This is a genomic window from Dactylosporangium sp. NPDC006015 (assembly GCF_040614215.1).
GTDB classification, from domain to species: domain Bacteria; phylum Actinomycetota; class Actinomycetes; order Mycobacteriales; family Micromonosporaceae; genus Dactylosporangium; species Dactylosporangium maewongense.
In genome coordinates, this window is the sequence record NZ_JBEXUD010000005.1 from 230687 (window position 1) to 281089 (window position 50403).

General features: G+C 72.1%; 42 protein-coding genes and 1 tRNA gene (1 of these 43 running past the window's edge). 25 read left to right on the forward strand and 18 right to left on the reverse strand.

All coding sequences use genetic code 11. The annotated features are described in order from the left end of the window. Both ABZ321_RS11700 and ABZ321_RS11705 read left to right on the forward strand, forming a co-directional pair. Positions 1 to 201, forward strand: partial view of a hypothetical protein gene (locus tag ABZ321_RS11700; RefSeq protein ID WP_354890865.1) — the 3' end only. It extends 372 nt beyond the left edge of the window; only the last 201 of its 573 coding nucleotides appear in the window; the start codon falls outside the window, past its left edge; its stop codon occupies positions 199 to 201. 122 nt (positions 202 to 323) lie between these two features. Further along, a complete protein-coding gene (locus ABZ321_RS11705; RefSeq protein ID WP_344501725.1) occupies positions 324 to 1691 on the forward strand; it encodes an NAD(P)/FAD-dependent oxidoreductase in 1368 nt (455 codons plus the stop codon). Here ABZ321_RS11705 and ABZ321_RS11710 read toward each other — a convergent pair. Further along, positions 1688 to 3472 carry a hypothetical protein gene (locus ABZ321_RS11710; RefSeq protein ID WP_354890866.1) on the reverse strand — a complete coding sequence of 595 codons (1785 nt, stop codon included), beginning with the start codon at positions 3470 to 3472 and terminating at the stop codon, positions 1688 to 1690. The two genes, ABZ321_RS11705 and ABZ321_RS11710, sit on opposite strands and share 4 nt — an antisense overlap. A 76-nt stretch (positions 3473 to 3548) precedes the next feature. On the opposite strand from ABZ321_RS11710, the gene ABZ321_RS11715 reads away from it, so the two are divergent. The 4 genes from ABZ321_RS11715 to ABZ321_RS11730 all read left to right on the forward strand — a co-directional run bounded on the left by ABZ321_RS11715 (position 3549) and on the right by ABZ321_RS11730 (position 8101). Then, positions 3549 to 3629 (forward strand) — tRNA-Leu (locus ABZ321_RS11715). A 167-nt stretch (positions 3630 to 3796) separates the two neighbouring features. Next, entirely contained in the window at positions 3797 to 6880 is a 3084-nt protein-coding gene (locus ABZ321_RS11720; RefSeq protein ID WP_354890867.1) for a lamin tail domain-containing protein, read from the forward strand. A 94-nt stretch (positions 6881 to 6974) separates the two neighbouring features. After that, positions 6975 to 7784, forward strand: a complete 810-nt coding sequence (locus tag ABZ321_RS11725; protein WP_344501722.1) for a Bax inhibitor-1/YccA family protein — start codon at positions 6975 to 6977, stop codon at positions 7782 to 7784. Then, complete coding sequence (locus tag ABZ321_RS11730) at positions 7784 to 8101, forward strand: hypothetical protein (RefSeq protein ID WP_344501721.1); 318 nt, start codon at positions 7784 to 7786, stop codon at positions 8099 to 8101. The genes ABZ321_RS11725 and ABZ321_RS11730 overlap by 1 nt, the downstream gene beginning before the upstream one ends. Positions 8102 to 8154: 53 nt before the next feature. Here ABZ321_RS11730 and ABZ321_RS11735 read toward each other — a convergent pair whose 3' ends face one another. The 3 genes from ABZ321_RS11735 to ABZ321_RS11745 form a co-directional block, all read right to left on the reverse strand. Continuing rightward, the gene (locus ABZ321_RS11735) at positions 8155 to 9402 is read right to left on the reverse strand and encodes an acetyl-CoA C-acetyltransferase (protein WP_344501720.1); all 1248 of its coding nucleotides are present in this window, start codon (positions 9400 to 9402) and stop codon (positions 8155 to 8157) included. 71 nt (positions 9403 to 9473) lie between these two features. Continuing rightward, positions 9474 to 10271 carry an SGNH/GDSL hydrolase family protein gene (locus ABZ321_RS11740; RefSeq protein ID WP_354890868.1) on the reverse strand — a complete coding sequence of 266 codons (798 nt, stop codon included), beginning with the start codon at positions 10269 to 10271 and terminating at the stop codon, positions 9474 to 9476. A 16-nt stretch (positions 10272 to 10287) separates the two neighbouring features. Further along, positions 10288 to 11355, reverse strand: coding sequence for a GDSL-type esterase/lipase family protein (locus ABZ321_RS11745; protein WP_354890869.1), 1068 nt, complete (start codon positions 11353 to 11355; stop codon positions 10288 to 10290). A 293-nt stretch (positions 11356 to 11648) separates the two neighbouring features. On the opposite strand from ABZ321_RS11745, the gene ABZ321_RS11750 reads away from it, so the two are divergent. Together ABZ321_RS11750 and ABZ321_RS11755 are read left to right on the forward strand one after the other, a co-directional pair. After that, a complete protein-coding gene (locus ABZ321_RS11750; RefSeq protein ID WP_344501717.1) occupies positions 11649 to 11999 on the forward strand; it encodes a DUF1232 domain-containing protein in 351 nt (116 codons plus the stop codon). Between the two features lie 27 nt (positions 12000 to 12026). Continuing rightward, positions 12027 to 13391, forward strand: a complete 1365-nt coding sequence (locus ABZ321_RS11755; protein WP_344501716.1) for a cystathionine beta-synthase — start codon at positions 12027 to 12029, stop codon at positions 13389 to 13391. A gap of 672 nt (positions 13392 to 14063) precedes the next feature. Here ABZ321_RS11755 and ABZ321_RS11760 read toward each other — a convergent pair. After that, positions 14064 to 14981: a trypsin-like peptidase domain-containing protein gene (locus tag ABZ321_RS11760; protein WP_344501715.1), complete on the reverse strand. Its 918-nt coding sequence runs from the start codon at positions 14979 to 14981 to the stop codon at positions 14064 to 14066. An 86-nt stretch (positions 14982 to 15067) separates the two neighbouring features. Then, positions 15068 to 16750: an aminotransferase class V-fold PLP-dependent enzyme gene (locus ABZ321_RS11765; RefSeq protein ID WP_344501714.1), complete on the reverse strand. Its 1683-nt coding sequence runs from the start codon at positions 16748 to 16750 to the stop codon at positions 15068 to 15070. 147 nt (positions 16751 to 16897) lie between these two features. On the opposite strand from ABZ321_RS11765, the gene ABZ321_RS11770 reads away from it, so the two are divergent. Beyond that, positions 16898 to 17221 (forward strand): hypothetical protein, encoded by a 324-nt coding sequence (locus ABZ321_RS11770; protein WP_344501713.1) that lies wholly within the window; start codon positions 16898 to 16900, stop codon positions 17219 to 17221. A gap of 283 nt (positions 17222 to 17504) precedes the next feature. Here ABZ321_RS11770 and ABZ321_RS11775 read toward each other — a convergent pair whose 3' ends face one another. From ABZ321_RS11775 to msrA, 3 genes are all read right to left on the reverse strand, one after another. Further along, on the reverse strand, positions 17505 to 18617 hold the full coding sequence (locus ABZ321_RS11775) for a hypothetical protein (protein ID WP_344501712.1): 1113 nt from the start codon (positions 18615 to 18617) through the stop codon (positions 17505 to 17507). Between the two features lie 149 nt (positions 18618 to 18766). Continuing rightward, positions 18767 to 20704, reverse strand: coding sequence for an IPT/TIG domain-containing protein (locus ABZ321_RS11780; protein ID WP_344501711.1), 1938 nt, complete (start codon positions 20702 to 20704; stop codon positions 18767 to 18769). Between the two features lie 251 nt (positions 20705 to 20955). Next, positions 20956 to 21552, reverse strand: coding sequence for a peptide-methionine (S)-S-oxide reductase MsrA (gene msrA / locus ABZ321_RS11785; RefSeq protein ID WP_354890943.1), 597 nt, complete (start codon positions 21550 to 21552; stop codon positions 20956 to 20958). Between the two features lie 216 nt (positions 21553 to 21768). Between msrA and ABZ321_RS11790 the strand changes: the two genes are divergently transcribed. Genes ABZ321_RS11790 through ABZ321_RS11810 form a run of 5 tightly spaced genes read left to right on the forward strand, consistent with a single transcriptional unit; the run spans position 21769 to position 27407 of the window. Beyond that, complete coding sequence (locus ABZ321_RS11790) at positions 21769 to 22911, forward strand: cystathionine gamma-synthase (RefSeq protein ID WP_344501710.1); 1143 nt, start codon at positions 21769 to 21771, stop codon at positions 22909 to 22911. 36 nt (positions 22912 to 22947) lie between these two features. Further along, positions 22948 to 24333, forward strand: a complete 1386-nt coding sequence (locus ABZ321_RS11795) for an amidase family protein (RefSeq protein WP_354890870.1) — start codon at positions 22948 to 22950, stop codon at positions 24331 to 24333. Positions 24334 to 24341: 8 nt separating this feature from the next. Continuing rightward, entirely contained in the window at positions 24342 to 25055 is a 714-nt protein-coding gene (locus ABZ321_RS11800) for a hypothetical protein (protein ID WP_354890871.1), read from the forward strand. Further along, on the forward strand, positions 25052 to 26278 hold the full coding sequence (gene ilvA / locus ABZ321_RS11805; RefSeq protein ID WP_344501707.1) for a threonine ammonia-lyase: 1227 nt from the start codon (positions 25052 to 25054) through the stop codon (positions 26276 to 26278). The genes ABZ321_RS11800 and ilvA overlap by 4 nt, the downstream gene beginning before the upstream one ends. A gap of 10 nt (positions 26279 to 26288) precedes the next feature. Beyond that, on the forward strand, positions 26289 to 27407 hold the full coding sequence (locus tag ABZ321_RS11810) for a M48 family metalloprotease (protein WP_354890872.1): 1119 nt from the start codon (positions 26289 to 26291) through the stop codon (positions 27405 to 27407). A 3-nt stretch (positions 27408 to 27410) separates the two neighbouring features. On the opposite strand, the gene greA is transcribed toward ABZ321_RS11810, so the two are convergent. Both greA and ABZ321_RS11820 read right to left on the reverse strand, forming a co-directional pair. Next, positions 27411 to 27911: a transcription elongation factor GreA gene (greA, locus tag ABZ321_RS11815; RefSeq protein ID WP_344501705.1), complete on the reverse strand. Its 501-nt coding sequence runs from the start codon at positions 27909 to 27911 to the stop codon at positions 27411 to 27413. Positions 27912 to 27996: 85 nt separating this feature from the next. Next, entirely contained in the window at positions 27997 to 28413 is a 417-nt protein-coding gene (locus ABZ321_RS11820) for a DUF4307 domain-containing protein (RefSeq protein WP_344501704.1), read from the reverse strand. Positions 28414 to 28604: 191 nt separating this feature from the next. On the opposite strand from ABZ321_RS11820, the gene mca reads away from it, so the two are divergent. The 8 genes from mca (at position 28605) to ABZ321_RS11860 (ending at position 36400) form a co-directional block, all read left to right on the forward strand. Next, positions 28605 to 29468: a mycothiol conjugate amidase Mca gene (gene mca / locus ABZ321_RS11825; RefSeq protein ID WP_344501703.1), complete on the forward strand. Its 864-nt coding sequence runs from the start codon at positions 28605 to 28607 to the stop codon at positions 29466 to 29468. Positions 29469 to 29473: 5 nt separating this feature from the next. Continuing rightward, complete coding sequence (locus tag ABZ321_RS11830) at positions 29474 to 29713, forward strand: hypothetical protein (RefSeq protein ID WP_344501702.1); 240 nt, start codon at positions 29474 to 29476, stop codon at positions 29711 to 29713. A gap of 186 nt (positions 29714 to 29899) precedes the next feature. Then, entirely contained in the window at positions 29900 to 32314 is a 2415-nt protein-coding gene (locus tag ABZ321_RS11835) for a bifunctional diguanylate cyclase/phosphodiesterase (protein WP_354890873.1), read from the forward strand. Between the two features lie 89 nt (positions 32315 to 32403). Continuing rightward, on the forward strand, positions 32404 to 33369 hold the full coding sequence (locus tag ABZ321_RS11840) for an ABC transporter ATP-binding protein (RefSeq protein WP_354890874.1): 966 nt from the start codon (positions 32404 to 32406) through the stop codon (positions 33367 to 33369). Beyond that, positions 33366 to 34139 carry an ABC transporter permease gene (locus ABZ321_RS11845; RefSeq protein WP_354890875.1) on the forward strand — a complete coding sequence of 258 codons (774 nt, stop codon included), beginning with the start codon at positions 33366 to 33368 and terminating at the stop codon, positions 34137 to 34139. The genes ABZ321_RS11840 and ABZ321_RS11845 overlap by 4 nt, the downstream gene beginning before the upstream one ends. Before the next feature lie 43 nt (positions 34140 to 34182). After that, positions 34183 to 34968, forward strand: a complete 786-nt coding sequence (locus ABZ321_RS11850) for an ABC transporter permease (protein ID WP_354890876.1) — start codon at positions 34183 to 34185, stop codon at positions 34966 to 34968. 100 nt (positions 34969 to 35068) lie between these two features. Further along, entirely contained in the window at positions 35069 to 35650 is a 582-nt protein-coding gene (locus ABZ321_RS11855) for a TIGR03086 family metal-binding protein (protein WP_354890877.1), read from the forward strand. 87 nt (positions 35651 to 35737) lie between these two features. Next, positions 35738 to 36400, forward strand: coding sequence for a hypothetical protein (locus ABZ321_RS11860; protein ID WP_344501696.1), 663 nt, complete (start codon positions 35738 to 35740; stop codon positions 36398 to 36400). Between the two features lie 377 nt (positions 36401 to 36777). Here ABZ321_RS11860 and ABZ321_RS11865 read toward each other — a convergent pair whose 3' ends face one another. Genes ABZ321_RS11865 through trpB form a run of 3 tightly spaced genes read right to left on the reverse strand, consistent with a single transcriptional unit; the run spans position 36778 to position 39437 of the window. After that, on the reverse strand, positions 36778 to 37536 hold the full coding sequence (locus tag ABZ321_RS11865; RefSeq protein ID WP_354890944.1) for a GntR family transcriptional regulator: 759 nt from the start codon (positions 37534 to 37536) through the stop codon (positions 36778 to 36780). 3 nt (positions 37537 to 37539) lie between these two features. Further along, entirely contained in the window at positions 37540 to 38283 is a 744-nt protein-coding gene (gene trpA, locus ABZ321_RS11870) for a tryptophan synthase subunit alpha (protein WP_354890878.1), read from the reverse strand. Continuing rightward, positions 38280 to 39437: a tryptophan synthase subunit beta gene (trpB, locus tag ABZ321_RS11875; RefSeq protein WP_354890945.1), complete on the reverse strand. Its 1158-nt coding sequence runs from the start codon at positions 39435 to 39437 to the stop codon at positions 38280 to 38282. Before trpB ends, trpA begins: the two co-directional genes overlap by 4 nt. Positions 39438 to 39630: 193 nt before the next feature. Between trpB and ABZ321_RS11880 the strand changes: the two genes are divergently transcribed. After that, positions 39631 to 41073, forward strand: coding sequence for a hypothetical protein (locus ABZ321_RS11880; RefSeq protein WP_354890879.1), 1443 nt, complete (start codon positions 39631 to 39633; stop codon positions 41071 to 41073). 669 nt (positions 41074 to 41742) lie between these two features. After that, the gene (locus tag ABZ321_RS11885; protein ID WP_354890880.1) at positions 41743 to 44565 is read left to right on the forward strand and encodes an AbfB domain-containing protein; all 2823 of its coding nucleotides are present in this window, start codon (positions 41743 to 41745) and stop codon (positions 44563 to 44565) included. Positions 44566 to 44569: 4 nt separating this feature from the next. On the opposite strand, the gene purE is transcribed toward ABZ321_RS11885, so the two are convergent. From purE to ABZ321_RS11905, 4 genes are all read right to left on the reverse strand, one after another. Next, positions 44570 to 45073 carry a 5-(carboxyamino)imidazole ribonucleotide mutase gene (gene purE / locus ABZ321_RS11890; RefSeq protein WP_344501692.1) on the reverse strand — a complete coding sequence of 168 codons (504 nt, stop codon included), beginning with the start codon at positions 45071 to 45073 and terminating at the stop codon, positions 44570 to 44572. Then, positions 45070 to 46200, reverse strand: a complete 1131-nt coding sequence (locus tag ABZ321_RS11895; protein WP_344501691.1) for a 5-(carboxyamino)imidazole ribonucleotide synthase — start codon at positions 46198 to 46200, stop codon at positions 45070 to 45072. The genes purE and ABZ321_RS11895 overlap by 4 nt, the downstream gene beginning before the upstream one ends. 103 nt (positions 46201 to 46303) lie before the next feature. Continuing rightward, a complete protein-coding gene (locus ABZ321_RS11900) occupies positions 46304 to 46861 on the reverse strand; it encodes a hypothetical protein (RefSeq protein WP_344501690.1) in 558 nt (185 codons plus the stop codon). Positions 46862 to 46967: 106 nt separating this feature from the next. Then, positions 46968 to 48935, reverse strand: a complete 1968-nt coding sequence (locus ABZ321_RS11905; RefSeq protein ID WP_344501689.1) for a thioredoxin domain-containing protein — start codon at positions 48933 to 48935, stop codon at positions 46968 to 46970. Between the two features lie 118 nt (positions 48936 to 49053). Between ABZ321_RS11905 and ABZ321_RS11910 the strand changes: the two genes are divergently transcribed. Further along, positions 49054 to 50178 (forward strand): glycosyltransferase, encoded by a 1125-nt coding sequence (locus ABZ321_RS11910; protein ID WP_354890881.1) that lies wholly within the window; start codon positions 49054 to 49056, stop codon positions 50176 to 50178. Positions 50179 to 50403: the final 225 nt, after the last annotated feature.

The window sequence follows — 50403 nt, forward strand, 5'->3', positions numbered from 1 at the left end:
TACGACGCCATCGTCTCCCCGGGCATCATCGTCGCCTGGCTCCTGCGCGCCACCGCCATCGTGAGCGCATCAGCCATCGTCAGCGTCATGCTCCTGGCTGTGGTCAAGGCCGTCATCGGCCCGGTCTTCCTCCTCGCCTCCCTGGTAGGCGTCCTGGCCGCCGCCGCCCTGGCCTGGTTGATCACCCGCAAAGCGCCGTAATAACCCCCGCCGCGGCAGCGGTGGGGGGATTTACAGTGAGTGCGGTTACAGCTTGCGTAACGGTCGTTACATGTCTGTGGCCTGACTGAAGATGAGGGGTGTTCGCGGCTAGCGTTGCTGGTGTGGCTGCTAAGCGAATCCTTATCGTCGGTGCGGGGCACGTCGGGCTCTACGCCGCTCTTCGTCTGTCCAAGAAGCTGGGCCGGCACGAGGCCGAGGTGACGGTTGTCGATCCGCAGCCGCACATGACCTACCAGCCGTTCCTGCCGGAGTCGGCGGCCGGCAACATCTCACCGCGGCACGCGGTCGTGCCGCTGCGGCGCGAGCTGAAGCGCTGCCACGTGCTCGCCGGTGAGGTCACCCGGATCGAGCACGCCCGGAAGGTGGCCATCGTCCAGCCGATCGTGGGGCCGCCTCGTGAGGTGCCGTATGACCACATCGTCGTCGCGCCGGGGTCGGTGTCGCGGACGCTGCCGATCCCGGGGCTGCGCGAGCACGCGGTCGGCTTCAAGACGATCGGTGAGGCCATCTTCCTGCGCAACAGCGTGCTGGACCGGCTCGACGTCGCCGCGACCACGATCGACCAGGCGACCCGGCGCCGGGCGCTGACGTTCGTGTTCGTCGGCGGCGGGTATGCGGGCATCGAGGCCCTCGCCGAGATGGAGGACATGGTCCGGGGCGCGCTGCGGTACTACCCGGAGATCCCCCAGGAAGACGTGCGGTTCGTGCTCGTCGAGGCGGCCCAGCGGATCCTGCCCGAGGTCGGGCCGGAGATGGGCGCCTACACGGTGGTGCAGCTCACCCGGCGCGCGATCGACATCCGGCTCGGCACGCGGCTCGAGTCGTGCGTCGACGGGATCGTGAAGCTGTCCGACGGCGACGAGTTCCCGGCGGACACGATCGTGTGGACGGCGGGCGTCAAGCCGCACCCGATGCTGGAGGACACGGACCTGCCGCGGACCCAGCGCGGGGCGATCACCTGCCTGCCGACGCTGCAGGTCGTGGACGCCGACCAGAACGTCGTCGACGGGGCCTGGAGCGCCGGTGACTGCGCCGCGGTGCCGGACCTCACGTCAGCGGTGCCCGGGGCGCTGTGCTCGCCGAGCGCGCAGCACGCGGTCCGCCAGGCGGCGCGGCTCGCCGACAACATCGCCGCCGTGGTGCGTGGGCGCCGCCCGGTGGAGTACAAGCACAAGCACGTCGGCTCGGTCGCCGGGCTCGGCCTGTACAAGGGCGTCGCGCACGTCTACGGGGTCAAGGTCCGCGGGCTGCCGGCGTGGTTCATGCACCGGACGTACCACCTGAGCAGGATCCCCACGCTCAACCGCAAGATCCGGGTCCTGGTCGACTGGACGCTGCAGCTCGTGCTGCGCCGCGAGGTCGTCGCGCTCGGGTCGCTGCACGAGCCGCGCGAGCCGTTCCTGACCGTGGCCCCGCCGATCCCGCTGCACCCGACGGCCAAGTCGGACCAGAAGGCGAAAGCGGCCTAAGGCGCGCGCCACACCCAGACGTCCTCGACCCGCTCGCCGGGGCCGAGCAGGCCGTCCATGGTCTGCTTGAGCGCCCCGGCGTTCGGGTGGCGGGGGTCGAGCACGAAGGACGCCGCCCGCCAGTACGCGACGTCGCGGGCGAGCGCGGTCCGGTCCTGGTCGGTCGGGGAAGCGGCGGACCCGGACTTCGCGACCCGCTGCAGCAGCTGCGACGTCGGCCGCGGGTAGACGCCGACGGCCGCCGCGCCGCCCTTGCCGTACGGCCCGATGAACCAGCCCTGCGGGGTGGCGATCCGCACGTCGGTCGCCGCCGCCCACCGCATCGCGTCGGGGTCCCGCGGATCCGGTAGCGGCACGGGCACGACCACGCCGTCCTCGGGCGTGTACATCCGCCAGTACCCCTCCGTGAAGAACCGCGGCGCGGGGGCACGGTCGGTCACCGGCAGCGGCACCGGGGCGAGCGGCACGAGTGCGGCCGTCACCGCGACCGGCACCAGTAGCCGCAGGGTCTCCGTCTGCGTGATCGCCGCGTGTACGACCCGCGCCACGATCACGGCGAGCAACGGGATCGCGCCGAGGGCGAACCGCGTCGGCAGCGCCGACTCGATCACCGGCAGGCCGGACAGCAGCGCGAACGGCCCACGCTGCTCGGTGGGCGAGTCGTCGACGACGATCCACGGGCCGAGCGCGAAGAGCGACAGCACGACCGTAGTCACGGCCGACGCGAGGACCGCCGGCTGCCGCCACATCCAGACCGTCGCCCCGAGCGCGACCAGCAGCAGCGGCGCGCCGAAGAAGGTGGTGTACTCCGCGGGCCCGCTGACCAGCCGCGCGGCGCTGTCGTCGCCGGCGAGCGACTGCGGCGAGATGGCGGTGAAGCTGGCGAGGTCGGCGGAGAAGAAGGAGGGATGGAACACCCCGCCCGAGGCGCTCTGCGGCCCCTGGAACTGCAGCCACAGCGGGTACGCCAGCAGCGCCGCGGCCAGTCCGGCGCCGATGCCCAGGCCGAGGATGAACGGCGGCACCACCCGCCGCGACGGCCGGGCCGCCGCCGCGAACACCAGCGTGAACACCGCGAGGGTCACGGCCGCGAGGAAGAGCACCTCCTCGCCGACGAAGAACTGCGCGGTGACGAGCGCGCCGAGCAGCACTCCGGTCCGCGCGGTCCGCCACGTCACGTCCGTCTGGTGGGCGAGGCGGACCACGCACCAGACGATCGGCGGCACCAGCCACGCCGCGGTCATGTGCAGGTGCGCGTTGGACTGCGACACCATGCCGGGCGCGAACGCGGCGAACGCGCCCCCGAGCAGCGCGCCGGCCCGGTGCGTCCCGAGGGTGCGGGCGAACAGCAGGTACCAGCCGATCCCCGTCGCGGCGAGGTTGCCGGCGACCAGCAGGCTGAACGTGACGGGCGCGCCGAACGCGAGGGTCACCGGGGCCATCAGCAGCCCCATGCCGATGAGCGAGGCGTTCGCGAGGAGGTTGACGCCCTCGGGCGCGTTGAGCATGCCGGTCACGAGGGTGAAGTCGCCGCGGTACGCTCGGGTGGCGTAGGCGAGGAACCACTCGTCGAGTGCCTGGTCACTGGGGTTGTGCGCGAGCACGCGCCCGGCCGGACCGGGCCACAGCCGGTGCGTCAGCAGCGCGGCGGCGAGGATGAAGAGCAGCCCGGCGCCCACGTCGACCGGCCAGCGTCGCGACGCCTGCAACGGTGGACCCTCATTTGTCAAGGGCTCCGGCGGCGCCATCTCAACCTCGTCGGTCAGTGGGGGGCTGCTCACCCGGATGACAGTAACGGCGGTCCCCTTGTCGGTGTTGACGGTTCGTCGGACGGGCTACCGTGAGACGCGTTTCTAAGCCCGGGTGGTGGAACGGCAGACACGGCCGCCTTAAAAGCGGCTGCCGCGAGGCGTGCGGGTTCGAACCCCGCCCCGGGCACTCCTTCCTGCTGTCCCACCGTGCGCGGTGGGCGCCGCGCGAGGGCGGGCGACGCACTCGCACCGAGCGTTTCGCCGTGTGTTCATGTGCTGGTCGTCCTCGTGGTCGAGGCTCGCGGGAAACACATTTCCCGCGAAGGACCGGCGACATTGCGCACCCCATTCCGTGTGATTCTTGCCCTTTTACCCGCATTATCGGGTGTCGCCATTGCGACCACCTCGGCGGTCGCGGCGGACACCCCTGCCATCCACATCAACGAGGTTGAGTCCAACGGCGGCACGCCCGGCGACTGGATTGAGCTGGTCAACACCGGTGCCACGGCCGTCGACGTGTCGGGCTGGCTGGTGAAGGACAACGACGACACCCACGTGTTCACCATCGCGGCGAACACGACGGTGGCGCCCGGCGGCTACCTGGTCGTCGACGTCGACCCGGCGTTCGGGCTCGGCGCCGCCGACTCCGCCCGGCTGTTCGCGGCCGACGGGACGACGCTGGTCGACTCGTACACCTGGACCGCCCACGCGGCGACGACCTACGGCCGCTGCCCGGACGGCACCGGCACCTTCGTCACCACCTCGTCCTCGACGCGCGGCGCGGCCAACGACTGCGCGCCGGCCGCCGCGAAGGTCCGGATCAACGAGGTCGAGTCCAACGGCGGCACCCCGGGCGACTGGGTCGAGCTGCTCAACACCGGTGCCACGGCCGTCGACCTGTCCGGCTGGCTGGTGAAGGACGACGACGACACGCACGTGTTCACGATCGCGGCAAACACCACCCTCGCCCCCGGCGCGTACACCGTGGTGGACGTCGACCCGGCGTTCGGCCTGGGCGCCGCGGACTCGGCACGGGTCTACGCCGCCGACGGCACGACGCTGATCGACTCGTACTCGTGGACGGCCCACGCGGCGACGACCTACGGGCGCTGCCCGGACGGCACCGGGCAGTTCGCGACGACGTCGTCCTCGACGCGCGGCGCGGCCAACGACTGCACCTCGCCGGCGGCCAAGGTGAAGATCAACGAGGTCGAGTCCAACGGCGGCACGCCCGGCGACTGGGTCGAGCTGGTCAACACCGGCGTCACCGCGGTCGACGTGTCCGGCTGGCTGGTGAAGGACAACGACGACACGCACGTGTTCACGATCGCGGCCAACACCACCCTCGCCCCCGGCGCCTACCTGGTCCTGGACGTGGATGCCGTGTTCGGCCTCGGCGCCGCCGACTCCGCCCGGCTCTTCGCGGCCGACGGGGTGACGCTGGTCGACTCGTACACCTGGACCGCCCACGCGGCGATCACCTACGGCCGCTGCCCGGACGGCACCGGACCGTTCGCCGCCACGACCGCCTCGACGCGGGGCGCGGCCAACGCCTGCGCCGGCCAGACGCCCGCCACGGCCTGGCCGGGCGGCGCCGACGTCACCACCGCCGACCAGTCCGGCGTGTTCGGCGGGAACATGAGCGGCCTGTCGTTCCAGGGCCGCGACGTCCTCTGGGCGGTCAAGAACGGACCGGGCACCCTCTACCGCCTGACCTGGGACGGGTCGGCCTGGACGCCGTCGTCGGCCACCGTGCTGCACTACGCGGACGGCACCGGCGACGTCGACGCGGAGGGCGTGGTGTGGCGGCCGGACGGGATCTACGTGTCGACCGAGCGGAACAACGCCGTCAGCGGCGTGAGCCGGCCCACGATCGAGCGCTACGACGGCGCCAGCGGGACCGCGAACGCCGAGTGGAACCTCACCGCCGACCTGCCGGCCGTCGCCGCGAACAGCGGCCTGGAGGCGATCACCTGGGTGCCGGACGCGTACCTCACCGCGCACGGGTTCGCCGACCAGCGCACCGGCGCCGCGTACGACCCGGCCGTGTACCCGGGCCACGGCGACGGGCTCTTCCTCGTCGGGCTCGAGGCCAACGGCAGCGTCTACGCGTACGCGCTCACGCCGGGCGGCTTCACCCGGATCGCGACGTTCGCCAGCGGGTTCCCGTCGGTGATGGACCTGGAGTTCGAGCCGGAGACCGGCCACCTGTGGGCCGTCTGCGACGACACGTGCAACGGCCGGGTCGCCACCCTCGACGTGACCGCGGGCGCGTTCGCCGTCAGCGGCCTGTTCGAGCGCCCCGCCGGCATGCCGAACCTCAACAACGAGGGCTTCGCGATCGCGCCGCAGCAGGCGTGCGTCGCCGGTCGCAAGCCGGTGGTCTGGTCCGACGACAGCGGCACCGACGGGCACGCGCTGCGCGCCGGCACGATCACCTGCGTCGACCTGGACGCCGACGACGACGGCATCCTCGACGCCGTCGACCCGGCGCCCGCGGACCCGGCCAACGCGACGTTCGCCACGGCGGCAGTCTCCGGCCGGATCGTCGGCACGGGTGGGCGCACCGTCGCGGTGTCCGCCGGGCCGTCGTCGTCGGTCCGGTTCGATGTCGGCGCCGGTACCGCTCCCGCCGAGGTCCAGCTGTCCGGCAGCGACGCGGCGATCCGGTTCGGGGAGGGCTCCTACCTGCTCACCGGACTGGTCGGCGTGTCGACCCTCGCCGGTGACGCCGCGACCGTGGCGGTGACCGTGCGCTCGGTGCCGGTCACGTTCAGCGTCCCGGCCGGCGGCTCGCTCGAGCTCACCGACGCGCTCACCGGCATCCGGCACACCGGCGCCGTCACGGTGCAGGCGGCCGGGCTGACCTGCGGCGCCGTCGACGCGGTCGTGGTCGGCACCACCGGCAACGACCGCCTCGCCGGCACCGCCGGCAACGACCTCATCGTCGGCCGCGGCGGTAACGACACCGTCACCGGCGGTGGCGGGTCCGACTGCGTCGTGACCGGCCCCGGCAACGACGTCATCACGACCGCGGGTGGCGACGACCTGATCGACGCGGGCGGCGGCAACAACGTCGTCGACGCGGGCGCCGGTACCAACACCGTGATCGCCGCCTCGGGCAACGACGTCATCACGACCGGCGCCGGCGACGACCGGATCGAGGCCGGCGGCGGCAACAACGTCATCCGCGCCGGCGACGGCAACAACGTGGTCGTCACCGCCTCGGGCAACGACAGCATCACCACCGGTGCCGGCGACGACCGCGTCGACGCCGGGAACGGCAACAACACCGTCTCGACGGGCGCGGGCGCCGACGTGATCGGCACCGGCAGCGGCAACGACGTGGTGGACTGCGGCGCCGGCACGGACAGCGCCGCCGCAGGTCGCGGCAACAACACCAACGCCGGCGGTCGCTGCGAGTCGTTCGGCGTCTGACACTGCGTGTGCCGGCGAAACTGAGATCCACTCAGCGCCGGCACACGCGGTACGCTGGTCGTACACATGAATGCGACGCCTCTGGAGGCTGATCGTGCAGAGTTCGAACCCGGTGCTCAACCGCCTGGGTCAGGCGGCGAGGCAGGAGCGCTCGCAGCTGTCGCCCCCGGGCTTCGGGTATCCCCAGTCCGGCTATGGGGTGCCGCAGCCCCCGGCCGCAACGCGGGCGATGACCATGGACGACGTCGTCGTCCGCACCGTCGCCCTGCTCGCGATCACCGGCATCTTCGGTGCGGTGTCGTGGGTGCTGCTGCCGGCCGGTGGCGCCATCACCGCGATCGCGACCATCGGCTCGCTCATCGCGGGCCTGGTCCTCGGCCTGGTCATCTCGTTCGCGCAGGTGACCAACCCGGCCGTCATCATGGCCTACGCGGCACTGCAGGGCGTGCTGCTCGGCCTGGTCAGCCGCTGGTATGAGGGTGCCTACAGCGGCATCGTCATCCAGGCGGTCATCGGCACGTTCGGCATCTTCGCGATCATGGCGGTGCTCTACAAGCTGCAGATCGTGCGGGCCACGCCCCGCTTCACGAAGATGGTCATCGGCGCGCTCATCGGCGTCGTGGTGCTGAGCCTGGCCAACTACCTGTTCTACCTCTTCGACATCAACCTGGGCCTGCGCGAGTACAGCCTGGACGGCAAGGTCGGCTGGCTGCCGATCGTCTTCAGCCTCGTGATCATCGTCGTCGGCGCGCTCACGTTCGTCCTCGACTTCGACGCTGTCGAGCAGGGTGTCCGGTATGGCCTGCCGGAGAAGTACGCGTGGTACTGCTCGTTCGGCATCCTGGTCGGCCTGATCTTCCTGTACTGGGAGATCCTGCGCATGCTCAGCTACCTGCGACGCTGATGAGTGCCGACGACCCGCTCACCGCGACGGTGGGCAGGCTGGTCGGCCAGGTCGGACACTGGACGCCGCCCCGGTGGGCGGCGTCCGGCGTGTCCGGGGTCCCGCGCGGCGACGCGGTGCACGAGCTGATCCAGTGGCTCGCCGACCGCTGCGCCGACGCCGAGGGCCGGCCGCGCCTGCCGGTGCCGCGGCTCGACAACGATCTCGCGCTGCCCGACCAGCTGCGGGTGGTGGCGGCGGACCTGGCACGCTTCGGCGGCCCCGCCCTGGTGGACGAGGCCGCCGAGATGGTGAAGGCCGTGCGCGGGCAGCTCTGACGCCTGCGTCTCAGTGAGGCTGTGATGCCCGCGCCCGGCTGACGCGACCCTACCTACGACAGGCGCTCGATGACCATGGCCATGCCCTGGCCGCCGCCGACGCACATCGTCTCCAGGCCGATGGACTTGTCGTGCCAGTTCAGCGAGTTGATCAGCGTGCCGGTGATGCGGGCGCCGGTCATGCCGAACGGGTGGCCGACGGCGATGGCGCCGCCGTTGACGTTGAGCTTCTCGATCGGGATGCCCAGCTGGCGGTACGACGGGATCACCTGCGCGGCGAAGGCCTCGTTGATCTCGACGAGGTCGACGTCGTCGATGGTCATCCCGGCCCGCTTCAGGGCGCTGCGGGAGGCCTCGACCGGGCCGATGCCCATGATCTCCGGCGACATGGCGGTCACGCCGGTCGACAGGATGCGCGCGAGGGGCGTGATGCCCAGCTCGCGGGCCTTGACGTCGCTCATGATGACGACTGCGGCGGCGCCGTCGTTGAGCGGGCAGCAGTTGCCGGCGGTGACCCGGCCGTCGGGGCGGAACACGGGCTTCAGGCCGGCGACGCCCTCCAGGGTCACCCCGGCGCGGGGGCCGTCGTCGGTCGAGACGACCGTGCCGTCGGGGGCGGTCACCGGGGTGATCTCGCGGGCCCAGAAGCCGTTCTTGATCGCTTCCTCGGCCAGGTTCTGCGACCGGACGCCGAACTCGTCCATGTCGGCCCTGGTGACGCCTTCGAGCTCGGCGAGGTTCTCGGCGGTCTGGCCCATCGCGACGTAGATGTCGGGCAGGGCGCCGTCCTCGCGCGGGTCGTGCCACGGCTCGCCGCCGCCCTCGGCGCGCTTGGTGGTGCGCGCGTACGCGTCGGCGAAGGCCGGGTTCTGCCAGGGGCCGCCGACCGCCGCCTGCGCCTCGGTGGGCAGGCCGTCGGAATTGCCGCGGGCGAAGCGCGACACGCACTCCACGCCGGCGGAGATGAACACGTCGCCCTCGCCGGCCTTGATCGCGTGGAACGCCATCCGGGTCGTCTGCAGCGACGACGCGCAGTAGCGGGTGGTGGTGGCGCCCGGCAGGTGGTCGAACCCGAGCAGCGTGCTGACCACGCGGGCCATGTTGAAGCCCTGCTCGCCGCCGGGCAGGCCGCAGCCGAGGTACAGGTCTTCGATGTCCCGCGGGTCGAGCTCGGGCACCTTGGCGAGCGCGGCGCGCACGATGGTCGCGGCGAGGTCGTCGGGGCGGAATTCGCGCAGCGATCCCTTGGCGGCACGGCCGATCGGGGACCGGGCGGTGGCGACGATGACAGCTTCCGGCATACCACCGACGCTACTGCAGGGTAATCAACCCCTGCGAGCACCTGTGAGAAATCTGCAGACTTAGTGCATCTTCAGTGCAGGAAGCCGCGGACCGCGGCGGCCTCCTCGACGGCGGGGAGGAGGGCGTGGGCCCAGACGCGGTAGCCGTCGGCGGACGGGTGGAAGCCGTCGTGGCACAGCGTGCCCGCGTCGGCACGGAAGACGGCGCCGGTGCGGGCCGCCAGGTCGACCACCACCGCGCCGGCCGCGCTCGCGGCTGCGGCCTGCTGCTTCGCCACCCTGCGGCTGCGCCAGCCGAGCAGCTGCCGCAGCGGGGGCGCGAAGGCGCGCAGCGCGCCGAAGTCGGGGCAGGTGCCGACGACGACCGGGATGCCGGCGTCGCGCAGGCGGCGGCAGGCCGAGCCGAGGTACTCGGCGGCGTCGGAGCCGCGGCCGAGGTGGGTCACGTCGTTGGTGCCGACGAGGATGACCGTCACGTCTGGGGCGGGGCCGACCAGCGCCCGTGCCACCTGCGTGGCCAGGTCGGAGGAGCGGGAACCGGCCACGGCGACGCTGGACAGCTCCACCCGCCGGCCCACGGCGCCCTCGCTGGTGCCCTCCGACAGCAGCGCCGCGAGCTGGCCGCCGACGGTGTCGGCGACGCGGTCGACGCCGACGCCGAGCGCGGTCGCGTCGCCGAGCAGGACCAGCCGCATCGGCGGCTTGCCGGCGGCGCCGACGGAGGAGCGCATCGCCAGGCGCATGTCGGGCTTCGCGTAGGGCCGGGCGCGGGCGACCATCGCCTGCGCGGCGAGGACCGCGGCGCCGCCGACCGTGCCGGCGATCACGGTGACCGTGGCCATCCGCGCCAGTCGCTTGATCGTGATCATGCCGACTCCATCGTGGTCATGTGGACTCCTGCGGGGAGCGGTCCGGCACCGCCGAGGCGGTCTCGGGTGCCTGTGCGGGCTCGCGCGCCGCCTGCTGCGGCAGCCTGTGCCAGACCCGGTGGCGCAGCTGCGCCCAGCGGCCCGCCGGGCCGCGCTCCTTGCCGGCCACCTGCGCCGCGCTGACCTCGGTGCCGGGGCGCTGGGCGGCCTCGGCCGCGGCGCGCGGCAGGGACCGCACGCCCTCGCCGGCCCGCAGCGACACGGTCAGCGGCGCCGCCGCCTCGGGCTCGGTCAGCGCCGCGACCACGGTCGGCAGGACCGCCTGCGCCGCCGCGAGGTAACCGGCGCCGGAGGGGTGGAAGCGGTCGAAGCTGAACATCCGGTCCGGCTCCGCGTAGAACAGCTCGCCGAGCAGGTCACCCAGCGACACGGTCCGCCCACCGGCCTCGACCACCGCGATCGTCTGCGCCGTCGCCATCTGCCGGCTCCAGTGCCGCGCCAGCCAGCGCAGCGGCGGCTGGATCGGCCGGATCGTGCCCAGGTCGGGGCAGGTGCCGACGACGACATGGATGCCTGCGGCCCGCAGCCGGCGGACCGCGTCGACCAGGTGCCGCACCGCGAGGGACACGCTGACCCGGTGGGTGACGTCGTTGCCGCCGATGCAGATCACGGCCACGTCGGGGCGGTGCCGCAGCGCCACGTCCACCTGCGGCGGCAGCCCCCGCGACTCGCAGCCGACGACGGCGAGGCAGCGCATCCACACGGGTCGCCGCTGCTGCTCCGCCAGCCCGGCCGCGACCGACGCGGCGAAGGTCTCGCTGGGCACCTCCGCCCCATACCCCGCGGCGGAGGAGTCACCGATCACGACCAGGCGGATCGGCTCGCCGTCGAAGTGGGCGCCGTAGGTGCCGTCGGCGCGCGGGGGAGGGCTCACGACCTGGGGGATGACCCGCCGGGCCAGCAGTGCCTGTCCGACGACCACGCCGTAGAACAGCGCGCCGGCGCCGGCGATGCCGCCGCTGCCGAGCGCCGCCGCCGTGGCGATCCGCCGCACCTGCTCTGACCGAAGCCTCAACGCCCCCATCGCCTTCCCGCCTCTCGCCACTCAACGCCCTGGCGAGGCTAACCCCCGGTCCACAAGTATCCGCTCTCTCAAGTAAAGATCCCGATCGTCTTCATCCCGACCGATCACGACGTGGGCCGCTGCCGTGAGTGATCATCCCTGCCCAGGTGGTCCTCTCCGATTGCCCGCGGGGAACGACCGGCCAAACGTCCGCTCCCGCGCGGGGACCGTCGAGATCCATCCGTCATTCTTACCGCGCGCCGTCCGTGACAGACACCGTTACATTCATAGCCAGACGAGAGAGGGCGGCGATCATGGCGGACAGCGCGCTGCGACGGCGGTTGGCGTGGACGGCCCTGCTGAGGGTCTTCAAGCCCGGCACGCCCGGGCTCGGCAAGCGGCTCAGCGCCATCCCGCGGATGGTGAAGGCGACGGTCAAGGGCGAATACGACGGCGGCACCCGCCTGGCGCTGCTCGCCGCCTCGGCCGTCTACATCGTGTCCCCGATCGACGCCGTGCCGGAGCTGTTCCTGCTGGTGCTCGGCGTCGTCGACGACCTGGCGATGGCGACCTACTTCGCCGGTGCGCTGCTGGACGAGCTGGAGCGCTTCCTGGAGTGGGAGAAGCAGCGCGACAACGTGATTCCGGGGCACGTCGTCAAGTAGCCGATTCCGGCGCTATACGCTGGCCGTGTGCGCTATTACGACAACGTCGTCGAATTGGTGGGCAACACGCCCCTTGTCCGGCTCCGCAACGTGACGGACGGGATCTCCGCCACCGTCCTGGCCAAGGTCGAATACCTCAACCCCGGCGGCAGCGTGAAGGACCGCATCGCGCTGCGCATGGTCGAGGAGGCCGAGAAGGCCGGCCTGCTCAAGGCCGGCGGCACCATCGTCGAGCCGACCAGCGGCAACACCGGGGTCGGGCTCGCCCTCGTCGCGCAGCTGCGCGGGTACCGGTGTGTCTTCGTCTGCCCCGACAAGGTCAGCGAGGACAAGCAGAACGTGCTGCGGGCCTACGGCGCTGAGGTCGTCGTGTGCCCGACCGCCGTCGCGCCCGAGGACCCCCGCTCCTACTACAACGTCTCCGACCGGCTGGCCCGGGAGATCCCCGGCGCGTGGAAGCCCGACCAGTACGCCAACCCGGCCAACCCCCGCTCCCACTACGAGACCACCGGCCCCGAGGTCTGGGAGCAGACAGCCGGCAAGGTGACACACTTCGTCGCCGGCGTCGGCACCGGCGGCACGATCTCCGGCGTCGGCCGCTACCTCAAGGAGGTCTCCGGCGGCACGGTCCGCATCGTCGGCGCCGACCCCGAGGGCTCCGTCTACTCCGGTGGCACCGGGCGGCCGTACCTCGTGGAGGGCGTGGGCGAGGACTTCTGGCCCACCACGTACGACCGCGACGTCTGCGACGAGATCGTCGAGGTGTCCGACAAGGACTCCTTCGACCTGACCCGCCGCCTGGCCCGCGAGGAAGGCCTGCTCGTCGGCGGCTCCTGCGGCATGGCCGTCGCCGCGGCGCTGAAGGTCGCCCGCGAGGCCGGCCCGGACGACGTCGTGGTCGTCCTGCTGCCCGACGGTGGCCGCGGCTACCTCAGCAAGATCTTCAACGACGACTGGATGGCCCGCTACGGCTTCCTCCGTACCGCCGCCGAACTGCCGACCGTCGCCGACGTCCTGGTCGGCAAGGACGGGCACATGCCGCAGATGGTCCACGTGCATCCCAACGAGACCGTCCGCGACGCCATCGACTACATGCGTGAGTACGCCGTCTCCCAGCTCCCCGTCCTCAAGGCCGAGCCCCCGGTCGTGACCGGCGAGGTCGCCGGCTCGATCGCGGAGCGTGACCTGCTGGACGCGCTGTTCACCGGCCAGGCCCACCTCCACGACATCGTCGAGAAGCACATGGGCGACCCGCTGCCGATGATCGGCGGCGGCCAGCCCGTCAGCGAGGCCGTGGCACTGCTGGAGAAGGCCGACGCCGCGGTCGTCCTGATCGACGGCAAACCCGCCGGCGTCATCACCAGGCAGGACCTCCTGGCCCACCTGCGCTGACCCAACCCAACCCCGCACCTGCCGGCAACGCTCAGACGTTGGTCAATGCCCAGATGTACGGCTCTTCGCCCGTAGGCGTTGCGCGACCTACCTGGTTCAAGTCCCCGAACCGAGGTTAGATCGCGCAACGCCTTTGGGCGGTTGGGCTGGAAGCTGTCGCGGTTGATGAGCGTGAGGTCCGCTTCCGCGGGCCTGCGTGGGTGGGTTCGCCTGCGGCGCGGGCCTGCTTGCGCGCGTCTGCGTGGGTGGGCCTGCTTGCGCGGGTCTGCCAAGCGGCGGGGCCGGGGTTGCCTGCTGGCAGCGCGCAGACGTTGGTCAATGCCCGGATGTGCGGCTTTCGTCCCATAGAAGGTGCGCGATCCACCCGCGGATTGATCTCTGAATCTGGGGTAGGTCGCGCAACATCTATGAACGGGTGGGCCGAAAACCGCTGTGGTCGGTGAGCGCGGGTTCGCCTGCGCCGGTTTGCCAAGCGGCGGGACCTCGGGTTGCCCGCCGGTAGCGCAGACGTTGGTCAATGCCTAGGAATGCGGCTTTCGTCCAATAGGCGGTGTGCGTTCCACTCCAGTTCAAGTCGCCCGGTGGATCGAGGGTTGATCGTGCGGCGGCTGTGGATGGGTGGGTCAGAACCCGCCGCGGGGGATGCCCGGGCGGAGGGGTGGAGGCGCGGGGTCAGCGCAGCGGCTCGGGGACGGCCACCACGTCGACCAGGGCGGCCTTGCGCAGGACGGTGATCTGCAGGCGCTGGCCGATGGCGGGGCCCAGCATGAGGCGCTGCACGTCCTGGACGCCGACGATCGGGCGGCCGCCCGCGGAGAGGACCACGTCGCCCACGTAGAGGCCGGCCAGGCCCGCCGGGCTGCCCGGCACGACCTCGACGAGCCGGAGGCCCTTGCGTTGCCCGACCCGGTCGGCGAGCGGCTGGGGGAGCGCGACGGGTGTGCCGGCCACGCCGAGCCAGGCGCGGCGCACCTTCCCCGTGGCCATGAGCTCGGACATGATCAGGCGGGTCGTGCTGTTGACCGGCACCGCCAGGCCGAGCCCGATCCCGGCGACGGCCGTGTTGATGCCGACGACCTTGCCGGAGGCGTCGGCCAGGGCGCCGCCGGAGTTGCCCGGGTTGAGCGCGGCGTCGGTCTGCACGACGTCGTCGATGAGGCGGACGTGCCGGCCGTCGCGGACGGGCAGCGAGCGGCCGAGCGCGCTGACGACGCCGGCGGTGACGGAGCCGGCCAGGCCGAGCGGGTTGCCGACGGCGACGACGAGCTGGCCGATGCGCAGGTCGTCGGCGTTGCCGAGGGTCGCCGGTGGCACGCCCGTCTCGTGGATGCGCAGCACGGCCAGGTCGGCGAGCGGGTCGGCGCCGACGACGTCGAACCTGCTGCTGACCCCGTTGGTGAACTCGGCGAGCCCGCCGTCGGCGCCCGCCACGACGTGGGCGCTGGTCAGCACGAAGCCGTCGGGGGTGTAGACGACCGCCGAGCCGGAGTGGCCGCTGACGCTGAGGCTGGCGACGCTCGGCAGGAGGGCCGCCGCCACGCCGGAGACGACCCTGCTGTACGTGTCGAGCGCGTCGGATTCGGGGTCCATGCCGCACGCAACGCCGCGCGGCACGCGTCCATGCCCGGTTAGGCCGACAGCGAAATACCCCGCCAGGCCGAACGGCGAAAGCCCCGTCAGGTCGACAGCGAGATCGCGGGCAGCTCGAACCAGCGGAGGGCCTCGAAGTTGGCGGAGACGACGCCGTCGGGCTGCTCGACCTGTGAGACCTGGGCGGCCTCGGCGACGATGAGCGCCGCCTCGTCCAGGTAACCGGCCAGCGCCGACTCGGGCGCGCGCTCGTGCCTGGAGGGCCAGCGCAGCTCGCCGTCGGCGTCGTAGTGCAGCTCCGAGAGGCGCAGCGGCGGCTCGACCAGGCCGTCCCTGTGCTTCCAGAGTCCGGTGTACGGGTCGAAGCGGTACTGCGGCAGCAGCGCCCAGCCGTTGGTGGCGACGAAGTGGACGGCGTCGACGATGTAGCGCAGTACGGCGTCGGAGATGAAGTAGTTGAAGGACACCCGGACCCAGCCGGGTTTGATGCCCTCGCAGCCGGCGATGATCTCCTGCTCGAAGCGCTGCGAGCGCTCGATGTCGATGCCGAGGAGGCGGTGGCCGTACGGGCCGGCGCAGGAGCAACCGCCCCGCGACTGGATCCCGAAGAGGTCGTTGAGCAGCGACACCACGAAGTTGTGGTGCAGGTAGCGGCCGCCGGGCCGCTTCACCACGAACGACACGATCGACAGCCGCGACGCGTCCAGGTTGCCGAGGATCTCGATGTTGGGGTTGGTCTTCCACGAGGTGATCGCCTCGCGCAGGAAGCGTTCCTCGAGGTCGCGGATGGTGTCGGTGCCGACGGCCTGCTTGAGCTGGAAGACCAGGCCGGCCCGGATGGACTCGACGATCGCCGGGGTGCCGCCCTCCTCGCGGTGCGCGGCGTCGGCGATGTAGTGGTGGTCGGTCGGGTTGACGTAGTCGACGGTGCCGCCGCCGGGCACGGTGGGCACGCGGTTGCGCAGCACCTTGCGCCGCACGACGAGGACGCCGGGCGTCCCGGGCCCGCCGGCGAACTTGTGCGGCGAGATGAAGGCCGCGTCCTTGTACTGGCCGGGGCCGGGACCGTACATGGCGACGTCCACGTAAGGCGCGGCGGCGGCGAAGTCCCAGAAGGAGAGCGCGCCGTGCTCGTGCAGCAGCGCCGAGATGGCATGGGTGTCGCTGACGATCCCGGTGACGTTGGACGCCGCGGAGAAGGAGCCGATCTTCAGCGGCCGGTCGGCGTGCCGCTCGAGCTCGGCCCGCAGGCGCGACAGGTCGATGTGCCCGTTGTGATCCTCGGGGATGACGACGACGTCCGCGATGGACTCCCGCCACGGCAACTCGTTGGAGTGGTGCTCGAACGGGCCGATGAACACCACGGGCCGGTCGGCGGGCGGGATGTGCGCCGTCAGGTCGTAGCGGTCGTCGAGCCCGGCCGGCACCCGCAGCCCCAGGATGTGCACCATCTTGTCGATCGCGGCGGTCGAGCCGGACCCGGTGAAGATGACCACGGTCTCGGCGTCGCCGCCGACGGCGTCGTTGACGATCTGGCGGGCGTCCTCCCGCAGGCGGGTCGTCTGCAGCCCGGTGCCGGAGGACTCGGTGTGGGTGTTCGCGTACCGCGGCAGCACCTCGTCACGGATGAACCGCTCGATGAAGTCCAGCGCCCGTCCTGACGCGGTGTAGTCGGCGTAGGTCACGCGGCGAGCGCCATACGGCCCCCACATCACCTGGTCGTCACCGATGACGGCGTCGCGGATGCGCTGCAGCAGGGGGCTCTCCATGGGGGCCATTATCCGCTCCGCCACGCCGTCCCCTTTCGAGTGGTCGCACGGGAATCGCACAGGCTGTCCGCCCACGCGTGCAGCCCGATTGTTTAACGTTTCGTCCGGAGGTTCTCAGGGAGCCTCAAGAGTTTGGGGGTAGGGAAGTTGGTCAGTGTTGACCAGTCCGAGCCAACAGACGTCGTCGACCGTCTGCTGTGGCGCGACGCCACGCAGATCCTGAGCCGGCACAACGGGTCGGACGGTGACGGACAGTGCATCTGGTGCGGGCGGGAGTGGCCGTGCGCGCCACGCCGGCTCGCCGAGAACGCCGAGGCCGCCTCGCGGCGGCCGTGGAACGAGGCCTGGACCGCCCGGCACGACCTCTACAGCCTGAGGACGATGCCCGACTGGCGGATCGACCTCGGCGCCCCGCAGCGTTCCAGGGGCGGCTGGCACCGCGCCGGCGGCAACCGGGGAACCTTTCTCTAGCACGATCGTTGATCTGAGCGGTGACTTCGGCGCTCCCGCCATGGCCGTGGTCACCGCGACACAAAGACCCGCTCGGACACGGTTGCCGGCATGCCTCCGCCGGCTCCGAACGCCTCCGGCCAGGCGTCCTCCCCAGGGATCGGGCGGGTCTACCCGGCAGGCGAGGGCACACCTTTCGTGGTTCCCCCGCATATATCGCGATGGTGTGCCCTCGCCTGCCAAAACCCCAGCAAACCGGAACGGCCCGGTCTCCACGATGTGGAGGCCGGGCCGTTGCCGTGCGTCACTCGGCGACGAACGAGAACACCGTGGTCGCGGTGTGGATGTTCGAACCGGCCGGAGCGACGACCTTCACCGGGCACACGCCGGAGAAGTTGCCGGTCCCGAGGCCGGCCGGGTCGTCGGCGAGGCCGGAGGTCGGCGTCTTGACGGTGATCGAGGTGCCGGCCGTGTTCAGCACGAAGTTGGTGCCGGCGACGCCGCAGAAGTTCACGCCGGTGGCGCCGGTGAAGGTGCCGGTGAGCGTCACGCCGGTGGCGATGTTGATCTTGCCGATGTTCGGCGTCATGGCGGTCACCACCGGCACCGTGACGACGCTCGTGCCGAGGTCGGTGGCGCTCCACGTCTTGGTGACGCCGTTGTGGGTGATCGACAGGTTGCCGTTGGTCATGCCGGCGGCGGTCTTGCCGGTGAACCAGTTGCCGTTCTCGGTCGTGCCGGACGGGGCCGTGGTCATCTGCGTGCCGTCGGTCTTCTTCCAGACCTTGACCTCGGTCAGCGGCTTGCCGCCCAGCGTCGCCGACAGGGAGTTGGCCGCGCCGCTGAACGTGAAGTCGTTGTCGGCCTTGACGCGGATGGTCTGGCCGCCGGTCGAGACGAACTGCTGGATCTGGTCCGCGGACTGCAGCGCGCTGCTCAGGTCGGTGATGACCGGGGCGGTGGTGTCGAGCTTCGGGGGCGCGATGAAGACCAGGCCGGACAGCGCCTTGGTGAGGGTGCCGCCGCTGTTGGCGAAGTTGATCGCGATCGTCTCGGAGGCGACGCCGGACGTCGCCGCGCAGCCGCCGGTGGGCGTCTTGGTCGCGATCTGGGTGGTCCCGGTCACTATGTAGAAGTCGAGGCCCTGGCAGTCGGTGTCGGCGCCGAGGTCGACGCTCGCCACCGAGTTCTCGTCGAGGGTCGCGCCGGTCAGGCCGACCACGTTGATGATGACCACCTGCTTGTCGGTGTCCGCGGCGACTTTGCCGCCGGCCGGCGATGCGATGGTGATCGAGGTGGCGGCGGGGGCGGCGTGGGCCGCCATCGGCGTGGCGATCAGCGCCGCCGCGCTGAGCAGCGTTGCCGCGGCCGAGCCTGCGCCGGCGGCTCTGGCAAAGCGGGATTGCACGAATGACATTGAGCAGGGTCCTCTCAGGCGGAACGGCTGGCTGGGGATGCTCACTCAACGTAACAGCAGGAATGCTGTCAGTAGTGAGAATTCTTCAGGAATGCGGCGGCGGCCCGGAGTCGGGATTGCACTCCGGGCCGCCCTTATCGCGTGGTGGGTCAGTTCATCGCCATGAGGTAATCGGCGACGGTGAAGGTGGAACCGCTGGAGATGATCGTCTGCGAGTAGCCGGCGGTGAGCTGCGCGCCCACGGCGCCGTTGCTGACGACCGTCACGGTGTAGGTGCCGTTCGGGATCGGGATGCCGGAGTGCAGCGTCAGGGACGGTGTCGTCGCGGTCGCCGTGGCCGCGTTCGACAGCGTCGGCACGCCGGCGGCGACGCTCACGATCCTGGTGCCGTTCGGGATGCCCGGGCCGCTGATCGCCCGCCCGACGTCGCCGGCGTTGAAGGCGGCGGCCGCCGAGGTGCCGAGCGTGGTGCTGCCGGCCGTGGTCGCGGCGTCGGCGATGACCCGGTTCGTGTTCAACGTCATCGCGGTCACCGCGGACGTGGTGTTCTTCGACAGCGTCACGTGCGTCGCGTCGGTGAACGCCATGATGCTGGTGCCGGTCGGGATGCCCGTGCCGGTCACCGCCATGCCGACGTCCGAGGCCGAGAAGTTGCACGCGGTGGTGGTGGCTGAGCCGACCACGTTGGCGGAGCCCGAGGCGACGGTGCAGCCGCTGACCGCGCGGGTGGAGTTGGCGCCGGCGAAGCCGGTGCCGGCCGTGTAGAGCGTGCAGATGAGCTCGTTGTCGTCCACGACCGTGACGTCGAGGCACTCCGCCACCTGCGGGTTGGTCTTGACCGTCGGGCTGGTGCCCGCCGCCGGGTTGTAGGCGCCCCGGACCAGGTAGACGTGCGCCTTGGCGTTGTCCGGCGTCAGGCCGCCGGAGGAGTTGCCGCTGAAGTCGAGCGCGGAGAAGCCGACGCCGGTGATGTCGAGGTCGGTGCCCTGGTTCCGGGTGTTCGGCGAGTTCTTGGGCGTGACGGTGATGCCGTTGGTGTAGCTGAAGACGGCGGGCTTCGTGACCGTGCCACCGGTGGTGGTCAGTGACAGGGCGAAGGGGCCGCCCGCGGAGTGCGCCGGGACGGTCGCGGTGAAGGACAGGTTGTTGCCGGCGACCACGATGTCGGTCAGCGGTTCGCCGCCGAGCAGCGCCGTCATGCCGACGCCGCCGCTCGGGATGTTCGTGCCCGTGACGGTGATCGTCGTACCGCCCTCGGCGGGGCCGGTGGTCGGCGTCACGGTCGAGATCGTCGGGACCGGGCCGACGGTGTACTGCAGGCCGGAGCCGGCGATCAGCGGGCTGTTCGCGTTACCGGCGGTGTTGCCGCTGTACACGCAGATGTACCAGTTCTCGGTCGTGAAGCCACCCGCGTTGACCACGCCGGCGGGGACGGTGATCGACAGCTTGTTGGTCGGTGGCGTGCCGTTGAGGATCTTCACGCCAGAAGTCGGCACGGCGACGACGGTGCCGCTCACGGCGGAGTAGGTCGAGGTGCACCCGGTGTTGTCCTGGAACTGGACGTACACGGAGCCGGTGTTGAAGACCTTGCCGATGGCCGTGGCGGTGATCGTGTTGCCGCCGGCGGTCGGGCCGGAGGTCGCGCTCGGGACGAGGTTGCCGTTGAGCGTGAACACCTCGTCGGAGGCGTTCTGCAGCGTCGTGCCGGCCGCGTTGTAAGCGCAGACGAAATAGTCGGCGGTGATCTGCGACGGGGTGCCGAGCAGCGTCAGCGTCGTCGGGACGGTCACGTCCAGCACGCTGGAGGAGGTCACCTTGATGTTGGCCGCCGGCACCTCGATGACGCCGCCGGTCTGTGTGGTCGGGTCCGAGGCGCTGGGTGGCGTCGGGGTCAGGGCAGTGGCCGAACACGCAGTGTTACCGGTCGACTTCCACTGGAACTGCACGCGCGTCGCGCCGGTGAAGCTCGTGCCGGAGTCGGTCACGGTGATCACCGTGCCGACGGGGCCGGTGCTCGGTGCGAGCGTCGTGGCGGCGAACGCCGGCGTCCCGACCGCGACCAGGCCGGCCGTCGCGAGCGTCAGCACGGCGCCTATGCGTGCCGCAGCGACACCGCGTTGCTTTGTCTTGACTTGCACTTTGGTCGTCTCCTCCGTCAGACCGCGGGATGGGAGCAATCGATAGGCACAGATCACCTGGAACAGGGACACGCATGCCGGATCGTCACTCAAAGTATCAGTACGGTTGCTGAAGGTGACGAGAAACTCGAAGGTTGCTCACACTTCGCGCACAAGGAAACGGGCGCCCCGAAGCCGGGGCGCCCGTTGTCGCGGAAAGGTCAGAGCGTTGGCAGCGAGCCCACGCCGATCGGGCACGTCATGCCGTTCGGCCCGTGGTTGCAGTAGCCGTACGGGTTCTTCACGTCCGACAGGTACTGCTGGTGGTAGTCCTCGGCGTAGTAGAACGGGCCGGCCGGGCCGATCTCGGTGGTGATCTCGTCCTTGCCGGCGGCCCGGACCACCGGGGCGAACGCCTCCCGCGAGGCGGCCGCGGCCGCTTCCTGCGCCGGCGTGGTCGTGTAGATCGTCGAACGGTACTGGGTGCCGACGTCGTTGCCCTGGCGCATGCCCTGGGTCGGGTCGTGGTTCTCCCAGAACGCCTTCAGCAGCGTCTCATAGGAGACCTTCAGCGGGTCGTACACGACCTGGACGGCCTCGGTGTGACCGGTCCGGCCGGAGCACGTCTCCTCGTAGGTCGGGTTGGCGGTGAACCCGCCCTGGTAGCCGACGGCGGTGGAGTGGACGCCGGGGATGCGCCAGAAGATGCGCTCCGCACCCCAGAAACAGCCCATGCCGAAATACGCGACCTCCAGGCCCAGCGGCCAGGGCCCGCGCAGCGGGGTGCCGAGCACGGTGTGGGTCGCCGCGACCGGCATCTCGGTGTCGCGGCCGGCGAGCGCGGTGTCGGCGGTGGGCAGGTCGAGCGGCTTACGGATCCACGGGAACACGATCAGCTCCTTACAAAGCTCGTGGGCTCAAGTTTGCCTCGTGACACGCCCGTCCGCCTTATCAGGTCATTACGGCTGCGACCCGGCGAGCGGATTGTGCCGACCCGTGACTCGGCTCACCCCGTCCCGCACTATGGTCGGTCCATGACGCACGGCTTCGAGACCCTCGCCATCCACGCCGGCCAGGAGCCGGACCCCGCCACAGGAGCGGTGGTCCCGCCGATCTTCCAGACCAGCACGTACGCGCAGGACGCGGTGGGCCACCCCCGACGCGGCTACGAGTACAGCAGGACCCAGAACCCGACCCGCGACGCGCTGCAGGAGTGCCTCGCCGCGATCGAGGGCGGCCGCCGGGCCCTCGCCTTCGCCTCCGGCCTCGCCGCCGAGGACACGCTGCTGCGCACGGTGTGCGTGCCCGGCGACCACGTGGTCATCCCCGACGACGCCTATGGCGGCACCTACCGGCTCTTCTCGAAGGTCGCGCAGCGGTGGGGCCTGGACTACACGCCGGCGTCGATCCACAGCGTCGACGCGGTCCGCGACGCGATCACCGACCGCACGAAGATCGTCTGGCTGGAGACCCCGACCAACCCGCTGCTCGGCATCGCCGACATCGCCGCGCTCGCCCAGGTCGCCCACGACCGCGGCGCGCTGCTGGTGGTGGACAACACGTTCGCCTCGCCGTACCTGCAGCAGCCGCTGCACCTGGGCGCCGACATCGTCGTGCACTCCACCACGAAGTACATCGGCGGGCACTCCGACGTCGTCGGCGGCGCCCTCGTCGGCAGCGACGACGAGCTGCTGGACCGCCTCGCCTTCCACCAGAACGCGATGGGCGCCGTCTGCGGCCCGTTCGACGCGTGGCTGACCATGCGCGGCATCAAGACCCTCGGCGTGCGCATGGACCGGCACTGCGACAACGCGGAGAAGGTCGTCGAGTTCCTGTCCAGGAACAAGGCGGTGCGCCAGGTCCTGTACCCGGGGCTGCCCGACCACCACGGCCACGAGGTCGCGGCCAAGCAGATGCGGCGCTTCGGCGGCATGGTGAGCTTCCGGGCCGCCGGCGGCGAGGAGGCCGCCGTGGAGATCTGCAACCGGGCGAAGCTGTTCGTGCTGGGCGAGTCCCTCGGCGGCGTCGAGTCGCTGATCGAGCACCCCGGCCGCATGACCCACGCCAGCGCGGCCGGCTCGCCGCTGGAGGTCCCCGGCGACCTCGTCCGGCTGTCCGTCGGCATCGAGACGATCGACGATCTTCTCGCGGACCTGGAGCAGGCCCTCGCTCGTTGAGACACTGAACGCCCATCGGCCGGAAGGTGTCTCACCATGCTGCACCGCTCCACCACCTGGGTCGGCATCACCGCGCGGGAGATCGCCCGCGCGGTGCGCCGCGGTGACACGTCAGCGACGGAGGTCGTCGCCGACCACCTCGACTCGATCCGCGCCTACGACCGGATCGTCGGCGCGTTCCGGCAGGTCCGGGCCGGCGAGGCGATCGCCGAGGCGGAGATCGTCGACGACCAGCCGGAGCTGCGCAACCTGCCCCTGGCCGGCGTGCCGATCGCGGTGAAGGAGAACATCGCGGTCACCGGCCTGCCCACGTGGAACGGCTCGGCGGCCGCCCGCGGGCCCGTCGCCGAGCACGACCACGAGGTCGTCCGGCGGCTGCGCGGCGCGGGCGCCGTCGTCGTCGGCGTGACGAAGATGCCGGAGCTCGGCATCTGGGGGGTCACCGACGACGCCGACGGCGTCACCCGCAACCCGTGGCGCACCGACCGGACCCCCGGCGGCTCGTCGGGCGGGTCGGCCGCCGCGGTCGCCGCCGGCCTGGTGCCGATCGCGCACGGCAACGACGGGCTCGGCTCGATCCGGATCCCGGCCGCCTGCTGCGGGCTCGTCGGCCTCAAGCCCGGCCGGGGCGTCGTCCCCGCCGGCATCGGCGCCAACGACTGGCACGGGCTCGCCGAGAACGGCATCCTCGCGACCACTGTCGGCGACGCGTCGCTGGGCTTCTCGGTCATCGCCGGCCGTACCCCCGAAGCGCTGCAGACGCCGGGGAAGCTGCGGATCGCCGTGTCGTCGCGCAGCCCCGCCACCGGCGTGTTCCCCGACGCGGGCGCCCGCAAGGGCCTCAGCGACGCCGTCCGCCTGCTGCTCGGCCTCGGCCATGACGCGGTGCGCGCCGACCCCACCTATCCGCCGGCCCTCGCCGCGAAGGTCCTCGCCACCTGGTTCGCCGGCGCGGCCGGCGACGCCGCCGAGCTGGACGTGTCGCGGCTGCAGCCGCGCACCCGCCGGCACGTGGCGCTCGGCGAGCAGGCCCTGCGCCGCGGCCTGGTCAAGCCCGCCGACCGGGACGAGTGGCGGGAGCGCTGCCGCAACTGGTTCCTGGCCGGCGGCCACGACGTGCTCGTCACCCCGGCCCTCGCGACCGCCCCGCCGCGCGCCGTGCGCTGGTCGGAGCGCTCCTGGTCGGCGAACATGCTGGTCAACACCCGCTACGCGCCCTACAGCGCGCCGTGGAACTTCGCCGGCTTCCCCGCGATCGTGATCCCGGTCGGTGTCCGGGCCGACGGGCTGCCCGCCGCGGTCCAGTTCGTCGGGCCGCCCGGCTCCGAGCTGCTGCTGCTCGCCCTCGCCGGCCAGGTCGAGCAGGCCGCTCCGTGGCGGCGGCACGCGCCGGGCTGGCCCCGCGTCGCGGCGCGGCGTTAGGGCGGGCGATGCGGCGGATCAGGGCGATCTCCGGCTGGGCGACCGCGGCGATGCTCGCGGTCGCCGGGGCGGCCCTCACCCACCTGTGCGTGGCGTTCCTGCCCCTCGTCGACATCTGGGCCGCGCACCGCCCCGGCACCGACGCCGCGGCGGTGCGCCTCGGCGGCTGGGCCGCCCTCGCCGTCGCGGTGCTGACCGCCTGGGTCGCGTTCGCCGGCTGGGCCGGCCGGGCCCGGTCGAACCTGGCGGCGTTCGGCATCCGTGCCACGTCCGCGGTGCCGCTCATGGACGTCGCCGTCGGCAGCGTGGGCCGGTCACCGCTGCTGCGCCGCAGGATGACGGTGCTCACCTGGTTGTGGTGGCTCGGCCTGCTGCTCACGGTGACCGCCGTCGGGGTCGCCGTCCTGGCCGGCCTCGACAACCTGCGGGAGATCGACGACGTCCGGGAGCGGGTCGCCGCCGGCGGGACCGTCGACCGGGCGCTCGTGTCGCACCTGTTCGGCCGGCAGCTGCTGCTGCGCCTGCCCGGCGCGGCGCTCGGCATCGCCGCCGCGGTCGTCGCGCTGATCCTCATCGCCCGCGTGACCAGCGCGCAGTACGGCCGCGTCGCCCGCCTCCGTGGATCCCTCGTGCCGCCGGCGACCCTGCGGGCGCTGCGCTCCACGAACGAGGACTGGACGGTGGTGCTGCCGGTCGCGGTCGGTGGCACGATCAGGGAATGACGGAACCTTCCTCGGGGCTCGTGACGCTCGCCGACATCGAGGCGGCACGCGACCTGCTGTCCGGCGTGATCCGCCGGACCCCGGTCGAGCCCAGCCGGCCGCTCACCGCGAAGCTCGGCGGCCCTGCCTGGCTCAAGTGCGAGAACCTGCAACGGGCCGGATCGTTCAAGGTCCGCGGCGCGTACGTGCGGATCGCCCGCCTCAGCGCGGACGAACGCCGCCGCGGGGTGGTCGCCGCCAGCGCCGGCAACCACGCGCAGGGCGTCGCCCTCGCGGCCGGCCTGCTCGGCACCACCAGCACCGTCTTCATGCCCGTCGGCGCGCCGCTGCCGAAGATCGCCGCCACCAAGAACTACGGTGCCGCGGTCCAGTTCGCGGGCGGCACCGTCGACGAGGCGCTCGTCGCCGCGCAGGAGTTCGCGGACCGCACCGGCGCGGTGCTGATTCACCCCTTCGACCACCCCGACATCATCGCCGGGCAGGGCACCCTCGGCCTGGAGCTGCTCGAGCAGCTGCCCGACGTACGGACGATCGTCACCGGCATCGGCGGCGGCGGCCTCATCTCCGGCCTCGCCGTCGCGGTCAAGGCGCTGCGCCCCGACGTGCGCATCATCGGCGTGCAGGCGGCGGGCGCGGCGGCCTTCCCCGAGTCGCTGCGTGCCGGCCGCCCGGTCCGCCTGGCCGCGCTCGGCACGATCGCCGACGGCATCGCGGTCGGCCGCCCCGGCGACCTCACGTTCGCCCACGTCAGCAAGCTCGTCGACGAGGTCGTCACGGTCACCGACGAGGACATCTCCCGGGCGCTGCTCATGCTGCTGGAACGCGGCAAGACCGTCGTCGAGCCCGCCGGCAGCGTCGGCGTCGCGGCCCTGCTCGCCGGCGCCGTCGAGGTCGAGACCCCCACCGCCGCGGTCCTCTCCGGCGGCAACATCGACCCGATGCTCATGCTCCGGGTGATCGAGCACGGCCTCGCCGCCGCCGGCCGCTACCTGACCTTCACCGTCCGCTGCGGCGACCGCCCCGGCCACCTGGCGAAGATCCTCTCCCAGATCGCCGAGCACGGCGCCAACGTCGTCGACGTCGCCCACCGCCGCCAGGACCCGCGCCTGCAGCTCGGCGAGGTCGAGATCCACCTGTCGGTCGAGACCCGCGGCTCAGAACACTCCGACCGGCTGGTCAACGCCCTCCGTTCGGCCGGATACACGGTGACCTTCGGCGCGTAGAAGATCCTTTGTGACCTTCGGCAAGCGGCTCGCGCACCGCCACACCTTCGCCACCTTCGACGCCTTCAGCCGTGGGGCCGACCGCACCACGACGGTCGGCTCCGGTGTGCTCCTGGTGTCGTCGCTGCTGCTGTACGGGGTGGTCCTGGGCCTGCTCGCCACCGGGATCTGGCTGTGCACCGTCTCGACCCCCGGCATCCTCGTAGGGCTGGTGGTGATCGCCCTCGCGGTCCTCCTGCGGCCCCGCATGGGCCGGGTGCCGAAGTATGCGACCGAGGTCACCGCGGCGGAGGCGCCGCAGCTGCACGCGCTGGTCCGCGAGGCGGCCGCCGCGGTCGGTGCGCCGGTCCCGCGGGTCTACGTCGAGGGCGACCTGTTCGACGCGGCGGCCTACACGGTCGGTCTGCGGCGCCACCCGACCCTGGTGCTGGGCCTGCCGCTGTGGAACGCGCTGCCGCGGCAGTCCCGGATGGCGTTGCTGGGCCACGAGCTCGGCCACTTCGTCAACGGCGACCCGCGGCGCGGGCTGCTGGTCCAGCCGTCGTGGACGACCCTGGCCGAGCTCGACACGCTGCTCCAGCCGGAGACCAGGCGGGAGGGTGACGTCTGGACGAGCGAGGGGTTCCTGGTCGTCTGGGTCGTCAGGCCGCTGCTGAACCTGGTCAAGCTGGTCGTGCGCGGCCTGCTGTGGGTGCCCAGGACCGCCCTCGCCGTCCAGGTGCTGCGGGAGGGGCAGCGGGCCGAATACCGCGCCGACCGGGTCGCGGCCCGGCTGGCCGGCCGCGCGGCCACCGTCGACCTGCTCGACACCCTGGTCGTGCTCGAGAGCCTCGGGATGCTGATCATGCGGGACGCCCGGGCCGGGCGGCCGGTCGCCGAGTGGCCGCAGACCACCCGGCAGCTGCTCGACGAGCTGCGGCCGCAGCTGGCGTCGCGGCGTGACGCGGAGACGGAGCGCGAGATCTCGCTCTTCGCCACCCACCCACCGTCGGGGCTGCGGGCCCGGCTGATCGAGGCGACCGCGCCCGAGTCGGCGGCGGTCGTGCTCGACAGCGCGCGCAACGAGCGGATCGACGCCGAGCTGGCACGACACAGCGCCAGCTCGGCGCGGACCCTCAAAGCGTTGTGATGCTCAGCCGGCGAACGGCTCGAACGAGATGACCTTCACGGCGATCTGCGCGCCGCTCGGGGCGGTGTACTTCACCTGGTCACCCTTGCCGGCGCCCAGGATCGCCTTGCCCAGCGCGGACTCGGGGCTGTAGACGGTCAGGTCCGTCGTCGCCGCGATCTCCCGGGAGCCCAGCAGGAATGTCTCGGTGTCGTCCTCGTCGTCGTCGAACTGGATCGTGACGACGGTGCCGGGCGCGACCTTGTTGCTGGTCGGCGCCTCGCCGACGACCGCCTTGCGCAGGAACTCCTTCAGGTACAGGATGCGGCCCTCGGCCTTGCCCTGCTCCTCGCGGGCGGCGTGATAGCCGCCGTTCTCGCGCAGGTCACCCTCTTCGCGGCGAGCGTTGATCTCCGCGGCGAGCGCCGGCCGGTTGGCGATGTGCTCGTCCAGCTCGGCCTGCAGCCGGTCAAATGCTTCCTGCGACAGCCAGGTTGTCCCCTGGTCGCCGTCGGTCGTCGACACTGAAGATCTCCTTACGGGCACGCTCGGTCAAACCACCAAAGTACCAGTGAGCCGCATCACCGTCGGCATGGAAAATGCTGGGTGCTCAGCGGGTGCGGCGCGGGCCGCAGGCCGGGACCTCCACGGTGACCGGCCGGGCGCTCGTCGCCAGCCGGTAGGTGACCGGTGCCTCGGCACCCTTCGGGACGTCGACCTCGGCCAGGCCGACCTCCTCGCCGCTGGCGGAGCGGGCCCGGACGCGGCAGGTCGCCTCCTTCGACGCGTCCTTGCGGACCACGAAGTCCACCGTGATGCCGTCGTCGCTGACCGCGTAGAAGCGCTGGACCTGAGGCTCGTACTCCTGCGGCCCGTACTGCTGGAAGAGCTTCACCGCGATGAGCACGCCGGCGACCCCCGCCACGGCGGCGAGGAGCACGACCAGCCAGGTGCGGCGCGGCCGGGGCTCCCGGCGGCGGCCGTAGCGGCCGGGCGGGTACTTGGCTGTGGCGTGCGTCTCGGTCACGGGATGACGGTCCTCGTCGTTTCGTCGGAGGTACCGACCACAATAGGGTCGTAACCCGGGGCGCCCCCACCGCGGGGTTGACGGACACCTTGAGGAGAGCTTGTGAGCGGTCAGCGGAGCGGCTCGGACCGCTCACCGGCGTTGCAGTATTTCGCTCAGGCCGGCACCGGAGCGTCAGCGGAGGTGGCGGCGTGAGCGAGCAACTGCGATTGATGGCGGTGCACGCGCATCCCGACGACGAGTCGAGCAAGGGCGCGGCCGCGATGGCGCGCTACGCCGCCGAGGGCGTCGAGGTGCTGGTCGTCACGTGCACCGGCGGCGAGCGGGGCAGCGTGCTCAACCCGAAGCTCGACCGGCCCGAGGTCTGGGAGAACATCGCCACCATCCGCCGCGCGGAGATGGACCGTGCCCGGGAGATCCTCGGCGTCGACCAGGCGTGGCTGGGCTTCGTCGACTCGGGCTTCCCGGAGGGCGACCCGCTGCCGCCGCTGCCCGAGGGCTGCTTCGGCCTGATGGACCCCGAGGAGGCGGCGGCGCCGCTGGTCGAGCTGATCCGCAGGTTCCGCCCGCACGTGATCACCACGTATGACGAGGAGGGCGGCTATCCGCACCCCGACCACGTCATGACGCACAAGGTGAGCATGGTGGCGTTCGACGCCGCCGGCGACGCGGCCCGCTATCCCGGCACCGGCGAGCCGTGGCAGCCGCTGAAGCTGTACTACAACATGGGCTGGTCCCGGGTCCGCATGCACGCGCTGCACGAGGCGATGCTGGAGACGACCGGTGAGTCGCCCTACACCGAGTGGATGAAGCAGTGGGAGGAGCGCCCCGACAAGGGCGACCGGGTCACCACCCGCGTGCCGTGCGGTGAATACTTCGAGGCCCGCGACGACGCGCTGCGCGCGCACGCCACGCAGGTCGATCCCGACGGCTTCTGGTTCGCCGTCCCGCTCGACATCCAGCAGAAGATCTGGCCCACCGAGGACTACGAGCTGGTGAAGTCGCACGTCGACACCCGCACGCCGGAAGACGATCTTTTCGCAGGCGTAAGGTAGGCAGTATGCAAGCGTGGCAGTTCCTCGCCGAGAACAACTTCGGCGACACCCGCTCGGGCGGTCTGGCCGGCCCCATGGGGCTGCTCATCATCGTCCTGCTCGCGATCGCGACGGTGTTGTTGATCCGCAACATGACCGCGCGGATTCGCCGCCTTCCCGCGGAGTTCCCGGATCCCGACAAACCCGCCACCTCGTCCGACGACGACCGCAGTGACGAGGGCTCCGACCTAGAATCGCGGCACTGACCACTGTTGTGCCTTTCTTCCGTGCTTTAGCCTTCACGGGGTGCGCGTTCCTTTCGCCGGACGCGTCTCCCTGTGGGGCAGGGAAGGGGGGCAGATGGTGGACACCCCGTTTGCCCACGGATCTGCTCACGCTGCGCATGCGGGTCGCCGCTTAGCGTCATTGTTGTCGGTCGATGCGGTGCATCGATGACACCCCTTCCGGCGCGCCTCACCGCCGCCGTGGCGTCCGTCGCCTTCGCCGGCGTGGCCGTCGCGACGGTGCTGACCGCCACGAGGCAGCCCGGCCTCTCGGGCCTGTCAGGAGCGATCGCGGCGAGCTTCGGCGTGGTGATCCTCGCCCAGCTCGCCCGCCTGAGAGTGCGGGCCGGCGCCGGTCAGGCCGCCTTCGCCTGGGGCGAGGCCGCGATCGTGATCCTGTGCGTCAACCTGCCGGCCCCGCTGATCCCGCTCGTCGTCCTGCCGGGCGCCGCCGTGTCGCACAGCATCCTGCGCACCGTCGACGCCCGCGCCGGCCGCGTCCGCACCGGGCGTGACCTGCTCTACACCGTCTCCGCGCTCACCCTGGCCGGCACGCTCGCCGCGGCCACCGCCACCCTCGTCGCGCCGGTCCATGACGCGCCCCTCACGCCGCACGGCATCCTCGCCCTGAGTGCCGGCGCGCTCGTGTACTGCGTCGTGTCGATCACCGCCACCGCCGCGCACGTCGCCACCACCCGGGGCGGCCGGACCGCCACCGTCGCCGCCGAGCTGCTGCGCGGCAAGCTGCTCATGGTCGTCGGCAACGTCGTCATCGGCCTGGTCGTCGTCTGGGCCTGCCTCACCGACGCGCTCCTGCTGCTGCTCCTGCCGCCGGTCCTGCTGCTGCTCCAGCAGCTCTACGCGAGCCGCATCGGCGACCGCGAGGAGCGCCGCACCTGGCACGAGTTCGCCGAGGCGACCCGCGACCTCAACCGGCTCGACGTGCGGGGCACCGCCGAGGCCGGCATCGAGGGCGCCCGGCGGCTCTTCGGCGCTTCGGGCGCGCAGGTCGTGCTGGCGGACGGCACCGTCTTCGGCGCGAGTCCCGGCGAGAGCCCGGCGGCCCACCACCTGGTTGTCGGCGCGGTCGCCGTCGGCGAGCTGCGGCTGTCCGGCCTCGGCCGGCTCAGGCCCCGCAACCAGCGCATGCTCGACGCGTACGGGGACGCCCTCGCCGCCGCCCTGCACGACGCGATCAGCCAGGACGAGCTGCGCTCGATGAGCGAGCGCACCACGTACGACGCCGTCCACGACCCCCTGACCGGCCTGTTCAACCGGGCGGCGCTGCTGTCGCGCGGCAACGCGCTGCTCCGCCGCCGCGGGCCGCACGACCCCGTCGCCATGCTGCTGCTGGACGTCAACGACTTCAAAGAGGTCAACAACGCCCTCGGCCACGCGGCCGGCGACGAGGTGCTGCGCGTGATCGCCGGCCGGGTCACCGAGGCCGGCGGCGCCGGCGACCTGCTCGCCCGCCTCGGCGGCGACGAGTTCGCGCTGCTCATCACCGACCTCGACACCGGCGGCGCCGACCTCGCCCTCGCCGCCGCCGTCGAGCGGGCCCGCAAGCTCAGCGCGCAGATCGCCGTGCCGATGCGGATCGACGGGGTGCTCCTGTCGAAGGAGCCGTCCATCGGTGTGGTCGTCGCCGCCGCCGGCGAGGTCGACCTCACGGAGCTGCTGCGCCGCGCCGACATCGCCATGTACCAGGCGAAGCGCGCCGTCCAGCCCGTCGCCTGGTACGACGCCGGGCGCGACGACGCCAGCACCGACCGCCTCGCCCTGCTCGCCGAGCTGCGGGAGGCGCTGAACGCCGGCGAGCAGCTCAGCGTCGAACTGCAGCCGGCCGTCTCGCTGGCGCCCGGCGCGCAGCAGATCACCGGCGTCGAGGCGCTCGTGCGGTGGAAGCACCCGCGCCGAGGGCCGCTCACCCCCGGCCAGTTCCTGCCCGTCGTGGAGGCCAGCGAGCTGATGGGCCCGCTCACCCGGTGGGTCCTCGACCGGGCGATCGGCCTCGCGTCCAGCTGGCGGCGCGCCGGCCTCGCCGTCCCCGTGTCGGTCAACATCTCCGCCCGCAGCCTCCTGGAGCGGCAGCTGCCCGAGGCGATCGGCGACCTGCTCGCCCGCCACCGCCTCCCGGCCGAGCTGCTCGTCCTGGAGATCACCGAGACCGTGATGCTGTCGCAGTCGCCCGTCATCGACGACGTCCTCGCCCGCATCCGGCGGCTCGGCGTCCAGCTCGCGGTCGACGACTTCGGCACCGGGTTCTCCTCGTTCACCGTGCTCACGCGGCTGCCCGTACAAGAGGTGAAGATCGACCGGGAGTTCGTCGCGCAGATGATCGACTCCCCGAAGGCCGAGGCGATCGTCCGGGCCACGGTCGAGCTCGGGCTGCGGCTCAAGCTGCGCGTCGTCGCCGAAGGCGTGGAGAACCCCGACCAGCGCGCAGCCCTGGCCGCGCTGGGCTGCACCTCCGCGCAGGGCTTCCTGTTCCACCCGCCGCTGGCCGCCGAACGCCTGGCGGCCGTCCTGCGCGAGCGCCGCCAGGTGCAGCGCCGTCACCTGCGCGCCGAGGGCGCCGGGTAGTCCGTCCGTCACCGTGCGCATCGACGGTCCTCGGGGGTCGCGGACCGGTGCTAGGGTCTGCCCCAGCAATTCTTGAGCGGGGGCCCGGGATGGCGATCATCGATGTGTCCGACCTGCGGCGGACGTTCCGGTCCCGCAGCGGCCTGCGCCGCACCGAGAAGGTCGTCGAGGCCGTGCGGGGCATCTCCTTCCAGGTGGAGCGCGGCGAGCTGTATGGCCTGCTCGGGCCCAACGGCGCCGGCAAGACCACCACGATCAAGATGCTCATCACGCTGCTGCTGCCGACCGGCGGGCGGATCGAGGTGCTCGGCCACGACGTGGTCGCCAGCCCGCGCGAGGTGCGCCGCCGCGTCGGTTACGTCTTCGGCGGCGACCGCGGGCTGTATGAGCGCCTGTCCGGCCTGGACAACCTGCGGTATTTCGCCGAGCTGTACGCGGTGCCGGCCCGCGAGCAGCGCGCCCGCATCGGCGAGCTGCTCGACCTCGTCGGCCTGACCGGCCGCGAAAAGGAGCGGGTCGAGGGCTACTCCCGCGGGATGCGCCAGCGGCTGCACATCGCCCGCGGCCTGCTGCACCGCCCCGAGGTCCTCTTCCTCGACGAGCCCAGCATCGGCATCGACCCCGTCGGCGCCCGCGAGCTGCGGCAGACGGTGAAGGCCCTCATCGCGCAGGGCACCACGGTGCTGCTCACCACGCACTACATGTTCGAGGCAGACGAGCTGTGCGACCGCATCGCCGTGCTCGCCGGCGGCCGCATCGTCGCCGAGGGCACGCCCGAGCAGCTCAAGCAGAAGGTCAGTGTCGGCAACGTGGTGGAGGTCGAGGTCTTCGGCCTGCCCGACGGCGCCGGCGACCGGGTCCGCGCGCTGCCCGGCGTCCGCTCGCTGGTCATCGACGAGCGCGGCCCGGCCCAGGTCCTGCTCGTGCACGCCGAGCCCGGCGCCGAGGTGGCCCAGCCGGTCCTCGGCGCGCTCGCCGGCGCCAGGGTCGGCCGGGTGGCGACCCGGCAGCCGACCCTGGAGGACGCGTATGTCGAGCTGGTCGGTGCCGCGTGACCTACGTCCGCGTCATCGGGCTCGCTTGGTGGTTGCAGCTGAAGATGCGCAGCCGCTCCGCCTTCGACGGGCTGCTCGGCGTCCTCTACCCGCTGTTCTTCTCCACCGTCGTCTTCATGATGTTCCGCCACGGCGACGCGTCGGGTGCCGCGCTGCTCAGCGCCGCCGTGGGCGCCAGCGTCATGGGCGTGTGGTCCTCGACCAGCACCACCGCCTCGGCCGCGCTGCAGCAGGAGCGCCGGCAGGGCACCCTCGAGCTGCTCGTCGCCGCGCCGACGCCGCTGCCCGTGGTGATCCTGCCGGTCACGCTGTCGATGGCGACGATCGGCGCGTACAGCCTCGTCGTCACCCTCGTGTGGGGCCGCTTCGCCTTCGGTGTCGACCTCGCCATCCAGCGGCCCGTCCAGTTCGTGCTCGCCGCGGCGGTCACCGTCGTGTCGATCGGCGTCCTGGGGTTCCTGCTCGCGGTCTCGTCCGTGCGGTATCGCACCGCGTGGGCCCTCGGCACCGCCCTGGAGATGCCCGTCTGGCTGATCAGCGGCTTCCTTGTGCCCCTGGACCTGCTGCCCGCGTGGATCCGCCCGATCTCGTGGCTGCTCGCGCCGACCTGGGGCATCGACGCGATCCGTGCCGCCGCCGAGGGGCGCGACGCCTTGCCCGCGCTGGCCGCCTGTCTGGGTCTTGCCGTGGTGTACGGCCTGGTCGGCTCCCTCCTGGCGGTCCGCCTCGTCGACGCCGCCCGCCGCCACGCCACCCTGGCGCTGACATGAGCGGCTGCTTCGCGGAGCGCCGCGGCGCCGCCGGGGTGCGGTCATGAGCGCGCTGCGGCTGTTCTTCCTGGGCGGGCTCACCAGCTACCGGGCGCTGTTCTCGTGGCTGAGCCCGTGGATCCTGATCCCGACGTTCGTCGTCGGGCCGATCGCGCAGATCCTCTTCTTCGCCTATGTCGGCCGCACCGCGGGCGTCGGCGACGACGCGTACTACGTCATCGGCAACGCCGTGCAGAATGCCGCCATCCCCTGCATCTTCGCGATGAGCATCACCGTCGGCGACGAGCGCCGCCAGGGGACCCTCGGCCTGCTGCTCGTCTCGCCGGCGCGGCGCATCCCGCTCTTCCTCGGCCGCGCACTGCCCGTCGTGGTCAACGGGCTCGCCGTCGCGCTCGTCGCGCTGCTCGCCGGGTCGCTGCTGCTGGACGTGCCGATCAGGGCGTCGTCGCTGCTGCCGCTCACCGGCGTGGTGGCGGTGTCGGCGTTCGCGTGCACCGGGCTCGGCCTCGCCAACGCGGCGCTGTCGCTGCGGGTCCGCGAGGTGGCCGTCCTGTCCAACCTGGTCGTCGGCGTCCTGCTCGTCTTCGCCGGCGTCAACGTCCCGCTGTCGGAGCTGCCGGACTGGATGGCCGCCGTCGCCGGCTGGCTGCCGCTGACCCACGGCATCGCGGCGGCCCGCGAGGTCGCGGCCGGCGCGGGGCTGGCGTCGGTGCGCGACGACGTGCTCGCCGAGGCGGGTCTCGGCGTGCTGTACGTGGTGGTCGGCCTGGCCCTGCTCGCCTGGTTCGAGCGCGAGAGCCGCCGCAAGGCCACGCTCGACGTCGCCTGAAGTGCTTCGCCGGCTCCTCCACTTCGCTTCGGTCTCGTAGTGGAATGGAGCATTCCGTTCTGATAGACTGGTCGCAGTCACCGAGTTGAGGGAGTGTCTGATGAGCTCGAACACCTGGACCGTCCTGGACGAGTCGCACGCGGCGCTGCGGGCGGTGCTCGCCGGGCTGCGCCCGTCGGACCTGCTGCTGCCGACGCCGTGCGAGCTGTGGAACGTCACCCAGGTCCTCCAGCACGCCGCGGGCGACCAGCTCGGCTACGCCGCCGCGATCACCGGCGAAGGCTGGCCGACGTTCGACCCGTTCGCGCCGTCGGGCGAGCTGGACGGCGACCTCGACGCGTTCAAGGACTTCGTCGAGCGCACGATGCAGGCCTCCACCGCCGCCTGGGCGACCGTCGCCGCCGACGCGACCGACGCGCCCACGCCGCTGCCGCAGGGCAAGATGGCCGGCTGGCTCGGCGCCGGGGCGGCCGGCCTGGACGCCGCCGTCCACGCGTGGGACGTCGCGGTCGCGACCGGACAGCCGTCGCCGCTGTCCGACGGCCTCGCCGAGCGGCTGCTGCCGGTGGCGCGCGAGATCGTCGAGCCGCTGCGGGCCTACGGCGCCTACGCCGCGGCCCTGCCGGCCGACGACGCCGGCCCGGCGGTGACCCTGCTGCGCTACCTCGGCCGCGCGGCCTGACCCGCTCCGCAGTTGGGGGCCACCCACTCGGGCGGCCCCCTGCGTGGCTCCCCGACCGTGGGTGACCGCTCCGGTACCGTCTGCGGCATGCGCGGGGAGCGGACGATCGTCGCCGGCTTCGTCATCGGTGCGGTCGCGGTCGGGGCGTTCGTGGTCCTCGACCGGTATGAGAAATCCACCCAGTTCACGGACCTGCCCGGCGACGCGGACGTGCGCCTCGTCGGCAGGTTCACGCCGAAGCAGGTCGACCGCATCGCGTCCCTGCCCCAGGCCGCCGCCGTCGAGTGCGGCACCACCCTCTACGGCGTCACCGTCGTCACCTCCCGCGGCCTGCTCAACGGCGCGACGGTGCTGACCGCCGCCAGCCGGCCGGGCCTGCGCTGGTCGGCGGTGCGCTCGGGCACCTACCCGGCCTCCGACGCGCAGGTCCTCATCGACGAGCGCACCGCCGCCGCCCACGACATCCGCCTCGGCGAACGGACAACCTTGTCCCGCGGCCAGGCCGTCGTCAACGCCACCGTCGTCGGCATCGCGGGCCGCCCCGCGGACACCGCCGTCGGCCCGACCGCCCCGGTGTTCCTGCTCCCGTCAGGCGCGGTCGCCGCCCTGGACGGCGAGGCGTCCTGCGAGTCGGTGACGGTGGAGCTCCGCCGCCGCCGCGACGCGAGCACGTTCAGCAAGGCCGCCCACGACCTGCTGAATCCACCCCCCACCGTCATCTACGACGAGTCCCTCCGCGGCCACGTCTGACTCCCCGGCACCGCCCCTGCCGACCTCCGGCGTCGTGAACTTCTCAGCCCGCGGGACCGCATCTTCGCTGACCGGCCTCCGCAACCGGCCGCTGCTGCTCGGCCTCTGCAACGGGCTGCTGGTCGGCCTCCGCGAGGGCCGCTGGTCGGTCTCAGTGACCCGGCCGCTGCTGGTCTCCCGCGACAGGCCGCTGCTGGCCGAGCTCAGATGCGCTGCAACGCCGACCGATGCGGGACGTGTACTTGCCGCTCGTCCGCCGGCGCCGGGCCGTGGCTCGCCATCACCGGCTCTGCATCAGTCCGTGTCAGCCGGGACGAGCTTGACGGCGTCGGCGCTGCACCACGCGGCCTGTCGCTGTGCGTGTTCCGTTCCGGTCGCTACGGCTGCCGGCGGGGGACCACCTCGGCGGCCACGTCCGACCAGGTCAGGGACAGGCCGGACGCGGCTCGGGTGGCCCGGATCTCCATCATCTCGCCGAGGATCACGGCGCGGTCGGCGACGACGGGGGTGTCGTCCAGCGAGTAGGTGATCCGCTCGCTGACGAACACCGGCGTGCCCACCTCGGCGTGCAGGTGCCCGGCCAGCTCCTCCTCCAGCACCGCGGGCCGGATCGTCTCGCTTGCCCTGGCGACGGCCACCCCGGCGTCGGCCAGCGTCAGGTACAGCGACGCCGTGGCGAAGTCGGCCGCCCGGATCCGGTTGCCGAACGGCTTGCGAACCCACGACACCTGGTGCACGGCCGGCCGCCCGGCGAACGCCCTGACCCGCTCGAGCCGCAGCGCCGGCGCCCCCAGTAAGACCGCGACCGGCGACGGAGGCCGGCGCAGCGCCTGGTCCAGCACCCGGGTCTGCACCTCGAGGCCCTGCTCGCGCAGGTCGTCCGCGAGGTTGCGCAGCGGGCCCAGCCGGTACGCCAGGTGCGGCGGCGCCACATACGTGCCCTTCCCCGCCCGCTGCACGATCAGCCCCTCGTCGCTGAGGTGCCGCAGTGCCTGCCGGAGCGTCATCAGGGTCACGCCGTAGCTGTGGCTGAGGTCGCGCTGCCCGGGCAGCGCCGCACCAGGCGCATACTCCCCGGCGCGGATCTTCTCGGCCAGGTCGGCAGCGATGCTGCGATACCGCGGCTCGGCGTTGATGGCTCACCCTTCGTCCATGGCCTCCCGGATCGACCGGACATAGGCCCCGATCTCGGCCGGCGTGGCGCCGTCAAGCACCCGGCGCATGATCGCCGCGCCGATGACGACACCGTCGGCGAGGCGGGCTGCCTCGGCCGCCTGGGCCGGGGTGGAGATGCCGAATCCTAGCAACACCGGCAGGTCGCAGCGGCCGGCGAGCCGGCGCGCCAAGTCGCCGGCGGACGCGGCGAGGGTCTCGCGCTCGCCGGTCGTGCCCATCACCGTGACCGCATACACGAAGCCCCGGCTGCGCCGCGCGATCTCGCCGAGGCGCTCGTCCGGGGTGGCGGGCGACGCCAGCAGCACCAGATCCAGGTCATGCTCTTCTGCCTTGGCACTCGCCTTGGCGCACTCCTCCAGCGGCAGGTCGGGGACGATCAGCCCGTCGAAACCGGCGTCGCGGAGGCCGCGGCAGAACGCGTCGTCGCGGACGAGGAGGTTGGCATACGTGCTGGCGACGAGCGGCACGGCCCCGGCGACCTCCGGGATGCGGGCCAGGATGCCGCGCAGCGTCGCGCCCCGGGTGAGGGCCGCGTGGGTCGCCTCCTGGATCGTGGCACCGTCGAGCGTCGGGTCGGAGAACGGCAGGCCGACCTCGATCGCGTCGGCACCGTTGTCGACGAGCGCCCGGAGGTGGTCGGTCCACTCGGCGACGGCGCCGCCGGTGAGATACGGCATCAGGACCTTGCGGTCGGTCGGCAGCTTCACAGCAGCTCCTTCAGTGCGGAGATGTCCTTGTCGCCGCGGCCGGACAGGGTCAGCAGGACGGTCGAGCCGGCGGGCAGCGTGCCGTCGGCGGCGGCGCGGATCACCCACGCGACCGCGTGCGCGGACTCGAGCGCCGCCACGATCCCCTCGGTGCGGGCGAGCCGGACGACGGCGTCGACCACCTCGGCGTCGCTGACCGTCACATACCGGGCGCGGCCGAGGTCCCGCAGGTGCACGTGCTCGGGGCCGATGCCCGGATAGTCGAGCCCCGCGGCGATCGAGTGGGCCTCCAGGACCTGGCCGTCGTCGTCCTGCAGGAACATCGACCGCACCCCGTGCAGCACGCCGAGGCTGCCGCGGGTCGCGCCGGCACCGCCCTCGGCCTCGACCCCGACCAGCTTCGCCGTGGTGTCGACGAACCCGGCGAAGGTCCCGGCCGCGTTGGACCCGCCGCCGACGCACGCCACGACGTGGTCGGGCACCGCCGCGGGCAGCGCGGTGGCGCACTGCTGGCGCGCCTCGTCGCCGATGACCCGCTGGAACTCGCGCACCATCCACGGATAGGGCATCGGGCCGAGCACGGATCCCATGCAGTAGTAGCTGTCGGCGGTCGAGCCGACCCAGTGCCGCATCGCCTCGCTGGTGGCGTCCTTCAACGTCCTCGCGCCGGTGCGGACGGGCACGACCTCGGCACCGAGCATCCGCATCCGGAACACGTTGAGCGCCTGCCGCTCGATGTCGCGCTCGCCCATGAACACGGTCGCCGCCATGCCGAACATCGCCGCCGCGGTCGCCGTCGCCACCCCGTGCTGCCCGGCGCCCGTCTCGGCGATCAGCCGCTTGTGCCCCATCCTGCTCGCGAGCAGCGCCTGGCCGATCACGTTATTGATTTTGTGTGAGCCCGTGTGGGTGAGGTCCTCCCGCTTGAGCAGCAGCGTCACGCCGAGCTCGGCGGACAGCCGCACCGCGGGGGTCAGCGGCGTCGGCCGCCCGGCGTGCGTGGCGAGCAGGCCGGCCAATTGGTGCCGGAACGCGGGGTCGGCCCACGCCTCCCGGAACGCCTCCTCGACCCGCCGGCAGGCGGGGATCAGGGACTCGGGGACGTAACGCCCGCCATAGTCCCCGAACCTGCCCAGCGGTCCCGGGTCGTCCATCAGCCGGACGCGCGACGGCGTGCGGCTCGGCCGGATCAGCAGATCGCCCATGCCCACTCCCAGAGTTCTAGAACAGTTGCGACAGTTCTAGAACAGTGACAGACTCCGTGACGGAAGTCAACGCGGCCGGGGTCGCGGGGCGGACGCCACATGGCGTAGCGTCCTGCGTCGATCGACCAGGACGGGGGAAACCATGGACGCATCGACCGTCAGCGTGCCGCCACGCGTGGCCGCGCTCGCGGAGCGGCAGCAGCTCGGCGCGCACGTCGCCATGCACAAGGGCGACCACCCGGTGGTGGAGTGCGCCACCGGCCTCGTCATCTCGGCGATCCTGTTCGGTGCCGCCGCCCTCGTCAGCTGGATCGTCTCGTCCATCGAGTTCCTCCAGGTGAAGGCGCTCGCCCTGATCGTCGTGCTGCTGGCGATCGCCGGCCTGGCCGCGGCGGGCTATGCCTTCTACCGGCTCTTCGGCGCCTACGTCGTCGTCCACCACTACGAGCACGGCCTGGTGTGGAGCCGCAACCGCAGCGTCGACGCCGCCCCGTTCTCGTGGATCGACGAGATGCACGTCACCCGCAAGGACGACAAGATCACCGCAGCCGGCCTGGTCACGCTCGACGGCCGCGCGGTGGACATCACCGGCGCCGACAAGACGGACTACAAGGCGTTCGTCGAGCGGCTCGAGGCGGAGCTCGTCGCCCGCCGGTGCCAGATCCGGCCGGCACGACGGGAAGTCGGCCGCGGCCCGGCCGGCGTCGGCCTCAGCGACCGCGCCATCGCGGTCCTCGCCGTCATCGTCGGCGGTCTTCTCGTCGCCGCCATCGCCGTCCCGCTGTCCCGGGCCGGGCTGCCCGGTGCGATGGCGGCGGTCATCGGCTTCCTCGTCATCGGCGTCACCGTCGGCCTGCTCGGGACCCGCTTCGACGGCCGGATCGCCGTCGTCGGCGCGATCTTCGCCGCCATCGGCGGTCTCGTCACGATGATCGCCGTAGCCGCCCTGATCCCGCAGGTCAACAAGTACGTGACGGCGACCGTGGTCCTCGCCCTGGAGATGGGCGTCCTGTCGGTGGTGCTCAATGCGTATCGGCGCCTGCCGGCACTGCGCCCGACCCGCGCCCGGCAGCGGCTGGCCTCCCAGCGCGGCTGGGAGTTCCTGCCCTCGCTCGCCGTGCCCGTCCCCGGCCCGCAGACCGGCCGCGCCGTCATCGGCGTCCAGGAGCACGCCCAGTCCGTCGACCTGTATGACGTGCTCAGGGGCGCCGTCGACGGCGTGCCGGTGCTCGTCGGCGACCGGTACCGGCGCAAACCCCGCCGCTCCGACCCGGTGCAGACCATCTGGATGGTGCCGCTGCCCACCCCGGTGCCGTATCTGTCGCACACCGCCTTCGACCAGGCCGGCCAGGTCGCCCCCGGCGCGCCGGACCCCGCCCTCGCGGGCCTCTTCGCCGGCCGCGTCCCGGTCCCCGAGCTGTTCATGGCCGTCCCGCCGTGGTGGATCGAGGGGCAGCACCTGCTGTGCGAGGGCTCCGGCGACCTGGACGTCGTCGTCGCCTGGTCCACCCGCCTGACCCGCGCCGTCGCCGCCATGCCCTGGGACGCCGTCCGCGCAGCCATCCCCAACGGCCACCGCGCCTGAGCCCCGCCCGCATTGCACGGCCTGCCGTCGTCCGGACCGGGTCGACGACCCGGTGGAGGGGCCTGCGCGCAGCGTCTTGTCGGTGATCTCGCCGGTGGGAGCCCCGCGCGCTGGCTGACCGTCATCCAATGGGCGCGGCACAGTGCCATTGGTGAGCCATGCGGCGGCGGCCTCGGCCCTGGCCACCCCGATGGGGGTTGTCCGGCGCTGCGCGCGGTTGCGTGGTCGCTCGCGTGCTCTGGATCGGGTGCGGGTCGGGGCTGCTGATGGAGGCGGGCGAGGTCGGCGCCGTCGTCCCCGGCCGCATCGGGGAAGCCCGCGTCGCCGTGCACGGCGAGCACGGTGTCCTCGGTCAGGTTCGACCGTCCACTGTGGCGGAACGACTCCGTCCCGGCCGCCGCGGCAGCCGCGAAGTGCGGCCCTCCAGCGGCCTCGTTGAGTGCTTGCGGCAGGAAGTGCCAAGTGTCTTTCGAAAACTATGGTGGATTCTGTTTGATTAGTGGGCACATGTGAGCTGTTCCGTTCGGGAATGTTTCATGTTACGTTCCCGGAACCTGGGCCCTACCCAAGCCCGTCGATGCCCGCCACAACGCTCGCTGCCAGCGCGCGGCCGATCGCCAACCGGCCGCGGGCCGGTTCCGCGTGCTCTTTCCCGCCAGAAGGAGTTCGATGCGCCATCTCCTCGCCCGCACACTGGCCGTCCTGACCGTCGTCGCCGGGGGGCTGGTGGCGTCGGGTGCGCCGGCCTCGGCCGTCGTGCCGAAGACGCCGCCGCTGACGACGCCGTGGACCAGCCAGGTGTCCACGACGAACCCGCTGCCCGAGTACCCGCGGCCGCAGATGACCCGCAACGAGTGGCAGCCGCTCAACGGGGAGTGGGAGTTCCTGAACCCCGCCACCGACGGCGCCGGCAACGTGAACCGCTACGCGGCGCCGCCGCTGGGGCAGACGCTGCCGGAGCGGATCCTGGTGCCGTTCCCGGTCGAGTCGGCGCTGTCCGGCATCATGCGCAACGACAACCGTGACCTGATGTTCTACCGGCGGACGTTCACCGTGCCGGCCGGGTGGAACGGGCGGCGCGTCCAGCTGCACTTCGGCGCCGTGGACTACGAGGCCACCGTGTGGGTCAACGGGGTGCAGGTCACCACCCACAAGGGCGGCTACGACCGCTTCGAGGTCGACATCACGCCGCAGCTCAACGGCGGTAACAACGAGATCGTCGTGCGGGTGTACGACCCGACCGACGGCCGCGGCGAGAAGCAGCCGATCGGCAAGCAGACCAACAGCCCGAGCGGCATCTTCTACACGCCGACGTCCGGGATCTGGCAGACGGTGTGGCTGGAGCCGACGCCGGTGTCGTCGATCTACTCCGTCGACATCTACGCCAACCTGGCCAACAACACCGCGCGGGTCAGGGTCTTCACCCGCGGCAACGTCACGGGGCACACCGTCTTCGCCGAGGCGATGAACGGCACGACCGTCGTCGGCAGCGCGACCGGCGGGTTCACCGAGTTCAGCGTGCCGGTGCCGAACGCGCGCCGGTGGTCGCCGGACGACCCGTTCCTGTACAACCTGCGGGTCTCGCTGCGCAACAGCGCCGGCGCGACCGTGGACCAGGTCGTGAGCTACTTCGGGATGCGGGAGATCGGCAAGAAGCTGGTCAACGGCGTGCTCCGCCCGACCCTCAACGGCGAGTTCATCTTCCAGGCCGGCACGCTCGACCAGGGCTTCTGGCCCGACGGGCTCTACACCGCGCCGACCGACGCCGCGCTCGCCTCCGACCTGCAGAAGCACAAGGACCTCGGGTTCAACATGGTCCGCAAGCACATCAAGGTCGAGCCCGCGCGCTGGTACTACCATGCCGACCGCCTGGGCCTGCTGGTGTGGCAGGACATCTCGTCGACGCAGGCGTTCGACGCGAACCGGACGCCGGCGCAGATCGCCGAGCTGGAGTCCGAGGCGCGCGAGATCATCGACGAGCACCGGTTCTCGCCGGCGGTCGTCACCTATGTACCGTTCAACGAGGGCTGGGGCGAGTGGAACCTCGCCGACACCCAGCGGATCACCACGGACCTGAAGAACTACGACCCGACCCGCCTGGTGAACCCGCACAGTGGCTACAACTGCTGCGCGTCCAAGGGCGACCCCGGTACCGGCGACATCATCGACTGGCACATCTACACCGGTCCTGACGCCCCGCTGCCGTCATCGACCCGCGTCTCGGTCCTCGGCGAGTTCGGCGGGATCGGCCTGCGCACGCCCGGGCACGAGTGGAGCCCGGACGGGCAGTTCTTCGCGTACGAGCAGGTGTTCAGCAACGCGCAGCTCAACGACCGGTTCACCGGCATGATCCGCGACACGCAGGCGCTCATGACGACGCGGGGCCTGTCGGCGTACGTGTACACCGAGATCACCGACGTCGAGGGCGAGTACAACGGGCTGCTCACCTACGACCGGCGGATCCAGAAGGTCGACACCAACCTGGTCCGCGCCGCGAACACCAACCTCATCAACGCGTCGAAGAACCTGAACGCGGCCGTGCCGATGACCCTCGGGCACGTCAGGTCGTTCCAGGTGACCACGGCCGGGCTGACGAACCGCTACCTGAGGCACTCGAACAGCTTCGCCCGCACCGACGTGCTCAGCTCGGCGAGCGCCGACGGGGCGCGGCAGGACGCGTCGTTCCGCACGGTGGCCGGCCTGGCCGACCCGCGGTGCTACTCGTTCGAGTCCGTGAACTTCCCCGGCCAGTACCTGCGGCACGCCAACCTCCGCGTCCGCATCGACCCCAACACGGGCGGCAGCTTCGCCGCGGACGCGACCTGGTGCAGCCGGCCCGGGCTGGCGGCGGGCGGCACGTCGTTCGAGTCGTACAACTTCCCCGGCTCGTACATGCGCCACTACGCCGACAACGTCTACCTGGCGCGCAGCGGCGGCGCCAACGCGTGGGACACCGCGTCCGGCTTCGCCGCCGACGCGACCTGGAACACGGCGAACCCGGCGCTGTGGCGCAGCTCGGTGCAGCTGCAGACCGACGTGCGCAAGTCGCTGCAGGTCACCACGTGGGGCTTCACCGACCGCTACCTGCGGCACTCGGACAGCCTCGCCTACACCGAGATCGTGAACGGCGGCAGCAGCGCACTGCTGAAGGCCGACGCCACGTACACGGTGCGGCGCGGGCTGGCCGACTCGTCGTGCTACTCGTTCGAGTCGGTGAACTTCCCCGGCCAGTTCCTGCGGCACGCCGACAGCCGGGTCCGCAACTCGGTGAACGACGGCTCGGCGCTGTTCCTCGCCGACGCCACGTTCTGCGCCCGCCCGGGCATCGGCGGCACCGGCGTCACGTTCGAGTCGATCAACATCCCCGGCTCGTACCTGCGGCACTTCGAGTCGCAGGTGTACATCTCCGCCGGCAACGGCACCGGGTTCCAGCGGCCGCAGGCGCTCAGCGCCGACAGCAGCTGGAACCTGGCCGCACCGTGGGCCCCGTGACGCCCTAGGCGTTGAGGCCCGCGATGGTGGCGGAGAGGGCGGCGTCCTTCTCCGCCACCATCGCGCGCAGCGACTCCTGGAAGTCACGGACCTTCGCCAGCAGCTCGGGATCGCCGACGGCGAGGATGCGGGCGGCCATCAGCCCGGCGTTGCGGGCGCCGCCGATCGCCATGGTGGCGACGGGGATGCCGGCCGGCATCTGCACGATCGACATCAACGAGTCCATGCCGTCGAGGTATTTCAGCGGTACCGGCACCCCGATGACCGGCAGGGGAGTGGCGGAGGCGACCATGCCCGGCAGGTGCGCCGCGCCGCCGGCCCCCGCGATGATGACCTTCAGCCCGCGGGCGACGGCCTCGCCGGCGTAGTCGAGCATCAGGTGCGGCGTGCGGTGGGCGGAGACGACCCGTACCTCATAGGACACGCCGAACTCGTCCAGCGCCTCGGCGGCGAGCCGCATCACGGGCCAGTCGGAGTCGCTGCCCATGATGATGCCGACGTCGGTCAATGCACATACCCTTCTTCGAGGATCCGGGCGGCCCGGGCGGCGCGCCGGCGGCAGTCTTCCATGTCGTCGCCGAGGACCGTCACGTGGCCGATCTTGCGCCCGGGCCGGACCTGCTTGCCGTACAGGTGGACCTTGGCGCCGGGCTCCTCGGCGAACAGGTGGTGCAGCCGCTCGTCGATCGGCATCCCGCCGGGCGCGCCGCCGAGCACGTTGGCCATCACGACCGCGGGGGCGGTGAGCCTGGTGTCACCCATCGGGTAGTCGAGCACGGCCCGCAGGTGCTGCTCGAACTGCGAGGTCCTGGCGCCCTCGATCGTCCAGTGCGCGGAGTTGTGCGGGCGCATCGCCAGCTCGTTGACCAGGATCTTCCCGGTCGTCGTCTCGAACAACTCCACGGCGAGCACGCCGACCACCCCGAGCCGGGTGGCGATGTCGATGGCGAGCCGCTGCGCCTCGACCGCCACGTCCTCGTCGAGCCCGGGCGCCGGCGCGAGCACCTCGACGCAGATGCCGTCCTGCTGCACGGTCTCGACCACCGGGTAGGCGGCCACCTGGCCGAGCGGCGACCTGGCGACGACGGCGGCGAGCTCCCGCTTGAGCTGGACGCGTTCCTCGCCGATCAGCCCCTCCACGTCCGGGATGTCGGCGACCGAGTGGGCGACGAAGACGCCGCGGCCGTCGTAGCCACCCGTGGCGGTCTTGACGATGATCGGCCAGCCGACCTCGTCGCCGAACTGCTGGAGGTCGCCGTCCGTCCAGCGGGGCACGGGGAAGCCGAGCTCCGCGAGGTGGGCGCGCATGTCGCGCTTGTTCTGGGCGTACCGGAGGGCGTCGGCCCCCGGCAGCAGCGTGACACCCTCCGCGGCGAGCGTGCGGATCAGGTCGCCGGGCACGTGCTCGTGGTCGAAGGTGACCACGTCGCACCCCTTCGCGAACGCCCGCACCGCGTCGATGTCATCGTGCCGGCCGATGACGACGTCGGCGGCGACGAGCGCGGCCCCGTCGTCGGCGGAGACGGCGAGCACCCGGAGCGACTGTCCGAGGGCGATGGCGGCCTGGTGGGTCATGCGGGCCAGCTGGCCGCCGCCCACCATGCCCACGACGGGGAGTCCGGTTCGCGAGTCCATAGGCTGGTGAGCCTAGCGTTTTCCGGTCGCGGCACCCGAGTCCCGGGCGCCGCGACCGGCACGGATCACACCGGCGGGCACTCCCGGCGGTGCCCGGCGCGGATCACACCGACGGGCCCTGCTTGCGGAGCTCGTCGACCTGGGTCATGGCCTGGCGGAGCTCGGCCAGCCACGACTCGGCGTGCTGGCCGACGAGGGCGACGCACCAGGCCAGCGCCTCCGAGCGGGACCGGGCCACGCCGGAGTCCACAAGGGTGTCCAGGACCTGCCGCTCGGCCTGCCGCAGCCGGGTCATGACCGGCGCGGAGAACGTGGTGAACAGCTCCCGATTCTCGCCGACCCGCACGCCCCACGCGACCTTGCGCTGGTAGCGCCGCTCCAGCTGCTGGGCGATGCCGATCCGCTGGTCGCGGGTGGTCTCCCGGAACCCGGCGATGCGGCCCTGCTCGGCGGCGGACCGGTCGGCGTCGGTCGCGTCGTCGGGGAGGGGCGGGTCGCTGAGCCGGCCGACGATGGTGATCTCGTCGCGGTCGATGGTGATCTCGGCGGGTCCGGTGAACCAGCCGTCGGGCAGCGCGCCGCCGATCCAGGCGGGCGCGTCGGTGGCGGGCGGGGGCTCGCTGCGCGGACCGCCGCCGCGGCCCCATTCTCCTCGTCGCATCTGCTTACTCCCTTACTCACTTGCTCTTGCAACGCTGATTACATGATTACACCGTTACAAGAGCATGCCAAAGGAGGGCGTGTTCGCCCTGAGGGGAACGGCGCTCCTAGCCGAGGCCTGAGACCAGGTCCTCCAGCTCGGTGACCGGCGCGTCGCAGACGAAGCCGCGGCAGATGTACGCCGTGGGCCGGCCGTCCCGCAGCATCCGGCTCTCCAGCAGCGGCACCCCCGGCGTGTCCGGCGGGCCGGCGACGACCACCGCGCCGGGCGGGGCGTGCCACCAGGCGGCGGTGACGAGCGGGTCGTGGCGGTCCTGGGTGGCGATCGCGATCTCGTACGGGCCGGACAGCAGCGCCTCGCCGACCGCGCACGCGTAACCGGTGAACCGGCCGTGGGTGGCCGCCACCATCGCGACCGTGGCCAGGGCGCGCTCCGCCGCCTCCCGCTTCGCGACGTCCGCCGTCAGCGCCGAGTAGGCGACGAGCGCCGCCGCGATCGCCGACAGGCCGGACGGCGTCGCGTTGTCGGTCACGTCGGCGGGGCGGCTGACCAGCTGCTCCGCGTCGTCGGCAGTGTCGAAGAAGCCGCCGGCCGGGTCGGCGAACCGCTCCAGGGCCACGTCGAGGAGCCGGCCCGCGAGGGTCAGCCACTCGCCGTCGCCGGTCGCCTGGTGCACCGCGCAGAACGCCTCCGCGACGGCGCCGTAGTCCTCCAGGACGCCGGCCGGAGCGCCGGCGACGCCGTCGCGCGACACCCGCCGCAGGCGGCCGTCGACGAGGTGGGTCTCCGCCAGATACCGCGCGGTGTCCACGGCGAGCTGGACGGCCTGCTGGTCGCCGTACACCTGGCCGAACTCGATCAGCGCGGTGATGGCCAGCCCGTTCCACGCCGCGACGATCTTGCCGTCGCGGCTGGGCTGCGGCCGGGTGTCCCTGGCCTCCAGCAGGCGCCGCTTGATGTCGAGCCAGCGCTCCAGGTTGATCGGGTCCTCCGGCAGCTGCAGCACCGACGCGCCGTGCTCGAACGTGCCGTCGGCGGTCACCTCCAGCAGGTAGCGCGCCCACGCGCCGTCGATCTCGCCGAGCACCTCGTCGATCTGCTTCGGTGTCCACACATACGTGAGGCCCTCGACGCCGTCGGTGTCGGCGTCCAGCGCCGAGATGAACCCGTGGCCGTCGTGCAGGTCGCGGCGCAGGAAGTCGGCGACCTCCCCGGCCACCCGCCGCGCGGTGCCGCCGCCGGCGATGCGGTCGAGCTGCACATACGTCCGCAGCAGCAGCGCGTTGTCGTAGAGCATCTTCTCGAAGTGCGGCACCGTCCACGTCTCGTCCACCGAGTACCGCGCGAAGCCGCCGGCGAGCTGGTCATACATCCCGCCCCGGGCCATCCGCTCGGCCGTGTACCGCACGATGCCCAGCACCTCGTCGTCGTGGGTGCGCTGGTAGTGCCGCAGCAGGAACAGCAGGTTCATGTGCGGGGGGAACTTGGGCGCCCCGCCGAACCCGCCGTGCTCCTTGTCGTAGGCCTTCACGAGGCTCTGCGCGGCCGCGTCGAGGACGCCCTCGTGCATCGGGCCGGCGGGTGGCTTCGCGGCGACCTGCCTGATCGCGTCGACCACCGCCGCGCTCTGTTGGAGCACCGCGTCGCGCTGGGTCCGCCAGGCGTCCGACACGGCGTGGACGAGCCGCTGGAACGCGTCCCGCGGGAAGTAGGTGCCGCAGTAGAACGGCTCCCCGTCGGGCGTGGCGAACACCGTCATCGGCCAGCCGCCCTGCCCGGTCATCGCCTGCGTCGCCGTCATGTACACCGCGTCGACGTCCGGCCGCTCCTCCCGGTCCACCTTCACCGGCACCGTCAGCTCGTTGACCAGCGCAGCGACGCCCTCGTGCTCGAACGACTCGTGCGCCATCACATGACACCAGTGGCACGCCGCGTAGCCGACGGAGATGAGCACAGGAACGTCCCGGCGTCGTGCCTCCTCGAACGCCTCCGGCGACCACTGCCACCAGTCGACCGGGTTGTCCTTGTGCTGCTGCAGATACGGCGAGGTCGCGTCGGCGAGACGGTTGGCCATGCCTCAACCCTACGATCCGACCGCGGAGCCGCGGCCGCGCCGGGTGTACGGTGAGCCTGGAAGGTCCGGCCACGCTCATCCCCAGGCGCCGAGCCCACCGACGAAAGGTGGACGCGCGGTGACCACGTCCTTCGGGCTGCTCAGCACGTATCCGCCGACCCAGAGCGGCGTTGCCGCGTTCGCCGGTGCGCTCAGCACCGCGCTGGCCGCCACGCCCGGCGTCGAGCGGGTCGAGGTCGTCCGGGCCGTCGACTCGCCGACCTTCACCGACCGGCCCGAGGTGATCGCGCACCTCCTCACGGGCGCCGACGGCGCGGCCGAGGTGGCCGCCGCCGCGCTCGACCGGCACGACGCCGTCGTCGTCAACCACGACTACGGCATCTTCGGCGGCAGCGACGGCGACACGGTGCTCGAGGTGCTGCGCCGGCTCCGGGCGCCCAGCATCGTCGTGCTGCACACAGTGCTGCGCCGGCCGAGCCAGCACCAGCGGTGGGTACTGGAGACGGTGGCGTCCCTCGCCGGCGCCGTCGTCGTGACCACCGAGGCGGCCCGGGCCCGCCTGCACGAGACCTGCACCGTCGACCCGGCGAAGGTCCACCTGGTGCCGCACGGCGCCCTGGTGCGGCCGGCGATCCGCACGGTCAGCTCGTCGGGTGAGCCGATGGTGCTCACGTGGGGGCTGCTCGCGCCGGGCAAGGGCGTCGAGTGGGCGATCGCCGGGATGCGGGAGGTGCGGCACCTGTCGCCGCGCCCCCGGCTCGTGATCTCCGGCCAGACCCACCCCAAGGTCCTCGCGGAGGAGGGCGAGTCCTACCGGCTGGGCCTCTACAAGAAGGTCCGTGCCTTCGGTGTGGCGGAGCTCGTCCGGTTCGAGCGCTCGTACGCCGACCCGGCGGTGCTCGCCCGCCTGGTCGACCGCGCCGACGTCGTCGTCCTGCCCTACGACTCGACCGAGCAGGTGTCCTCCGGGGTGCTGCACGAGGCGGTCGCGGCCGGCAAGCCCGTCGTCGCGACCCCGTTCCCGCACGCCGTGGATCTGCTCGGCTCCGGCGCGGGCCTGCTCGTGCCGCACCGCGACGGCGCCGCCGTCGGTGCCGCGCTCAAGCGCGTCCTCACCGACCCCGACCTGGCCGCCGGCATGCGGGCCGAAGGGCTGCGCCGCACCGCCGGCGCCGACTGGGCCACCGTCGCCACCCGCTACACCGCGCTGGCCGCCGACCTGATCGTCAGCTCTCGTCGATGACGCCACGGCGCCGGGCTCGGCTGTGACGCCGCGCACGTCGGCCGGGGTCCTGCCGTGGTCGGTCGCGAACAGGAACGGCCGCCCTGATCGTCAGCTCTCGTTGATGACCGTCACGGCGCCGGGCTCGACCGTGACGCCGCGCACGTCGGCCGGGGTCCTGCCGTGGTCGGTCGCGAACAGGAACGGCCGCCCTGATCGTCAGCTCTCGTTGATGACCGTCACGGC

Bases quoted from the DNA above. Each gene is read 5' to 3' on its own strand.
- ABZ321_RS11730 (WP_344501721.1), top strand. From the start codon at position 7,784: ATGAGTGCCGACGACCCGCTCACCGCGACGGTGGGCAGGCTGGTCGGC.
- ABZ321_RS11735 (WP_344501720.1), bottom strand. From the start codon at position 9,402: ATGCCGGAAGCTGTCATCGTCGCCACCGCCCGGTCCCCGATCGGCCGT.
- ABZ321_RS11740 (WP_354890868.1), bottom strand. From the start codon at position 10,271: ATGATCACGATCAAGCGACTGGCGCGGATGGCCACGGTCACCGTGATC.
- ABZ321_RS11745 (WP_354890869.1), bottom strand. From the start codon at position 11,355: ATGGGGGCGTTGAGGCTTCGGTCAGAGCAGGTGCGGCGGATCGCCACG.
- ABZ321_RS11750 (WP_344501717.1), top strand. From the start codon at position 11,649: ATGGCGGACAGCGCGCTGCGACGGCGGTTGGCGTGGACGGCCCTGCTG.
- ABZ321_RS11760 (WP_344501715.1), bottom strand. From the start codon at position 14,981: ATGGACCCCGAATCCGACGCGCTCGACACGTACAGCAGGGTCGTCTCC.
- ABZ321_RS11765 (WP_344501714.1), bottom strand. From the start codon at position 16,750: ATGGAGAGCCCCCTGCTGCAGCGCATCCGCGACGCCGTCATCGGTGAC.
- ABZ321_RS11775 (WP_344501712.1), bottom strand. From the start codon at position 18,617: ATGTCATTCGTGCAATCCCGCTTTGCCAGAGCCGCCGGCGCAGGCTCG.
- msrA (WP_354890943.1), bottom strand. From the start codon at position 21,552: ATGCCGGTCGCGGCGACCCACACCGTGCTCGGCACCCCGCTGCGCGGG.
- ABZ321_RS11790 (WP_344501710.1), top strand. From the start codon at position 21,769: ATGACGCACGGCTTCGAGACCCTCGCCATCCACGCCGGCCAGGAGCCG.
- ABZ321_RS11795 (WP_354890870.1), top strand. From the start codon at position 22,948: ATGCTGCACCGCTCCACCACCTGGGTCGGCATCACCGCGCGGGAGATC.
- ABZ321_RS11800 (WP_354890871.1), top strand. From the start codon at position 24,342: ATGCGGCGGATCAGGGCGATCTCCGGCTGGGCGACCGCGGCGATGCTC.
- ilvA (WP_344501707.1), top strand. From the start codon at position 25,052: ATGACGGAACCTTCCTCGGGGCTCGTGACGCTCGCCGACATCGAGGCG.
- ABZ321_RS11830 (WP_344501702.1), top strand. From the start codon at position 29,474: ATGCAAGCGTGGCAGTTCCTCGCCGAGAACAACTTCGGCGACACCCGC.
- ABZ321_RS11835 (WP_354890873.1), top strand. From the start codon at position 29,900: ATGACACCCCTTCCGGCGCGCCTCACCGCCGCCGTGGCGTCCGTCGCC.
- ABZ321_RS11840 (WP_354890874.1), top strand. From the start codon at position 32,404: ATGGCGATCATCGATGTGTCCGACCTGCGGCGGACGTTCCGGTCCCGC.
- ABZ321_RS11850 (WP_354890876.1), top strand. From the start codon at position 34,183: ATGAGCGCGCTGCGGCTGTTCTTCCTGGGCGGGCTCACCAGCTACCGG.
- ABZ321_RS11855 (WP_354890877.1), top strand. From the start codon at position 35,069: ATGAGCTCGAACACCTGGACCGTCCTGGACGAGTCGCACGCGGCGCTG.
- ABZ321_RS11860 (WP_344501696.1), top strand. From the start codon at position 35,738: ATGCGCGGGGAGCGGACGATCGTCGCCGGCTTCGTCATCGGTGCGGTC.
- trpB (WP_354890945.1), bottom strand. From the start codon at position 39,437: ATGGACGACCCGGGACCGCTGGGCAGGTTCGGGGACTATGGCGGGCGT.
- ABZ321_RS11880 (WP_354890879.1), top strand. From the start codon at position 39,631: ATGGACGCATCGACCGTCAGCGTGCCGCCACGCGTGGCCGCGCTCGCG.
- ABZ321_RS11885 (WP_354890880.1), top strand. From the start codon at position 41,743: ATGCGCCATCTCCTCGCCCGCACACTGGCCGTCCTGACCGTCGTCGCC.
- ABZ321_RS11895 (WP_344501691.1), bottom strand. From the start codon at position 46,200: ATGGACTCGCGAACCGGACTCCCCGTCGTGGGCATGGTGGGCGGCGGC.
- ABZ321_RS11900 (WP_344501690.1), bottom strand. From the start codon at position 46,861: ATGCGACGAGGAGAATGGGGCCGCGGCGGCGGTCCGCGCAGCGAGCCC.
- ABZ321_RS11905 (WP_344501689.1), bottom strand. From the start codon at position 48,935: ATGGCCAACCGTCTCGCCGACGCGACCTCGCCGTATCTGCAGCAGCAC.